Raw genomic sequence first — 57,671 nt, 5'->3', positions numbered from 1 at the left:
GAGGAGAAGTGCAGTGTGCGTGCGGCATCGGTGACCCGGAACAGATGCATCTGCTCGTGCGCCAGCGAGGCGAGCCCGGCGTGGGTGACCACGACCGCCTTGGGCTTGCCGGTGGAGCCAGAGGTGTAGATGAGGTAGGCCGGGTGCGCGGTGCGCAGCGGGAAGTGCCGGTCGGCGTCGGTGACCGGGGTGTCCGGGAACCGCGCGCATTCGGCGGTCAGGGTCTGCGACCCGAGCAGCAGCCAGTCCACGTACGACTTGCGGTGGCGGCCACGGTTTCCCGGCCAGTCGGGCATGGTGGCGCGGTAATCCGGATCGGTGAGCCCGAGCATGGCTCCGGAGTCGGCGAGCATGTGCGCGATGCGGTCGGCCGGGTAGTCCGGGTCGATCGGCACATAGGCGGCACCGGTTTTCGCCACCGACCACACCGCGAGAATGCAGTCCAGGGTGCGCGGCAGCGCGATGGCGACCACCACCTCCGGCCCCGCACCGTGTTCGATGAGCACGCGCGCCAGGCGATTCGAGCGTTCGTCGAGTTCCCGGTAGGTGGTGTCGGCCCCGAGGTAACGCACCGCGACTGCGTCGGGGACGCGTTCGGCGGTATCGGTGAGCAGCCGGGCCAGGGTGATGGACGGTTCGGCCGGGGAACCCATGATGGGCACCAGTTTCGCGGTCTCGCGGGTGTCCAGGATGGGCAGGTCGCCGACGGGCACGGTCGGATCGGCGACCGCGGCGGTGAGAACGGCGAGGAAGCGGCGCGCGATGGCCTCGACCGTGGTGTGGTCGAAAACATCGGTGGCGTACCCGAATTCGGCGGTGAGCGGGCCGTCTTCGAGATCGGCGGCGGTAGCCGAGGTGGCGGCCGGTTCGTGCACGGTGAGCTGCAGGTCGAATTTCGCGATATCCACCGAGACGGGCAGCATGCTGGCCGAGAGTCCGGGCAGATCGATGCGCAGTTCGGGGGTGTTGTCGTAGGACAGCATGACCTGGAACAGCGGGTGCCGGGCGGCGGAGCGCTCCGGATTCACCACCTCCACCAGGCGTTCGAACGGCACGTCGGCATTGGCGAAGGCGTCGAGGTCGGCGTCGAGGACCTCGGTGAGCATGCGGTCGAATCCGGCGGCCGGATCCACCCGGGTCCGCAGCACCAGGGTGTTGACGAACATGCCGACGAGTTCCTCGAGGGCCGGGTCGGAGCGGCCCGCGATGGGGGTGCCGATGGCGATATCGGTGGTGTTGCACAGGCGGGCCAGCACCGAGGCGAGGGCCGCGTGCAGCACCATGAACATGCTGACGCCGCGTTCGGTCGCCAATGCGGCCATGGCGCGGCGGGTTTCGGCGGAGATGGTGAATTCGACGCGGCCGCCGTCGGTGGAGCGCTGGCGCGGGCGGGGCCGGTCCAGCGGCAGATCCAATTGGTCGGGCAGGTCGGCGAGCGCGGCCCGCCAGTAGGCGAGTTGCCGCGACAGCGCCGAGGCCGGATCGGATTCGTCGCCGAGCAGTTCGCGCTGCCACAGCGCGAAATCGGCGTACTGCACCGGCAGCGGCGTCCAGTCGGGCGCGTGTCCGGCGGTGCGGGCGGCGACGGCGGTCATGATGTCGCGGGCCAGCGGTGCGATGGACCAGCCGTCACCGCTGATGTGGTGCAGCACCACCAGGAAGACGTGCTTGTCGGGTCCGGTGGCGTAGAGCGCCACCCGAATCGGGGCCTGGCTGCGCAGATCGAAGCCGTATCCGGCGTATTCGGTGGCGAGTTCGACCACATCGGCGTCGGTGGCGTCGATGGGGTCGAGGGTGAGCGGGATCTCCGTGGCGGGATGCACCAACTGGCACGGGCCTTCCGGGGAGTCCGGGAAGGTGGTGCGCAGGGTTTCGTGGCGTTCCAGCACGTCGAGGAGTCCGGCGCGCAGCGCCGAGGTGTCCAGTGCGCCGGTCAGTTCCACCGCGAGGGGCATGTTGTAGGCGGCGGCGTGTTCGGCGAAGCGGTTCAGGATCCACAGCCGCTGTTGGGCCTGCGAGAGCGGAATCCGTTGCGGCCGTGGGGTGGCCAGCAGTTTCGGCGAGGAGGCGTCCGGTTCGTGTCCGTCGAAGCGCGCGGCCAGCGCCGCGACCGTCGGGTGTTCGAACAGGTCGCGAATGGTGAGCCCGCCGCCCAGCGCGGCGTTCACGCGGGCGACGGCCCGGGCGGCGGAGAGCGAATTGCCGCCGTGGTCGAAGAAGCTGTCGCCGACACCGATCTCGTCGGTGCCGAGCACCTCGGCGAAGATGCCGGTGAGTCGGCGCTCCACCTCGGTCCGGGGCGCGACCGCGACCGGTGCGGGACGCCGTGCGCCCGCACCGGGTTCGGGCAGGGCCTTGCGGTCGACCTTGCCATTGGCGCTGAGCGGTAGTTCGTCGAGCACCATGAGCGCCGACGGCACCATGTAGCTGGGCAGGGTGCGCTTGAGCGCGGCATTGAGTTCGGCGGTGTCGAGATCGGCGACACCGGGCGCGGCCACCACATAGGCCACCAGTTCGTCGCCGCCGCGTCCCCGGCGCGCCACGCAGACGGCGCGCGCGACCTTGGGGTCGGCCAGCAGCGCGGCCTCGATATCGCCGAGTTCGATGCGCAGGCCGCGAATCTTGACCTGGAAGTCGCTGCGCCCCAGGTACTCCAGGACGCCGAGGCGGCCGACCCGCCAGCGCACCAGGTCGCCGGTGCGGTACATGCGCGTGCCGGGCGTGTACGGGTTGGCGACGAAGCGGTCGGCGGTGAGACCGGGGCGGCCGAGGTAGCCGCGCGCCAGCTGGACACCGGCCAGGTACAGTTCGCCGACCACCCCGGGCGCGACGGGTTGCAGCCGCGAATCCAGCACGTAGGTGCGGGTGTTCCAGATGGGTGAGCCGATCGGCACCTCGGTCGCGCCGGGCGCGCAGTGCCAGGCGGTGACGTCGACCGCGGCCTCGGTGGGGCCGTAGAGATTGTGCAATCGCGGTGCGTCGGGACCGGTTCCGAGGGCGGTGTGGAATTCGGCGACGGTGGCCGCGGGCAGCGCCTCACCCGAGCAGAACACCTGCTTCAGTCCGGTGCAGCCGCGCACATCGGTGTCGGTGAGGAAGACCGAGAGCATGGACGGCACGAAATGCGCCGTGGTGACGCCCTTCTCGGCGATGAGGCAAGCCAGGTAGGCGGGGTCGCGGTGCCCGTCGGGCGCGGCGATGACCAGGCGCGCCCCGATCTGCAAGGGCCAGAAGAACTCCCACACCGAGACGTCGAAGGTGGCGGGAGTCTTCTGCAACACCACATCGCCGCCGTCGAGGGGGTACGCGTGCTGCATCCAGCGCAGCCGGTTGACGATGGCGGCATGGCTCACGCCGACGCCCTTGGGGCGGCCGGTGGAGCCGGAGGTGAAGATGACGTAGGCCAGGTGCTCCGCTTTGAGGGTGGCGCGGCGGTCGGCGTCGGCGACGGGTCGCGGACTGTGCGCGGACAGGTCGGCGGTGTCGATATCGAAGCGGGCCTCGGTGGGCAGGTCGAGGTCGTCACGCGCGGCGGTGAGCACGCACAGCGGATTCGCCTGCTCCAGAATCTGTCCGATGCGCTCGGCCGGATGGTCCGGGTCGATGGGCAGGTACGCGGCACCGGCCTTGATGATGGCGTACATGCCGACCAGCAGGTCCAGGCTGCGCCGAATGGCCAAGCCCACCACGGTGTCCGGACCCGCGCCGCGCGTGATGAGTTCGCGCGCCAGCCGATTGGCCCGTTCGTCGAAGGCGGAGTAGGTGAGCGTCTCGCCCTCGAAGTCCAGGGCCACCCGGTTCGGGCACATGGCGGCCCGGTCGGCGAAGAGTCCGGCGAGGGTGCCCTCCTGCCGCGCCACCTGGGTGGAGTTCCATTCGCGCAGTACCCGATCGCGCTCGTCGTCGGTGAGCACCGGCAGGGTGGCGACCGAGGTCTGCGGCTCGGCGGTGAGGAAGCGGTCCAGGAAATCGAGGAATCGGCCGTGGTGCGTGGTCAATTCGGCCGGGCCGTAGAGCCGAGGATTGGCCTCGAAGTCGATGTGGATGCGGCCGCCCGCGCCGTTGTAGAGGTTCACCGACAGGTCCTCGACCGGTCCGGTGGAGAGCACATTGAGCGAGCCGACCAGGCTGCCGAAGTTCAATTCGCTGTGGAACAGCATGATATTGACCATCGGCCCGAAGAAGCCGCGGGCGTCGCGGGAGTAGCCGCAGTCGCGCCGGATGTCGTCGCTGCGGTAGCGCTGGTGGCGCAGCGCGCCGGTGATCTGCAGTTCGACCGCGCGCACGGTATCGGCGAGAGTGCTGGTGTCGCCGAAGCGGATTCGGATCGGCACCACATTGGAGACCACACCGGCCGAGCGCCGCAGCGCCACGGTGGTGCGCGCGGAGACGGGCAGGCTCAGCACCACGTCCTGGGTGCCGGTGACACCGCGCACGTAGCAGGCCAGCGCGGCCACGAACAGCGTGGAGCTGTTGGTGTCGAGCGCCGTCGCGGTGGCCTGCACGGCTTCCTCGAGGCCGGGCGCGAGCACGGCGGCGGCGGTGCGGCGGCCCGCGTCGGCGACCGGCGGCACGGATCCGGCGGCGGCCAGGGTGATCGGATCGCCCACGCCCTCGAGCTGTTCGCGCCAGTAGTCGCCGTCCTTGACGAAGCGGCTGGTGTCGCGGTACTTGATCTCGTCGGCGTAGATGGTGGCCAGCGGGGTCGCCCGCGACACCGCCGGTTCGGTCTGGTTCTCCAGCGCGCTGTAGATCTCCGCCGTGCGGGTGGTGGCGTTCATGGCCCCGTACCCGTCGATGACGATGTGGTGGCCGCGCGTGTACCAGATGTAATCCGAATCCCCGGTCCGCAGCACCACATTGATGGTGAGCGGATCGTGTTCGATATCGATGGGCGAGCTGGCGTGCTCGTTCATCCAGGCCAGCGCCGCCGCCCGCGGGTCGGCCTCCTCGCGCAGGTCGATGCGCGCCCAGCCCGGCCGCCAGGTGGGATCGACCACCTGGTGTGGCACACCGTCGATTTCGATCAGCCGCACATGCCCGACCTGGGTCTCGGATCCGAAGCGCTCGATGGCGTAGAGCAGTCGGCCGACATCCAGATCGCCGTGGATCTCCACGTACTGCGCGATGGTGAGGGGGACGTCGGGTCGAATCCGTTGGGCATACCAGAGGGCGGACTGTGCGGGCGACAGCGCGAAGGGCTGTGCTGAGAATTCACCAGAAGAGCATTGGTCGACGCGATCCGTGGCCAATGAACTCATCAATCACTCCGTTCTGCCGCTGTTGACGCAACTCCCCGAGCACCGCACCCCGATCACTTCGGCTTCCGCCCGCATGCGCGAGCCGTAGGACGTGATCCACGCCCTATGATTCGGAGCATCCCGCCGACCGGATCGGTGGTGATCTCGAGTTGTCCGGCAACGAACGTCGTTGGCGGAGTGGGTTATTGGATAGCTACTTCACCGCTAACATCGTGAAATCGGGCTCTACCACTACAAATGACTTGTGGTTTCCGGCAATTCGGACAGACAGACACAGGCTGTCGCTAAGAGCAGGCGAATCAGACTTGGCGAGCCGGGCGGGCGTCCCTCATACGCGCCGCCACCACGAACGTCACGGGTGGTTCACCGCTCGGACGGCTCGCTGGACATACCGGGCGCGGGCCGCCCCCGCTTATGGAGCCGGATGGTTACCGGCTGCGTCCTGGTCGGACGGCTCCGCAGGGGTGCGCGTTCGCCGCCCGATCGCTGCCGCCGCTATGGCGGCCGCGGCCAGAATACACAAGACGACTTCGGGCGCGGGGCCGATCCGCGTGGCGAGTGTCGTATCGGTGCGCAGCGGCACCCGGGACACCAAGGCGTCCGGGACGAACTGGTCAGTCTGCTGTTGAATCGCACCGTCGGCGGTGATGATCGCGCTCACGCCGGTGGTGGCGGAAACGATCAGGGCGCGACCGTGTTCCACCGCGCGTACCCGGGACATGGCGAGTTGCTGGTAGGTCATCTCGCTCTTACCGAAGGTGGCGTTGTTGGTGGGGACGGTGAGCAGTTGCGCGCCCGCGCGCAGCGCGTCCTCGAAGGCACGGTCGAAGGCGACCTCGTAACAGGTGGCCACACCGATCCGCACGATGCCGTCGCGGGCGGGCGGCACATCGACCACGCCGTCGCCGGTGCCGGGGACGAAATAGCCCGCGCGGTCGGCGTATTCGGAGAAGTGCCGGAAGAATTCGCGATAGGGCAGGTATTCGCCGAAGGGCTGAATGATCTTCTTGTCGTGCCGGTCGACCGGGCCGTTCGCGCCGTCCCACACCATGACCGCGTTGGTGGTGGTGCGATCGGAGTTCACCAGCACCGCGCCGACCAGGATGGGAGCCTCGATCGCTTCGGAGGCCTGGGTGATGAGGGCGGCGGCGTCCGGATTGCGCAGCGGGTCGATATCCGACGAATTCTCCGGCCAGATCACCACATCCGGCCGCGGCGCGCGTCCGGCCTCCACGTCGCGGGCCAATTCCTCGGTGCGCTTGACGTGATTGTCGAGAACGGCGCGGCGCTGGGCGTTGAAGTCGAGTCCCAGGCGCGGCACGCTGCCCTGGATGGCGGCGACCGTGATCGGCCGGTTGCCGTCCTCCGGGCCGGGCAGCGCGGTCCGGAGGATCACTCCGGTGAGAGGAATGATAGCCACACCCATTGCCGCGGCAATAATTCGGTTCCACGATGTGAGACAGAAAGTCCCCCATCTGGAACGATGCGGAAGGTTTGCGGAAGCCTCCGACTCACTTCTGGTCCGCCACGCGCGCAGCATCACCCACGCGAGCCCGGTGCCGGTGAGCGCCACCACGAAGCTGAGCAACGGCGCTCCGCCGACCATGGCGTAGGGCAGATACCAGCCGTCGCCCTGCCCGAAAGCCAGCCTGCCCCAAGGAAACCCGCCGAACGGAAAACTGGACCGTATCCACTCGGTCAGCGACCATCCGGCAGCGACCCACAACGGCCACCACGCCAGCCTGCCCACCACACGCGCCACCAGGCCGAAGAGCCCGACGTAGACCGCGCACACCGCCGACAGCGCCAGCCACGGCACCGGCCCGACATAGATTCCGGTCCACGGCAGCAGCGGCAGGAAGAACCCGAGCCCCGCCAGCATCCCGAGCCCGAATCCCCCACGCAGCCGCCCGTTTCCACGCACGACGAGCGTGAGAATCGCGATCCCGACCGGTGCGAGGAACCACAGCGTGCGGGGCGGAAAGCTGGCGAACAGCAACAGTCCGGCCAGCGCCGCGAGAACCGATCGAGTGAGCACGGGGTGATGCGACGCGAATCCCGCTATCCGCCCGCTGATTCCGTCGGAGGCGGTCGATGCACTCGAACGCGCTGCCGCGCCTGAACTTTCGGTCCCGGGCGGCGCACCCCCGCTCCCTACGCCGGACGGCTCGGCCGCTGCGGAGGGTCCGCTCCCGGTCGCGGTGGGAGACGGTGTGTCGGGATGTTCCCCGCCGGAGGTCGCCTCATTCGATAAGTCGGTCGGCGCGCCTCGCGAGGCGGCGGCTCCTTCGGCATCGGTTGCTTCGTGCGTGCCCGCGGTTGCGGCCGGAGGTGGCGGCGGTGGCGCGACGCCTGTCGCGTCTGTGTGTGCGTCGGGTTCCGGTGTGGGAGAAGGCGGCTCAGGCTTCATAGATGGTGACCCCGCGGTGCACGGTGCGCAGGCAGCGCGGGAGAACGGCGTCGGGGGTCAGGGGTGGGAGGCCGGGGACTCGGGAGCGGGGGTCGGTGGACCAGCGCTGCACGGTGTCGGTGGCGGCGGCGACCACGAGATCGTCGGCTTCCCAGATGGCGAAAGTGGCTGGGGCACCGGGGACCAGGGTGCCGGAGACGCCGTCGCGGACGCCGCCCGCGCGCCACGCGCCGCGGGTGGCGGCGGTGAAGGCGGCGCGGGGCGAGATCTGGTGGCCGGGGGTGCGGTGGTGGGCGGCGGCGCGGACCGCGGCCCACGGGTCGACCGGGGTGACGGGGGCGTCGGAGCCGATGGCGAGGGAGATGCCCGCGGCGGCCATGGCGGCGAAGGGGTTGAGGGTGGCGGCGCGCTCGCCCAGGCGGGTGGCGTACATGCCGTCGGCGCCGCCCCAGGCGGCGTCGAATCCCGGTTGCACGCTGGCGATCACGCCCCATTCGGCGAGTTTCGCGATCTGGTCGGCGTCGACGAGTTCGGCGTGTTCGATGCGGTGGCCGCGCGCGGCCACGGCCGGGCCGCCGAGTTCGGCGACCACCCGGCCGAAGCCCGCCACCACGGCATCCATGGCGGCATCGCCGATGACGTGGAATCCGGCCTGGATTCCCGCTTCGGTGCAGGCGCGCACATGGTCGGCGATGGCGTAGGCGTCGAGAAATCCGACGCCGGTGGTGTCGCGGTCGGCGTAGGGCTCGCGCAGCCAGGCGGTGTGCGAGCCGAGCGAGCCGTCGACGAACAGGTCGCCGCCGAGGCCGTGCACGCCGAGTTCCTTGATCAGGGTGCGCGCCTCGTCGGCGGTGCGCACGGCCTCGCCCCAGTACACGCGCACCTCGACGCCGTGCGAGAACTCCAGCAGCTCGGTCACATCCGTGCGGCCGCTGATCTCGGGTCCGGCGCATTCGTGCACGGCGGCGATACCGTGCGCGGCGGCGTGGTCGAGGGCGGCGCCGCGGGCGCGGTCGCGGTGGGCGCGGTCGAGTCCGGCCAGGGTGGCGGCGCGCACCAGGTGGTGGGCGTCGGCGCGCAGCGGTTCGCCACGCGTGAAGCCCTGGGCGGTGGTGACTTCGGGCACAGTGTCGAGCAGCGTCGAGGAGACCACGGCCGAGTGCGCGTCCACGCGGGTGAGGTACACGGCGCGCCCGGGGGCCGCGGCGTCGATCTCCGCCAGGCTGGGCGGTCGTCCTTCGGCCCAACGGGTTTCGTCCCAGCCGTCGCCGAGAATGGTGCCGGTCGGGTTGTTCGCGGCGAATTCCCGTACCAGTTCCAGGCATTCGGAGAGTGAGGCGGTGCGCGACAGGTCGAGGCCGGTGAGCTTCAGGCCCAGCGCGGTGAGGTGCACGTGCGGGTCCACGAAGGCGGGCGCGACGAACGCACCGGCGAGGTCGATGATCTCCGCGTCCGGATGCAGGGCGCGCCCCGGCTTGTCCTGCCCCACCCACACCACGGTTCCGTCGGTGACCGCCATGGCGGTCGCGTCGGGATTACTCGAACTGTAGATACGGCCACCGACAAGCAACTGGGTACTCACGGGGTTCCAGTCTGCCGCACGGGCCGCCGCACCGCCCCGGCAGGCCACCGTCCCGGTGCGGTGGCTGGCCGGACGTCCGGCCACCTGTCAGGCTGTCACTGTGAAAACTGAAGACAACCAGGACAAGCCGGAGACGGCCGCCGCCTCCGCGGACGACATCAAGCGCCGCTTCCGAGAGGCTCTCGACCGCAAGCAGAGTCAGCACCAGGACGGCGTGGGCGGCGAGGGCCGGGGCGGTTCCAAGATCCACGGGACGCACGGCCCGGCGAGCAACAAGCGGTCGTTCCGCCGCAAGAGCGGCGGCTGAGCACCCGACCGCAGCACGAGCCGGTGGTGTCTCCCTGTGGGAATCACCACCGGCTCGGCACGGGGGATGGAGTCAGCGGGGGTCGATCATGCGGTGCGCGGGTCCCTGACCATCGTCGTACCACTGGCTGACCACGGTGGCGTCGACGACCTCGCCATCGGGGTCGACCACCACATTGCGGAAGCCGCGCGGGCCGACGGCCATGGCCACGCGATCCAGACGGCGGGCCGCGAAAGCCGCGACGGCGGGGCGCAGCAGGAACCGCGTCGCGGGGATGAGCGCCAGCAGGCCCAGCAGCGTGGTGAGCAGGCCGGGCACGAACATCAAGACGGCACCGGCGGTGACCAGGGCCCCGTCGGCCACGGCCGAACTGGCCGCGATCTCACCGCGTCCGGCGCGCCGGAACTGTTCGAACACCCGCCGACCCTGCGATTTCACCAGGATCAATCCGGCCGCCGACCCCGCGATGAGCAGCAGAATCGTCGGAAACACGCCGATGACATGGCCGACGGCGACGAGCGTGGCGATCTCGGCGACGAGGTAGACGACGAACAAGAGGGCGGGCATGGTTGCGATCCTTTCGGACGATCTACCGGGTCAACGTTCGAGGAGCGCGATTTTCTCCCGAGGGTGACTGTGGTGCGGGGCACGCGGTCTCCGGGCATCGCGGCCCGAACCGCGCGAGGCGCGTCCGACCAGTGGCTTTCTCGGCGGCGACCGCGTTGGTCGGCGCGGCGTCAGAGCGCCCCCCGCGGCGACTCTGCCACGGGACATAGACCCCGGTAGCTCGGTACGGGCGCGATCTGGGAGTGGGCGGAGCTACGGTGAACTGGTGGAAGACCGCGGTGCTCTTCAGCTTTCGATTCCCGGAATCCATGCCGAGGTCGCGGGAGCCGGGCCGACGGTGGTGCTCAACCACGACGGCCTCCTCGACAGCGCGGCGTGGGGGACGATGTTCGAGGCGCTCTCGACCACGCATCGAGTGGTGCGGTGGGATCGGCGCGGGTACGGGCGTTCCGACTCGCCGACCGGTCCGTACTCCAGCGTCGATGACCTCGTGCGGGTCATTCGCGCCGCCTCGGACGCGCCGGTGACCATGATCGGCTGTTCCTTCGGCGGCTTCCTGGCGCTGCGGTGCGCGCTCGACCATCCGGAACTGGTGTCGGCGCTCGTGCTGCTCGGCCCGATCGTCACCGGGCTGCCGCTCAGCGAGCACTTCCTGACGCGCGGCGGACGCGAGGTGCCCGGCCCGCACGCCGCGGTCGAGCGGCAGATCGAGTTCTGGAGCGAGACCGATCCCTGGTACGTGGCACCGGCCAATACCGCTGCGCGCCAACGGCTTCGGGAAGTGCTCGAGGCCAGCCCGAACAACCTCGGTCCACACGAGGACGGGGCGGTCGAACCCGACCGGCCAGCGCTCCCCCGACTCGGCGAGATCGCCGTACCCACACTCCTCCTCGTCGGCGAAGCCGACCATCCCGATGTGCACGCCCACAGCGGCGCGATCGAAGCCGCGATTCCGGGAGCCCGCCGCACGGTGCTGTCCGGCTGCGGCCACAGCCCACACCTCGAAGTCCCCGACGCCCTCGACCGAGTGCTGCGCGAATTCCTCGACGCGCACTAGAGCACGGCGGTCAGGCGCTGCCCGGGCGGACCAGCCCGGTCTCGTAGGCGAGGACCACGGCTTGGACGCGGTCGCGCAGGCCCAGTTTGGTGAGGACGCGGCCCACGTGGGTTTTGACGGTGGCTTCGGAGAGGAACAGCGTCGAGGCGATCTCGGCGTTCGAGCGGCCCGCGGCGATATGTTCGAGGACTTCGCGTTCGCGGGCGGTGAGAACGTCGAGGACGCCCGGGTCGCGGCCGGAGCCCGGGTCATCGGCGATGAGGCGGTCGAGCAGGCGTTTGGTGACCTTCGGGGAGACCACGGCGTCTCCGGCGGCGACACTGCGAATGGCGGAGATGAGGTCCTCGGGCGGGGTGTCCTTGAGCAGGAAGCCGCTGGCTCCGGCGCGCAGCGCGCCCAGCGCGTGTTCGTCGAGGTCGAAGGTGGTCATGACCAGAACCTTGCTGCCGCACCCGGATTCGATGATGCGAGCGGTGGCCGTGACGCCGTCGGTGATCGGCATCCGCACATCCATGAGCACCACGTCGGGCCGCAGTTCGGTGGTGCGGGTGATGGCGGTGGCGCCATTGTCGGCCTCCCCCACCACCTCGATATCGGGGTGCGCGCCGAGCACCATCTTCAATCCCGCGCGCATGAGTTCCTGGTCGTCGACAACGAGAACGGTGATCGGCACGCGCACCAATCTATCGGCCCGACATCCGGATCCCCCGCATCGGCCCACGCGGCGGCGGTCACTCCCCCGTGCCGCGAGACAGCGGAATGGTGGCGACGACGTGCCAGCCGCCTTCGGGGCGGCGGCCCGCGGTGAGCGTGCCGCCGAGCACGACCATGCGTTCACGCATACCGACCAGACCGAGGCCGCTGCCGACAATGGGGGTGGCGTGCGCGGCGGCGGCCGTGCGGACGGTGTGGTCCGATTTGTCGGCGGCGGGGGTCGCACTCGACAGGCGGCCGTTCCCGCCGGTGGTGGCGACGGTGGCGCTGCCGGGACGACCGGTGGCGGCGGTCGCACTGGCGACGCGGCCGGACGCGGCGGCATCGCGGTGGATCGTGGTGGCGGCGGGCACGCCACCCGAATCGGTGACCTCGACCAGAATGTCGTTGTCGCGGCGGCACACTCGGACGCGGGCGAAGGCGTCGGGTCCGGCATGGCGCAGGGTGTTGGTCAGTGATTCCTGGACGATGCGGTGGACGCCGAGGCTCACCTCCGGGCTGACATTGTCGAGTTCGCCGCTCAGTTCCAATTCCACCGCCAGCCCGGCATTGCGCATGAGCTCGACGACCTTGGCGATTCCGGCGGTGCCGTGCTGTGGCAGCTGTTCGGGCGCGTGTTCGGTGCGCAGCAGTTCGACGGTGCGACGCAGCTCGCGCAGAGCCTCGCGGCCGGTGGTGGCGATGGTGCCGAGGGCCTGCTCGGCGGCGTCGGGGTCCAGGCGCAGCGCGTAGCGGGCCCCGTCGGCCTGGACGATGATGACGCTCACCGCGTGCGCGACCACATCGTGGAGTTCGCGGGCGATGCGGGTGCGTTCGGCGGCGACGGCGTCGTGGGCGCGGCGCTCACGGTCGTAGTCGGCGACGGCCAATCGCGCGGCGACCTCGGCGTCGTAGGCGTGGCGCGCGCCGATGAACTCGGCGAGGGTCCAGCAGAACGCGTAGTACACGGCGGTGAAGGCGATATCGGTGCCTTCGGGCGTGCCGATCATGGAGAAGGAGAAGGCGCTGTCGACGATCAGTCCGGCGGCATACCAGAGTCCTTGGCGGCGACCGACATACGCGACCAGCGTGTAGAGCATGATGCCCAGCCCCAGCAACGCCGGGTGCAGCGCGTCCCCGTCGCCGATCCCCCAGTGCACCAGCGTGGTGAGCAGCGAGAACCCCAACATCGCCACCGCGCTCGCCACCGGATGGGTGCGCCGGAAGATCATCGGCAGCGGCAGCAGCACACTCATCGCCAGATACGCGATCTTGTGCTGGCTCTCGGCCACCCCGAGCATGTCGACGAGCATCAGCGCGAGCGCCAGTATCGAATCCGCCACCTGCGGCTTCCCGCGCAACCAGAGACTGAACCGACGCATGCCCCCACCCTAGAGGTGCGCTCGCGCGGTCCCGACGACCTGCGGCCGCGGGCCGGATCGCCGTGCGGCAGGGCTACCACCGGGCCACGCCGGTCGCGGCGATTTGCCGGGTGTGCGCGGGTTCTGGTTGGGTCAGCGGGTGAGTGTTGCGGACTGGGCGGTTCTCTTGACGGCGGCCACCGCCGCCGGATGGGTCGATGCGGTGGTCGGTGGCGGCGGGCTCATCATTCTGCCGACGTTGTTCGTGGTCGCGCCGGGAATCGCGCCGCAGACGGCCTTGGGCACCAACAAGATCGCGGCCTTCTCGGGGACGAGCGCGGCGGTGATCACCTTCGCGCGCAAGGTGCCGATGCAGTGGAAGCGGCTGGTGCCCGCGGCGATCCTGGCGGGGGTGACGTCCGCGGCGGGGTCGGCGGCGGTCGGCCTCATCGACCGAGACCTGTTCATCCCCATCGTGATGGTGGTCCTGGTCGGCGTCGCCATCTTCGTGACACTGCGCCCCTCCATCGGCGTCACCCTGGCCACGCACCCGCCGACCCGCCGCAAGACCCTCCTGGTGATCGGTATCGCGGCCGGGCTCATCGGCCTCTACGACGGCATTCTCGGCCCCGGCACCGGCACCTTCCTCATCATCACCTTCGCCACGCTGCTCGGCACCGAGTTCGTGCGCGCCGCCGCCATGGCGAAGGTGATCAACTGCGGCTCGAACCTCGGTTCGCTCATCTTCCTCGGCGCGACCGGCCACGTGCTGTGGGCACTCGGGCTCGCCATGGCCGTCGGCAATGTGGTGGGCGCGGTGATCGGCTCCCACATGGCCCTGGCCCGCGGCGCGAGTTTCGTGCGGGTGGTCCTGCTCGTGGTCGTCATCGGCATGGTGATCCGGCTCGGCTGGCAACAGTTCGCCTGAGCGGCACCACCTCGGCGGGCCGTCAGACCAGGACGTCCTCGGGCAGCGGTAGGTCGTCCTCGACGCTCTGGCGCGCCGAATGCCCCTGGTACCAGGCCGGTTCCGGGCGGGCTGGTTCAGCCACGCCCAGCGGCCCGGTGCCGCTGTCCACGCGGTGCACGGTGAGCCGCTCGGTCGGCAGCGAGCGGACCGTCGTGCGCTGCACCGGTTCTCGCAGCGGTGGCGGGCTGGGCGGTTCGGACAGCCACGGAGCCAAGACCTTCGAGGTGGTCTCCTGGATCTTGCGATGCAGGTCGCCCTCGTCCAGACCCGGCTGCTGGAACAGCACGGTGAGCGCGCCCGACACGGCCCCCACCACCGCGCCCACGAGCGCGGCCGCGCCGACGTCGTCGAGCTCGTCGGGGAAGGCGGCCCGCAACTGTCGAGCGATCTCCTGCTGCGAGGCCAACTGCGCGTAGGCCGCGCGCCCGCTCACGGCGGGCACGGTGCGCGAGATCTGGGCGCGCAGTACGGAGATGCGGGCGGCGAGGGTGTCGCCGAGATGATCGCCGGGGTTGTCGCCCGCGGCGCGCAACGCCCGCAACAGCACCTCGACGGGTCGCTCCCCGGGCCGTCGCGTGGCAATGGCTTGCACGGCGGCCTGCACCCGTTCGTCGGGTTCGGGGAACAGCAGTTCCTCTTTGCTGGCGAAGTAGTTGAAGAAGGTTCTGGTGCCGACTTCGGCGGCGGCGGCGATATCGGCGACGGTCGTCGCCTCATAGCCTCGGGACTCGAACAGCTCGACGGCGGCCTCGTGGAGGGCGCGGCGGGTGCGTTCGCGTTTGCGGTCACGGAGTGCGGATGGCGGCACGCGGGCAGACCCTACGGCATTCGAACAGCAAAACGCGGCATGTCCACGCCGTCGACGTGCGTGTTTCATGGTGTGCCTCTTCGCAGTTCGTGCATTGTTGCAGCGTGTGCACGTTTGCACGGTGTGTATTTCGCGCCGCGTTTCAATAATGTTGAAACCGCCCGCGTGTCGCCTCTAGCGTGGACCGGGTGAGCATCGCAACCAAGGTCGTGGACGAGGATTTCCGCGCGCTGCCGCTGACCGCGCTCGCCGACGCCGCCCTCTCGGCGGCCCGTGCGGCGGGCGCGAGTTATGCCGATCTGCGGGTACATCGCCTGGTCACGCAGTCCATCAGCCTGCGCGACGGCCGGGTCGAATCGGTCAGCGACAGCACCGATCTCGGCTTCGCGGTGCGGGTGATCGTCGACGGCACCTGGGGTTTCGCCTCGCACGCGGTGCTGAGTCCGGCAGCCGCGGCCGAAGTGGCACGACGTGCCGTCACGGTCGCGACCACATTGCGGGCCTTGAATCGGGAGCACATCGAGCTCGCCCCGGAGCCGGTGTACGACGGCGTGGAGTGGGTGTCGGACTACGACATCGACCCGTTCACGGTGCCGACCCCGGAGAAAACGGCGCTGCTGCTGGACTATTCGGAGCGGCTGCGCGCCGCCGACGGCGTGGATCACGTGACGGCGAACCTGCTCCAGGTCAAGGAGCAGACCTTCTACGCCGACACCTTCGGCTCACGCATCACCCAGCAGCGGGTGCGCCTGCAACCGGTGTTGGAGGCCATCACGGTCGACTCGGCGGCGGGCGTGTTCGAGACCATGCGCACCCTGGCCGCCCCCGCGGGTCGCGGCTGGGAGTACGTCACCGGCGCGGACGGAATCTGGGACTGGGCGGGCGAACTCGCGCGGATACCGGAGTGGCTGGCCGAGAAGGTGAAGGCCCCCACCGTCTCCCCCGGCCCCGCCGACCTGGTGATCGACCCCTCCAACCTGTGGCTGACCATTCACGAATCCATCGGCCACGCCACCGAATACGACCGCGCCATCGGCTATGAATCCGCCTACGCGGGCACCTCCTTCGCCACCCCCGACAAACTGGGCACGCTGCGGTACGGCACGCCGATCATGCACGTCACCGGTGACCGCACCCAGACCCACGGACTCGCCTCGGTCGGCTACGACGACGAGGGCGTCGCGGGACAGCAATGGGATCTCGTGCGCGACGGCGTTCTCGTCGGCTACCAACTCGACCGCGTCTTCGCACCGCGCCTGGGCCTCGAGCGTTCCAATGGCTGCTCCTACGCCGACTCCCCGCATCACGTCCCGATCCAGCGGATGGCAAATGTCTCGCTACAGCCCGACCGCGAGCGCGACACCACGACCGCCGAGCTCATCTCGCGGGTGGAGGACGGCATCTACATCGTCGGCGACAAGTCCTGGTCGATCGATATGCAGCGCTACAACTTCCAGTTCACCGGCCAGCGCTTCTTCCGAATCCGCAACGGCGAGTTGGCCGGTCAACTCCGCGATGTCGCCTACCAGGCGACCACCACCGATTTCTGGGGCTCGATGGAGGCGATCGGCGGCCCCTCCACCTGGGTGCTCGGCGGCGCGTTCAATTGCGGCAAGGCCCAGCCCGGGCAGGTCGCGGCGGTCAGCCACGGCTGCCCGTCGGTCCTGGTGCGCGGCATCAACATCCTCAACACCCGTACCGAGGCCGGGCAGTGAGCCGCGCCGAACGGCGAGCACACCCGTGCCCGATGAGCGGGGACGACACGATGAGCGTGAAGGGGGCGCGGTGAGCGCACGAAGCGGTAACGACGGTCTCGCGGCGGTGGCGAATGTCTTGCCCGCGCCCGAGGTGGTGGAGTCGGCGCTGCGGCTCTCGCGCGCCGACGAGGCGATGGTCATCGTCACCGACGCGCACGACGCCTCGCTGCGGTGGGCCGGAAACTCCATGACCACCAATGGTTCCGCCATCTCCCGGGACTGGGCGGTCGTCTCGATCTTCCGGGAGGGCCCGACCGTCGCGCGCGTCGGCAGTGTCGGCTCCACGAGCGTCGAGGCCGCCGATATCGAGGCCGTGGTGCGCGCCAGCGAGGAGGCCGCGCGCACCGCCGAACCGGCGAAAGACGCCATGCCGCTGCTGGATCCGGATGCTCTCGACGCGGACGGCCTGGACTCGAGTCTGGCCTGGGACGGCTCCCCCGCCACCACCGACATCACCGTCTTCGAGGGTCTGGCCCGCGATCTCGCGGTGGGATTCGATGGCGCGGACCGGCTCTACGGGTTCGCCCACCACCAGATGCACTCGACCTGGCTCGGCACCTCCACCGGCGTGCGCCGCCGCTGGGTACAACCGACCGGTTCGGTCGAGATCAATGGGAAGCGCGGCGAGGGCGCGGATCTGGCCAGCGCCTGGGTCGGGGCGGGCACCTACGACTTCACCGATATCGACACCCCCACGCTGCTGGCGGAACTCTCGCGGCGACTGGACTGGTCCAAGCGCCGCGTGGACCTGCCCGCCGGGCGCTACGAAACCCTGCTGCCGCCCTCCGCGGTCGCGGACCTCATGATCTACATGGCGTGGACCATGGAGGGTCGCGGCGCGCACGAGGGCCATACCGCCTTCGCCCGCAAGGGCGGCACCCGAATCGGCGAGCGCCTCACCGAGATTCCGCTCACCCTGTACTCGGATCCGAGCGCATCGGGCCTCGAGTACCGCCCGTTCGTCGCCACGCCCGCCTCGTCGGAGTCGATGTCGGTCTTCGACAATGGCCTGTCCGCCCGGCGCACCGACTGGATTCGCGAGGGCGTCATCGAATCCCTGGTCTACCCGCGCGCGACCGCGGCCGAATTCCAGGCACCGGTCACGTTGCCCGGCGAGAACCTCCTGCTGTCCGGCGGCTCGGAGGCCTCGCTCGCCGATATGATCGCCCGCACCGAGCGCGGCCTGCTGCTCACGTGCCTGTGGTACATCCGTGAGGTCGATCCGGCGACGCTGCTGCTGACCGGGCTGACCCGGGATGGGGTGTATCTGGTCGAGAACGGTGAGGTGACCGCGGCGGTCAACAACTTCCGGTTCAACGAGAGCCCGTTGGATCTGTTGCGGCGCGTGTCCGAGGCGGGGCGTACGGAGGTCACCCTGCCCCGGGAGTGGAAGGATTGGTTCACGCGGACGGCTATGCCAGCGCTGCGGGTGCCGGACTTTCATATGTCTTCGGTGAGTCAGGCGACGTGAGGTACTTTGGCCTGAACGGTCAGAATTCGCACCGACACGTCGATTTCGACCATCCGGCCGCGATTTTCGACCGCTCAGGCCAATACCGCTCAGGCCAATTCCGCCAACCGCGAACACCATGCCAACCCCACCCACCGCGGGCATCCTGGAGGAACAACTCTGTAATCACGTAATCGGGTGGTGGTCGTCATGGACGACGAGACCCTGTCGACGCCGGAAGACGCCGCGGGCTCACCGAGCCGTGCCGAAAGCTCCGAGATCCCGGCGGGCGATGTCTCCCGCCTGCTCGGTGGCGAGCCGGAGTCCGACGCCCTGGACGCGTACTCGCGCACCGTGATCGCGGTCGCCCGATCGGTCACCCCGCATGTCGCGAGCGTGCAGACTCGCCGCGGCGGCGGCTCCGCCGTGGTCTTCACCGATGACGGGTTCCTGCTCACCAATGCCCATGTCGTCGGGTCGTCGACCTCGGGCAGCGTGGTCTTCGCCGACGGGGTGGAGTCGAAATTCGATGTGGTGGGGGTCGATCCGCTCTCCGATCTCGCCGTGTTGCGCGCCCGCGGCGGCGCACCCCGCGCGGCGGCCCTGGGCGATGCCGACAATCTCGTGGTGGGTCAACTCGTCGTCGCCGTCGGCAGTCCCCTCGGTCTGGCCGGATCGGTGACGGCCGGGGTGGTCAGCGCCCTGGGCCGGGCGGTGCCGGTCGGCAATCGGCGCACGGTGCGGGTGATCGAGGATGTCATTCAAACCGATGCCGCGCTCAATCCCGGCAATTCCGGTGGGGCGCTGGCCAATTCCGCCGGGCGGGTGGTCGGGATCAACACCGCCGTGGCGGGTATCGGGCTCGGGTTGGCGATCCCCATCAAGATGACCACGCGCCGCATCATCACCACGCTGCTGCACGAGGGTCGGGTGCGGCGCGCCTACCTCGGCGTGGTCGGCGTTCCAGCCCCGCTGCCGACAGCGGTGGCCGCGCGCACCGGACAGGATGCCGGGCTGCGCTTGGTGGAGGTCGTGCGCGGCGGACCCGCCGAACGGGCCGGACTACGCCGGGGCGACCTGGTGCTCAGTGTGGCCCGCGTGGAAGTCCGGGACGCCCAGGGCATTCAACGGCAACTCTTCGCCGAGGCGATCGGCCGCCCGCTGCCGGTGACGGTGCTGCGCAATGGGGCCATGGTCGATGTCATCGCCGTGCCGGTCGAACTCAGCGTCGACTGACAGTGTCGCTCAGGAGGCGGACCGGTGCGCCACGGCGGTCGGGTGCGTGATCTCGGCGAGCTCGTCCAAGGGAATGTCGAGGGTGCGGCTCAAGGCGATGACCGTCGCGAAGGCGGGTGTGGGCAGGCGGCCGGATTCGATTTTGCGCAGGGTCTCCGGGGAGATTCCGGCGGTGGCGGCGACCTCGTGGAGATCGCGCCCGGCCCGCGCCGTGCGCAGGGCCGCGCCGAGGCGGCGACCGGCCTCGATCTGCGCCGGGGTCAAGGGGAGTCGAACCATGCCGCCCACCCTACGTTTGGTATTTAAATACCGCAACCGGCTACAGTGGTATAAAAATACCGAATTGGAGAGGTTGTCATGGTGGAGTTGAAGTCCCCGGCGGAGATCGCGAACATGCGGGTGACGGGACGGTTCGTGGCCGAGGTACTGGGTGAGCTGCGCGAGCGCGCCCAGGTGGGAGTGAACCTCCTGGATCTGGAAGCCCATGTGCGCGAACGCATTCGACAGCGTGGAGCGCAGTCCTGCTACTGGGACTACTCCCCCTCGTTCGGGCGCGGACCGTTCCGCAACACCGTCTGCCTGTCGGTGAACGACGCCGTACTGCACGGCCTGCCGTTCGACTACGACCTGCGCGACGGCGATGTGCTGACCATGGACCTGGCCGTGGGCATCGACGGCTGGGTCGCCGATGCCGCCACCACCGTGATCGTCGGCACCGCGGCCGAGGAGGATGTGCGCCTGGTCCGCGCCACCGAGGAGGCCCTCGCGGCGGCCATCGCGGTCGCCGTGCCGGGCAATCGGATCGGCGATATCTCCGCCGCCATCGCCGAGGTGGCGCACGGGCACGGGTACCGCGTGAACACCGAATACGGGGGCCACGGCCTCGGGCGCACCATGCACGAGGATCCGCACATTCCCAATGAGGGCAAGGCGGGTCGAGGTTTTCGGCTGCGGCCCGGCCTCACCATCGCCATCGAACCGTGGTTCGCCGCCACCACGGATCGCATTGTCACCGATCCGGATGGCTGGACGCTGCGCTCGGCCGACGGATCGCGCACCGCCCATTCCGAGCACACGGTGGCCATCACCGACGCGGGTCCGGAGATCCTGACCCGCGCGGCGTAATCGGCCTATCCTTCCTTCTCCAGCCACTGCGCCAGGTCGCCGACGATATCGAGTTCCTTGGCCACCTCGGCGCGATCGGCCTCCGACAGCTCCAGGTCGCCGAGTTGGCGGCGCATCTTCTCGGCACGGGCGGAATCGCCCATCGCGGTGGCGATTTCGATGAGCTGGGCGAGGGCGCGACCCTTCTCGACCGCGGGGGCCGTGGCCCCGAACCGCTTCAGGCCCGATTCGAGGGCGCGCGCGGCCGCCTTGTCGTCGTTCTTGGAGTCGCGCAGGATGCGGGCGTTGTCGAGGACGCGCGCCAGACCTTCGAGGGAGCTGTCGCCGCCGTATTCGAAGTCGGGTTCGTCGCGGCGAATGTAGATGATGGCGTTGCCGACCGGGTCGACCACGGTGAAACGGGTTTGCCCCGGACGGAAGCGCGTAATGCGCGGATTGCCGCGAACGGGCACTTTGCCGTAGCGGGCGCGCAGCGCCGTGGTGAAGTCGGCGTGCAGCCGCTCGACCTCGTCCACGAGCACCAGACAGCCGACGTACGCCACCTGGGCGTCGACGCCGTCCTTCGGAGTCGGCCCGAAGTGCACCGCGTACCCATCGCGCTCGACCACGCCGTAGGTGTAGGGCCGAGTCTGTTCGGAGGTCACCTGGTAGCCGAGCGCGCGATAGAAGTCCAAGGTTTCGGGCAGATTCCCGCCCCACAGCACCGGCACGGAGACGCCAGACATCGTCGAAATCACCTCACGAATTGGTAATCAAATTTGACTAGTCCAGCGTAGGGTCGGTGCGATCGGGAAGTCAAATTTGATTACCATGGGTTCGCCGTACTCACCGAGGGAAGGTTCAACCGTGTCCGCTGTGCGTCTGCTCGTACTCGGCGTCGTGCGCATGCATCGCCAGCCCACCTACGGCTATGCCGTGCGGCAGGAGTTGCTGTCGTGGCGGGCGGAGACGTGGACCAATGTGAAGCCGGGGTCGATTCATCACGCGCTCAAGCAGCTCGCCCAGGAGGGCAGCCTGCGCGCGCTCGGCACCGAGGGCAGCGCCAAGGGGCCCGGGCGCACGCTCTACGAGATCACCGACGCGGGCGAGGCGGAGTTTGTGCGGTTACTCGAAACCGCGTTGGTCAGTGCCGATATGGAGGAGCTCGGCGCGGGGATCGCTTTCATGGACGCGCTGCCGCGGGCGCGGGTGGTGGAGTTGCTGCGCGAGCAGCGGGAGCGCAGCGAGGAGATTCGGGTCGGGCTGCTCGCGATGATCCCCGAATTCCCCGGCCGCCACGTCGCACCGTATTCGGTGGATCTACTCGAACTGTGGAGCGGCGTGTTCGCCAATCTCACGGAGTGGACCGGTGGGCTGCTCGCGCGTCTGGAGGCGGGCGAGTACCACATGGCGGACGAACCGACCGTTCCGAACGAACCGGCGGCGGGATAGGCTGCGGGCGTGGACAACCCGTTCGGCCCGGTGGGCACCGCCAACTACGTCCTGCTGACCACCTTCCGCAAGGACGGCACCCCCGTCGGCACCGCCGTCTGGGCGGCCCTCGACGCCGGTCGCCTCTACATCTGGACGGTCACCGACAGCTGGAAGGTCAAGCGCCTGCGTCGCAACCCCCAGGTCACCCTGCAACCGTGCGACGCCCTCGGCAAACCCCGCGGCGCGGTCATCACCGGTACCGGCACCATCCTCGACGCCGCGGGCACCGACCGCGTCCGCAGCCTCATCAAACGCAAGTACGGCATCCCCGGCTGGTTCGGCGTCTACGGCAGCCTCCTGCGCCGCGGCAAGAACGGCACCATCGGCCTGGAAATCACGGCGGACAGCTGACCGGTGGCGCGGCGCTGCCGTCGCGCACACCGTGCAGGAACTCCTGGCTTGCTCGATTCCGGTCGCGACGACTCCCGGCGCTGTCACTCCGGCACACGCCAGGCCGGAATCCGCCACTGCTGGTTGCCGTTTCGCGCCTCCCCCGCCATACCGCTGGCTAGGCAGACAAAATGGCCCGAATTCGCTACTGCCGGTTGCCGTTTCGCGCGTATAGGCGCGGGCGACGCCACACCGGGATGACGCGGGGGTGCCGTCCCGATGGTGGCTCAGGCGGCGGGTTGGGGGTCGACGGCGATGCCGATGGCGGCGTCCTTACCTCGGAAGAGTTTGTGGCCCTTGATGAGTAGCTGGCCGACGATGCCGTATTTGCGGCCTACCAGATCGCGGACGCGTTGGGTGCCGTCGGCGTCGAGAAGGTGGGCGGTTCCGGGGTGGATTTCGTCGCCGCGCGGGTTGCCGCGGTTGTCGCAGATCTGGAGGGTGACCTGCGGGTTGCGGCGGATACGTTTGACCTTCCAGGATTTCGGGGCGGTCCAGATGAGGACCCGGGCGCCGTCGGGAGCCAGCCAGACGGGGGTGCCTACCGGGGTGCCGTCCTTCTTGTAGGTCGTGAGCAGCGCGTATTTGGCGGTGGCGACATCGTTCCAAGACATGTCTCAACCGTAGGGGCGCGAGCGGTACGTGGCATCCGTCCACGAGCGTGGTTCGGGGTACGACCGTGGACGGATGCGGCCTTCACCGCCGGACTGCCCGCGTCCGGCGGTGAAGGGGCGGTCTGCGCTCCGGCCACTAGGGTGTCATCGCTGTCCCGCGATGATCGCCCCGAGCAGACCGCCCACCCCGCAGCCGATGACGGCGCCGACGAGGAAGAACCAGATACCGATCACGACACCGACCACGCAGCCGATGAGCGCCCCGGCCACGATCGACCCGGCATCGGCGACATGCTGTAGCGCGACGGTTTCGAGACCCGGCGCGGCCACATCGGCGGCATTGGCCGGACGGACCGTCAGTTGGGTGCCGGTCGAATCCAGGTGCGGCACCACCTGAACCGCCCTGTCGGGCAGGTAGTAGGTGGTCGGGATGGCGGCGATGGCCTCCCCGCTGGGCGCGAGGACGGCGACGGCGTCGGGGCCTATTTCGAAGCGTCCCGCGGCCAAGGTGGTGGTGACGGCGCTGCGGTCCGGAGCGAGCGTCGTGGTGTACTCGACCCCTCGATCGACACCACTGATACCCGGTCCGGCGACTCCGACCTCGCCATGGGCGGTCGTGGTGGCCACGCACAGCGCGGCAATGGAAAGTAAAGCGGTAGCGGCGATTTTGGCGATACTCATGGTGTTACCTGCAATCGAGAAGCCGATTCACCTCATGAGACGAATACGCGGCGAATCGGGAATCCACTTCCAATTATGGTTCCCTCGAATGGGATTGAATGGTCCCGACATCTTCCCCGAGCCGACGCCGGAACCATTCTTATGTTCCTCTCAGAAACTTGCAGGCGGAAACCCCCGGTGCCGGGGTTGTCCTCCAATGTCCTCTTACGCCGCCTAACGGCTACTCCAGCTCACCCTCGGTCTCCAGGTAGACCTGGCGCAGTCGGTCCAGGGTGTCGGATTCCGGGTTCTCCCAGAGCTTTCGCTCCGCCGCTTCCAGCAAACGTTCCGCAATGCCGTGCAGCGCCCAGGGATTGGACTGTTCCATGAACTTGCGATTGGTCTCGTCGAATACATAGCTCTCGGCGAGCTTTTCGTACATCCAATCGGCGACCACATTGGTGGTGGCGTCGTAGCCGAAGAGATAGTCGACGGTGGCGGCCATTTCGAACGCGCCCTTGTACCCGTGGCGGCGCATGGCGTCGAGCCAGCGCGGATTCACCACGCGTGCCCGGAACACCCGGGTGGTTTCTTCCGAAAGCGTCCGGGTGCGAACGGAATCCGGGCGGGTGCTGTCGCCGATGTAGGCTTCCGGATTCTTGCCGGTGAGCGCGCGCACGGCGGCGACCATGCCGCCGTGGTACTGGAAGTAGTCGTCGGAGTCGGCGATATCGTGCTCGCGGGTGTCGGTGTTCTTGGCCGCCACCGCGATCCGGCGGTAGGCCGAGCGCATATCGTCGGCGGCGGGTGCGCCGTCGAGGTCGCGGCCGTAGGCGTAGCCGCCCCAGGTGGTGTACACCTGCGCGAGGTCGTCGTCGGTGCGCCAGCTCTTGGAGTCGATGAGCTGGAGCAGGCCCGCGCCGTAGGTGCCGGGCTTGGATCCGAAGATGCGGGTGGTGGCGCGGCGGTCGTCGCCGTGTTCGGCGAGGTCCGACTGCGCGTGCGCGCGAACGTAATTGGATTCGGCGGGTTCGTCGAGTCCGGCGACCAGGCGCACCGCGTCGTCGAGCAGGGCGAGCACGTGCGGGAAGGCGTCGCGGAAGAAGCCGGAGATGCGCACGGTGACGTCCACGCGCGGACGGCCGAGCTCTTCGAGGGAGATGACCTCGAGGGTGGTGACGCGGCGGCTGGCCTCGTCCCACACCGGCCGCACGCCCAGCAGCGCGAGCACTTCGGCGATATCGTCGCCGGAGGTGCGCATGGCGGAGGTACCCCACACCGAGAGTCCCACGGATTTCGGGTATTCGCCGTGGTCGGCGAGGTAGCGCTGGAGCAGCGAATCCGCCATGGCCTGACCGGTTTCCCAGGCCAGCCGCGACGGGACGGCCTTGGGGTCGACGGAGTAGAAGTTGCGGCCGGTGGGCAGCACATTGATCAGGCCGCGCAGTGGTGAGCCGCTGGGTCCGGCGGGGATGAATCCGCCGTCGAGGGCGTGCAGGACGCGCTGGATCTCGATGCCGGTCTGCCGCAGGCGCGGCACCACCTCGGTGGCGGCGAAGCGCAGCACCGAGCGGACGGCCGAGAGGCGTTGCGCCGCAGCCGCTGTCGCGGCATCGTCGGTTTCGCCCACGAGCCGCGCCGTCACCTCCTCGACCGCGTCGGCGGACCAGTCCGCCTCCTGCATGGCGGCGACCAGGGCGCGCGCACGCGCCTCGAACGTATCCACCCGTTCGCGCGATTCGTCGCCAGCCTCGCTGAGCCCCAAGGCTTCTCGCAGGCCGGGCACGTTCACTTCGCCGCCCCACAGCTGCCGCGCCCGGAGCATGGCGAGCACCAGGTCGGTTTCGGTCTCCCCCGCCGGGGCCTGGCCGAGGATGTGCAGGCCGTCGCGGATCTGCACATCCTTGATCTCGCACAGCCAGCCGTCGACGTGCAGCAGCATATCGTCGAAGACGTCCTCGTCGGGCCGCTCCTCGAGGCCCAGGTCGTGGTCCATCTTGGCGGCGCGCATGAGCGTCCAGATCTGCTGGCGGATGGCGGGCAGTTTGGCCGGGTCGAGCGCCGAGATATTGGCGTGCTCGTCGAGCAGCTGCTCCAAACGCGAGATGTCGCCGTAGGTTTCGGCGCGCGCCATGGGCGGGATGAGGTGGTCGACCAGGGTGGCGTGGGCGCGGCGCTTGGCCTGGGTGCCCTCGCCCGGGTCGTTGACCAGGAACGGGTAGATGAGCGGCAGATCGCCGAGGGCGGCATCGGTACCGCAGGAGGCGGACATGCCGAGCGTCTTGCCCGGCAGCCATTCGAGATTGCCGTGCTTGCCCAGGTGCACCATGGCGTCGGCATGGAAGCCCTCGGGTGCGGCCAGCCAGCGGTAGGCGGCCAGGTAGTGGTGGCTGGGCGGCAGATCCGGGTCGTGGTAGATGGCGACCGGGTTCTCGCCGAAGCCGCGCGGCGGCTGCACGATGAGCACCACATTGCCGAATCGCAGTGCGGCGATGACGATTTCGCCCTTGGGGTCGGCGGAGCGGTCCACGTAGAGCTCACCGGGCGGCGGTCCCCACGCCTCGATCACGTGCTCGCGCAGATCATCCGGGAGCGTCTCGAACCACGCCGTGTAGGTGTCCGCGCCGATGCGGATCGGGTTGCCTTCCAGCTGTTCGGCGGTGAGCCAGTCGGGGTCCTGCCCGCCCGCGGCGATGAGCGCGTGGATCAACGCGTCGCCGTCACCCTGCTCGAGCCCCGGAATCTCGCCGGGCGCGCCGAGATCGTAACCGGCGGCCCGCATTTCGGTGAGCAGGCGAATCGCGCTGGCCGGGGTGTCCAGGCCGACGGCATTGCCGATGCGCGCGTGCTTGGTCGGATAGGCCGATAGCATGAGCACCACGCGCTTGTCGGCATTGGGGATGTGCCGGAGCTTGGCGTAGCGCACCGCGATTCCGGCGACGCGGGCCGCGCGCTCGGCGTCGGGCACATAGGTGGACAGTCCGTCGGCGTCGAATTCCTTGAAGGAGAACGGCACCGTGATGATGCGGCCGTCGAATTCGGGCACGGCGACCTGGGTGGCGACGTCCAGTGGCGAGAGGCCGTCGTCGTTGGCCTCCCACTGTTCGCGGCTGCTGGTGAGGCAGAGCCCTTGCAGGATGGGCACATCCAGCGCGGCCAGCGCGGCCACGTCCCACGCTTCGTCCTCGCCACCGGCCGACGCGGTGGCGGGTTTGGTGCCACCGGCGGCGAGCACCGTCACCACGAGGGCGTCGGCCTCGCCGAGGCGGCGCAGCAGCTCCGGGTCGGCGGTGCGCAGCGAGGCGCAGTACAGCGGCAGCGGACGCGCCCCGGCGTTCTCGATGGCCGTGCACAGGCCGTCGACATAGGCGGTGTTCCCGGCCAGCTGCTGAGCCCGGTAGTAGACGACGGCGACGGTCGGCGCATCCTCGGCAACCGGTCGCGCCTGCCGCTCCAGCTCACCCCAGCTCGGCATCTCCACCGGCGGTTCGAAGCCGTGGCCGGTGAGCAGCACGGTGTCGGAGAGGAAGTTGTGCAGCTGCAGCAGATTCGCGGGGCCGCCCGCGGCGAGGTAGTTGTGCGCGTCGGCGGCCACGCCGATGGGCACGGTGGACTGCTCCATGAGTTCGGCGTCGGGTGCGATCTCGCCGCCGAGGGCGACGAGCGCGATCCCGCTGGCGCGCACCGCCTCCAGGCCCTCCTCCCAGGCGCGGACACCGCCGAGAATGCGCACGATCACCAGGTCGGCGCCGTCGAGCAGGGCGGGCAGATCCTCCGGCAGCAGACGCGCGGGGTTGGCGAGCCGGTAGTCGGCTCCGCTGGCGCGCGCACTCAGCAGATCGGTGTCGGAGGTGGACAGCAGCAGAATCACGAGTTCGGCCTTCCTAGGGTTACGCGCCCAGCATGGTTCGAGGCCCGACGGGAAGGTCTGACTGTCACAGTGGCGCGACCGCACCGGAATTGCACCGGTTTCTTCCGTCCGACGAGCCCCCGGACTCTATCGCGACGGGATCACAGTGCTGCAAACCTCATCCGCGCGCGCCGGGCCCGCGCGTACGCTGCGGGTATGCCGAACACACCTGGATGGGTCAGGCGGAATCGGTTCGCCGCCTGGTCAGGATACTTTTGCGCACTGGTTGCTTTCGCAACGCTGGCAATGGCTTTGACCGCTGCTGGCACCGGCCATTCGGAGTTGGCCATCGTCTCGGGTGGCGTGTGCGCGGCGACGCTGCTGTTCGCGCTGCTGCTGCTCAGTACCACGGTGCACCGCGATCATGTGGAACAGCACCGTGGTCCGAACCTGCTCGACGACAACTGGCATACGAGTCCCCGGTGGGTCCGCGACCGCGGTACTCCGGAGGCATAGCGCGCGACGAGTGTGGCCGTCACCGCCACTCGCGGGGCGCTGCGGTGTGGTCCGTAGGCTGGACTGGTCATGACTCGAAGCGATCCCGATTCCTGCCCGGGCGTGCTGCGGCTGCACGAGGCCGCCGACGGCCCGCTCGCCCGTATCCGTGTGCCCGGTGGGCGGCTCGAGCCCGAGCAGTTGCTCGCGCTCGCCGAGGCGGCGCGCGATCTGGGTGACGGCACCATCGAACTCACCTCGCGCGGGAACGTGCAGTTGCGGCAGGTGCGTGATGCCGCCGCACTGGAGCGTCGCCTCGATGCCGCCGGGCTGCTGCCCAGCGCCACCCATGAGCGGGTGCGCAATATCATCGCCTCGCCCCTGTCCGGTCGGATCGGCGGCTGGTCGGATGTGCACGGCCTGGTTCCGGCGCTGGATGCTGGCCTGCGGGCCGATGCGCGATTGGCGGACCTGCCGGGGCGGGTGTTGTTCACCCTCGACGACGGGCGCGGCGATGTCAGCGGCCTGGGTGCTGATATCGGCGTGCACGCCGTGGACGAGCACGAGTACGCACTGCTGTTGGGCGGCACGGACTCCGGGCTGCGGGTGCCCGCCGAGCACACGGTCGAGGTCATGCTGTCGGCGGCGCGGGGTTTCCTCGAGCTGCGCGACGGGCAGTGGCGACTGCATGAGATCCCGGACGGCCCGGCCACCCTCGCCGAGCGGCTGCGTGCCGCGCACCCACACCTCACCGTCGCCGAGGCGTTGGAACTGCCCGCGCGCCAGGACATTCCGATCGGCTGGCTGCAACAGGGCGACGACCGGGTCACCTTGGGCGCGGGAGTGCGCCTCGGGAGCCTGGCTGCCCGCACCGCCGAATTCGTCGCCGCCATCGAACGCCCGATCTACCTGACCCCGTGGCGCACCCTGGTCATCACCGACCTCGACGAATGGACTGCCGAACAGGTGGTCCGCGTACTGGCCCCCATGGGTTTGATCTTCGACGCCACCGACCCGTGGCTCCAGGTCACGGCCTGCGCGGGTCAGCCGGGCTGCGCCAAATCGCACACCGATGTCCGCGCCGACGCGGCCGAGGCTGTCGAGTCGGGTCGCGTACTGCCTTCCGGCACAGCACAACCCGCACACGGCATCCCGGCCGAGGAGGTCGTCGCGGTGGGCCGTCAACACTGGTCCGGCTGCGACCGCCGTTGCGGCCGCCCACGGGGCGCCGTCACCGATATCGAGGCCACTCCCGAGGGATACCGCGTCACTCCACCGGAATCGCAGCGCTGACGAGGAGGTAGGCGAAGCGGTCACACCGACCCAGCGCGTGCCCCCGGCACCGGCATTCCAACTCGGCCGCATCACGCACCCGCCGCAACTACGCGTTCCCGCGCAAGGTGAGTTCGATGGCCCCGTCGCCGAGATCGCGCGCCGCCTCGGCGAGCAACTGCTCGGGCTCGAGCCGCCCACCGGGCACACGGATACGCGCGGGCGGGCCGTCGGCGGCATCGTGCAGCCGCGGCACACCCGGGCAGGAATCGGAATCGGTTCGCGTCGGCCTCGTGAGCTGCGAGAACTCCCTGGACTGCCGGTCACCTGGCTATATCGTGTTCGTAGCTGCCCCGACATGCCACCGCGGGCACGGCGCGCCCCCAGACGCAGGGCGTCGTGTTGCCGGTGCCGCCGCCGGGCTCACTCCGCGGTCACCGGACCGCAGCCACTCCGCGCAGTGGGCAACGGCCCGCACCGCAGCGCCGTGTAGCCGCCCTGCGCTCTGCGCATGCGCCCGCAGTGTTCGGGGAATGTCGGCCGCGGGAGTGCGGTTCCCCACCGCCGCCCCGGCGCGCAGCAGCCGCCGCACCCCGCCTTAGGGTGGACGCCATGTCCGACGTGCGCACCAGCTACCTCACCGACGGGGCCGAGATCTATCGGCGCTCGTTCGCCACCATTCGCGCGGAGGCCGATCTCGCGCGGTTCCCGGCGGACGTGTCGCAGGTGGTCGTGCGCATGATTCACGCCTGCGGGCAGGTGGACCTGGCGGCGGATGTGGAATTCAGCACCGATGTGGTGGCCAAGGCCCGGGCGGCGCTGCGGGCGGGTGCGCCGATTCTGTGCGACGCCAAGATGGTGGCGTCGGGGGTGACGCGCAAGCGGCTGCCGGTCGACAACGAGGTGCTGTGCCTGCTCGACGATCCGCGCGTGCCGGATCTCGCGGCGGCACTGGGCAATACACGGTCCGCGGCGGCGCTGGAGCTGTGGCGCGATCGGCTCGACGGCGCGGTGGTGGCCATCGGCAATGCCCCGACCGCGCTGTTCCATCTGCTCGACATGATCGACGCGGGTGCGCCGCGCCCGGCCGCCGTGCTCGGCATTCCGGTGGGATTCATCGGCGCGGCCGAATCCAAGCAGGCCCTGGCCGAGTACGGCGGGGTGGAGTTCTTGACGGTGCGCGGTCGGCGCGGCGGCAGCGCCATCACCGCGGCCGCCCTCAATGCGATTGCGAGCGAACAGGAATGAGCGGGAAGCTCTGGGGTGTCGGCCTGGGTCCGGGCGATCCGGAACTGGTGACGGTCAAGGCCGCGCGGGTGATCGCCGAGGCCGATGTGATCGCGTTCCACAGCGCGCGGCACGGGCGCAGCATTTCGCGGGCCATCGCCGCGCCGTACATGCGCGCGGGGCAGCTGGAGGAACACCTCGTCTACCCGGTGACCACCGAGACCACCGATCACCCCGGCGGCTACCAGGGCGCGATCGACGAGTTCTACGAGAGCGCGGCCGCGGTGCTGGCCGAGCATCTGGCCGCCGGGCGGTCGGTGGCCTTGCTCGCCGCCGGTGACCCGCTGTTCTACAGCTCGTTCATGCATATGCACCGGCGGCTGGCCGACCGGTTCGACACCGAGATCATTCCGGGCGTCACCTCGGTGAGCGCCGCCTCGGCCGCGCTCGGCACCCCCTTGGTCGAGGGCGATCAGGTGTTGACCGTGCTGCCCGGCACCATGCCCGTGGACGAGCTCACCCGTCGCCTGCGCGATACCGACGCCGCCGCCATCATGAAGCTCGGCCGCACCTATCCCGGTGTGCGCCAAGCACTCTCGGACGCGGGCCGACTCGAGGGCGCGTACTACGTGGAGCGCGCCAGCAGCACTCGGCAGCGCGTGCTGCGGGCCGCCGACGTGGACGAGGCCAGCGTGCCGTACTTCGCCATCACCCTGGTGCCGGGGCCGGAACCGGCCACCCCGATACCCTTCACCGAACCCGCCGCGAGCATCGAATCCACTGTGACACAGCCCGATTCGGTCGGCGAGGTGGTTGTCGTCGGACTCGGTCCCGGTGCGACCGAATGGACCACGCCCGAGGTCTCCGCGGCGCTCGCCAACGCCACCGATATCGTCGGCTACAGCACCTATGTCGATCGCGTGCCCGAGCGCCCCGGGCAGCGCCGTCACGCCAGTGACAATCGCGTCGAATCCGAGCGTGCCGCAATGGCTTTGGATATGGCCAAGAACGGCGCGCGGGTCGTGGTGGTCTCCTCCGGCGATCCCGGCGTCTTCGCCATGGCGGCCGCGGTCGTCGAGGAATCGGCCGATCCGCAGTGGCGCGACGTGCCGGTGCGGGTCCTGCCCGGGATGACGGCGGCCAGTGCGGTCGCGAGCCGCGTCGGCGCGCCGCTCGGCCACGACTTCGCCATGATCTCGCTCTCGGACCGGCTCAAGCCGTGGGAAGTGGTGGCGCGCCGGATCTCCGCTGTGGCCGCCGCCGATATGGCCTTCGCCGTCTACAACCCGGCCTCCTCGCAGCGCACCTGGCAGGTGGCGGCCATGCGGGACCTGGTGTTGGAACACCGCAAGCCCGATACGCCGGTGGTCCTGGGCCGCGATGTCGGCGGTCCGACCGAATCGGTGCGGGTGGTGACACTCGGCGAACTCGAGCCCTCCGAGGTGGATATGCGGACCCTGCTCATCGTGGGCGCGTCCACCACCACGGTGTTCGACGCGGCGGGCGGGCCGCGCGTGTTCACCTCCCGCCGCTACACCGACTAACATTCCATAGTGGAAGTTAGCGGGCACTCGTATTTCGGCGCGGAAAAGGAGTGTGAAGGTGGCAGACGACAAGGCCCGGCGACCCCTCAACTCGACGGCCGCCTCGCTACTGGGGTTCCTGCATCAAGGCGATATGTCCGGCTGGGATCTGGTGGCGCTCGCCCAGGACCGCATCGGCGACTTCTGGACCATCACCCAGAGCCAGGTGTACCGCGAGCTGGCCACCATGCATCAGCAGGGCCTCGTGGAGAAGGGCGAGGCCGGGGCCCGCGACCGCACCCCGTACCGGATCACCGAGGAGGGCCGCGAGGCCTTCGCCGAGTGGATCGCGCGCGATCCGGGCGCGGAGACGATTCGCGTTCCGCTGCTGTTGACCTTGTCGTTCGGGGAGTTCGTGGAGCCCGACCGGCTCGAGCGCATCATCGCGGCCAATCGCGATATTCACGAACAGCGGCTCTCCGGATATCTCGCGGGCACTGACGAGCAGCGCATCTCGCCGTTCGAGCGGGCGACGCTGGATTTCGGTATCCGCTACGAGCGCGCGGTACTGGAGTGGTTCGATCGCCTGCCCGAATTGCTCAGTCGGACAAGCCGTCTCAGCTGAGTTCAGCGCTGACGCCGCAGCCACTCCCACGCCGCCGCGACGGTCTCCACGGTCCGCGCGCCCGGCGGCAGGGCCGGGCGGTCCACCACCACGACCGGCAGTGCCAGGGCGCGGGCGGCGGCGAGTTTGGCTTCGGTCTGCGCGCCACCGCTGTCCTTGGTGACCAGCACGTCGATGCGGCGGTCGGTGAGCAGGGCGGTTTCGTCGGCGACGGTGAAAGGTCCACGCGCGAGCAGTACTTCGTGCCGCGGCGGGAGCTCGCCCTCGGGCGGGTCGATGGCGCGCACCAGGAACCACTGGTCCCGCAGGCCCGCGAACGCCCCCACGCCTTGGCGGCCGATGGTGAGGAACACCCGCTCCCCCAGTCCGGCAACGGTTTTCGCCGCCTCGGCGAGATCCGCCACTCGGATCCACCGGTCCCCCGGCTGTTCGGTCCACCCGGGTCGGCGCACATGCAGCACCGGCAGTTCGAGACTGGTCGCCGCCGCTGCGGCATTGGCGGTGATACCGCCCGCGAAGGGATGGGTGGCATCGACCACCGCGTCGATACCGTTGTCGGACAGCCACTTCCGCAGGCCGTCCACGCCCCCGAAGCCCCCGACCCGGACCGCGCCGGTCGGGAGCACGGGTTCACGGACACGCCCGGCGAGCGAGGAGACGATATCGAATCCCCGCTCGCCGGTTGCCTTGTCGGCGAGTTCCCGCGCTTCACGGGTGCCGCCGAGAATCAGGATTTTCAGGGCTGCCCGCTGAAGTAGGCGATACCCGAATCGATGAGCGGCTGGCCGCCCGCGATGAGCAGTCCGATGAGCGCACCGAACGGCAGTCCGATCCCGAAGAAGAACGCCCCGATGATCGCGCCGATCAGCGCGCCCAGCGACGCCCGCTGCAGCTCCGCGAAGAACCACTGCTGCGACCCGATGTACTTCACCGACACGTCCTCGGCCTTGGGCGCGGTCAGCGAGAGTTCCCGCCCGTCCTGCCCGATAGCCGCGGTCAACGCGATCTCCTGCTGCCCGACCTTCGCCGCCAGCGGCACCTGCGCGACAACCTCACCGGCCTGATTCTTCAGACTGACAGCCTTCGCATCCGCATCCAGACTGAACAACCCACCGGTAACCTGCGTGACCACCGTATTGCCGCTCTCGGCCAACTTCACCGAGTAGTCGACCCCACGCTCCGACCCCTGCGTCTCCGCCGCCGGAGTCACCTGAACAGCGGCCGGACCGCCCTCGGCCGGAGCCGCATAGCTCGTGCCCGAGGCAATAGCGGTAGCGGCGATGGCGGTCATGGCGATCGTCGCGAACTTCGTGTACTTCAATGCATCTCCCAATAGAGCTGAAACGACCCCCGATAAGCATCGGGTTCCGGCACGTCACCCTACCGTTGACGCAGTGACGTTTCAGTCTGAGTGCTTCGCGGGAGCTCCAGAATCCAACTTTGCTCCAACTTTGGCTGGTTTCAGCTCCTCCAGCACCTCCGCGTTGTCCACAACGATGCGGACATAACCGCCCTGATCGATGTAGTGCTTGACAGTGACACTGGCACCCTCCGAATGGCCCAGCTGCGCACTAGCACGACGCTTGTCTCCTGTCCTACCAGCGATATGGGTTGCCACGGTGTCTCGAAGGTTGCCCCACGTCACCCATTCGAGAGGTGAGTCGGCTTTCGCACAGGCCAGGTTCTGGTCGGCTCCCATCGGCTCGACCATCCTCCCGAGCCTGGAAAGGAAGACGGGTGTGGCCCCGGATTCGGGCGCACAGGCGCACTTGTACTCCCTCAGTTCTGTTGTCAGCCACCGAGACAGCGTGATGTGGTAGCCGCCTTCACGGCCGTTCTTCCGCTTGTTCTGTCTGAACACCGGACCGCCCGACATCGGTTTCACCGCGGTCGCCCCGATCCGGACAACCGCATTCTCAACGGTCGTGTCGTCCAGGCCGAGGATGTCGTCCCACCGCAACGCGAACGCCTCGCCCGGCCGTATCCCGGTGCCCAACATGGTGAGATAGAACATCCGAAAATACTTGGCACGGCGATTTTTTGCACAGATCAGCTCGTAGAGCAGGTCCCGCTCTTCCGGACACAGTGCGCGCTGGCCGCCGCCACCCTGGCGTTCCGGCTTGGGTACCGGAGCCATCGGGCTCACGTCGAACAGCCCTGCGAGGGTCAACATCTTGAACGTGCCCATCAGCACCGTGTAGTGCCTGCAGGCGACCCCTGGCACGACTTCAGCGACATCGTCCAGATAGTCGGCCAAGAACGATGGCCTGCCCGCTTCCCCGATCGTGAGATGCCCCATCTCGGCCTCTAGCTTGATGGAATCAGCCTTAGCACGCGGGCTATCGACTGCATATATCGATCGCCAGTAGATGTCACGGGTCTGCTGAGTGATTTTTCCTGCCGCAACGCGTTTTTCGGTCTCTTTGACAAATTCAGCGAAGGCGACGGACATCGGATCGGTGAGGGCAAATTCGCGACGGCGTCGCGTGCTCCGACGGACGCTTCCTTTGTATCGATTTCGCTCGAATGCCGCCTCCCAGTCTGCGATGCACTCCTTCTTCGAATACCCGCTCCCGCTCGAGCGAACGTACTGACCATTGAATGCACTCGTGCGCGCTGGCGACGCCGCTGCCCCTGGCTGACATTGCCGAGGAAAACCTGCTGAGCATGGCGGACGTCGCGTTCCTCTCACAGGTACCGACCAGCACCTTGTCGCGATTGTGGAATGACGAGTCATGGCTTGACGGAGTAACCGGGGCGACGTTGCAACGGCTGGTCAGCACCATCCCCACACTGACCCGGTACATCGAGGGCCGCAGCCACGCGATTCGTCTCGAGTCCGCGTTGCGTCGCTGCGCTGAATCTGGACTCGGTGTGCAGCGCGACCAGGTCGCGCTCCTCGTAAATGAGGGGCGCTGTCGGCTCAGTATTTGGCGACGGCGCTCGAGGCGGCGGCAGGTGTGATGCGAGGTGATAGCCGTGCCGCAGTATCCAGTTTCGCTCGCTGCTGGGGTGCACAGCAGAGTGTTGCCCTGGATGTGATCGTCACCCCGGACAGCAGTGTGGTTATCCATCCGGAGACAGTGGTCACTCGTGCCCTCCGGCTGATCGATTCAGTGAACACCAGCACCAACTGCCTACACACAACCGTCGGATTCGGGATTCTCGTACACAAGCTCACGAAGCTGACCGGCACCGTACCCGCGCACATCGCATCGACGACCGCGGAGCGTTGCTCGGCGTTCAGTTACCGCAGCGGCGTAATCGGCTTGCTCCTGCGCACCAACGAACTCGACGCCGCGATCGCGTACCACCGCGAGCTCGAATACAGCGCACTCCTGCAGCGCAACGAAATCTGGTCCCTGGGCACCTTCGGAGGTGATATCCCGCAGACACCGCAACTCATACTGTCGGGCAAGCCTAGGCTGACGCGGACCGCGGCGAACGTCATTGCCGACGTCACTGATCTCAACGACGCATATCTGTACTACCTCGTCACCACAGCCGTCCCGGTGCTGCTGAGCTACGACCCAACTTTCGGAGCAGCGAAAGACAAACTCGCACAGGCGATCAGCGAACGGATGGAAAACGGCATAACGAACAGGAACGCCCGAAAGGCGAGCGCGACGTTGATCAGCTCCCTACGGTAGAACGTGACCCGATGAAGGAGGGCTAGTGCTCGGAGACGAGCCGGTATCCAGCGCGTATGCGAAAAACGCCGACTTCTGGATCAGCATCATCCGCGACAAGCTCGACCCGTACCAGACCCTCCTGACCGACCCCGCGCTTCTGAACGCCGTCGGCGACTGCACCGGCTTGGACATCCTCGATGCGGGCTGCGGCGAGGGCTACTTCACCCGACGCTTGGTGGAACTCGGTGCCCACCATGTTCACGGCGTGGACACCTGTGAAGACTTCATCGCCGCCGCCCGGAGCCATCCTGAGCACGATGACGAGTCCTCGTCGTTCCACCATGCCGACGTGGCAGCGCTCCCCCTACCCGACACCAGCCTCGATCTAGTGGTCGCCAACCGCCTCCCGAACGGAATCACCAACCCAGGCCAGCGGTTTCGCGAGTTCGCCCGCGTACTGAAACCCACCGGCCGTCTGATCCTCCTCGGGATGCACCCTTGCTTCTACGCGGCCCGTGCCGAACGTACCGCGCCCAAGAGCGAGGACTTCTCTGTCGAGGCGTATTTCAGTGTCCGAACGGTCGAGCAGCCCTTCAAGGTCGCCGACAAAACTTCCCCTGCCGCTTCGGTTCAGTCGTTCTACTCCCTCGAGACATACATCGGAATGATCACCGCGGCGGGGTTCGCTGTCACCGACTTGCGCGAACCGCACCCGACCGCCGCAATGCGCCGCCAGAATCCGTGGTGGGAAATGAACTTCGTACGCCCGCTGTTCCTACTTCTCGTCTGTCAACGTTTGTAGAAGTGCCAGCAGGCGATATCTGCCGGACGATGGGCTTTCGCGGGCTGGCAGCACCATCGTCGACGGCACTCCGCTTTGAGCGTCTGCCCGACAACCAATCCGGGGCTGCTCGTCAGGATCAGTGGCATCAGACGTGTGGCACACACAACGTGGTGGTGGGCGGGTCCCGCCGCCCCCGCTTGTGTGTATACGGTCGGCACGTACCCCAATTCACGGCGTCGGTTCATCGGACGTGGCGTTGGCAGCGCGACGCGGCCCACGATGCCTGCGCCGTTCAGATGCCGACGGTCCCGCAGGTCACAATCGGTAACCAGATTGGTAACGACGTCTTTGCCAACCATTTCGAGATGAGTCCGTGACCATGTGGGTCGTAGTTCCGGCTGCAACTTCGAAATCGGACTCCGGCTCTGCTCTGGGGACTCGACGTCGGGGACTTAGATAACGATTCGACACCGGCACGGCAAATCCCGCGCAACCGTGCCGTGATCACTGCTCGAGGAAGCGGTTTCGCGGGAGCTCGAAGGTTTGCCGCGCGGAGAGTGCGATTCCTAGTGTTCAGATCGCGGCGCATACGGAGGCGCATACGGAAATGCGATCGCTCGTGGATCGAAGAGTTCCGCACAGGAGGCTTCGGTCGATTCGCCGAAACGCACGTCGAACACGGAGGTTTGGTTTTGACCGCACTACTGGAAACGAACAACCACTCGCAGCAAAAGGCGCGAGGGTTGATCGGGCAACGCGAAATTCAGGATGAGTTGTTCGCCGAATTGGATGTTGCCCGAGCAGATTTAGCCGGTGCGGTGACGGTGACCGGAGCGGATCCGATCGTGTGTTCACCGCACCGGATCGGCGACGCCTCGGCCGCGGCCCATGCCGTCCTCGGGGCGGAGATGGCCATGTTGTGGCGCGACCGCACCGGGCGCGGCCAGGATGTCACCGTCGAGACCCGCGCCGCGCTGTTCGGCCTGATGGCCACCAATTTCAACACCACCAATGGCGTGCCCAGCAATGACGTCATGCTCGATCCACATCTGTTCGGCTACTGCGACTTCTATCGCTGCGCCGATGGACGCTACGTCTACATCGTCACCACGTACCCGCACCTGCGCGACATCGTGTGCGACGTGCTGGACTGTCCGCCCGATCAGGTGCGCATGCGTGATGCCGCATCGCGTTGGAACGCAACGGAATTGGAGGATGCCATCGCGGCGCGCGGCGGCACCTGTGTCATGGTGCGCACCCGGGAGGAGTGGCGCAAGCATGCCCAGGGCATGCTGCTGGCGGAGCGGCCGCTGATCCAGGTCGAGAAGATCGGCGACAGCGAGCCCGAGCCGTTCCCCGAACTGCCGTCGCAGGGTACGACTCCGCTGTCAGGCCTGCGCGTCATAGACAACACCCACGTCATCGCCGGGCCGATCGCCGCGCGCACCATGGCCGAGTACGGCGCGGACGTGCTGCACATCTCGCATCCGCGCCGACCCGATCTGCTGGCCATGGTCGTCGAATCCGGGCTGGGCAAGCGCGCGGCCTGGTGCGATCTGGACGATCCCGCCCAGCGCGGCCGATTCTGGGAGCTGCTGCGCAACGCGGACGTCTATGCCAGCAGCTACAACTCCCTGGAGCGCAAGGGTTTCGGCGCCGAACATCTGGCGGCGGTACGGCCCGGAATCATCTTCACCGACGTGCACGGCTGGGGTACGCACGGCCCCTGGCGCGAGCGCGGCAGCTTCGACCAGCTGGGCGTGTGCTCGAGCGGATTCGCCGTCTCCGAGGGCTCGATGGACAGCCCCGCGCTGCCGCCGACCTATCTGCTCAACGACTACCTCGGTGGTGCGCTGGCCGCGACCGGCACCCTCGAGGCGCTGCGCCGCCGGGCCCGCGAAGGCGGCAGCTACCGGGTGCACGTCGACCTGTCCCGCATCAGCATGTGGGTCGACGACCTCGGCCTGTTCCCGCTCGATGAGGTGACCTCGCTGCCGATGCCCTCCGTAGCGGAGGGCCAGGACCTGGTGCGCACGGTCGAGGGCCCCTACGGCACCACCGGATACCTGCCCGCTGCCATCCAACTGTCCGAGACCAAGGGCAGTTTCGCGCACGGCGCGCTGCCGCTGGGAGCGTCGCCGCTGTCCTGGTGGTGAGACCCGACCTCGCCGACGTATCGCGTGCCACCCCACCGTGATACGTCGGCGGGCCGAAGCTGTGGAGAAGTTCGTGGAACGTTATGTGTACATCGCCGGGGCAGACCCGGGAGCCGACCGGTCGCTGGTCGAGTTCGCCATCGCCACCCTGCTGGCCGACTGCGTCGGCGCGGTCCGGCTGTACCGGCCCCTCGCGCACGACCCGAAGCAGCCGGACGCGGTCGCGCGCGCCGCCGACGAGACGGCACACCATGGCCGGGTGCGGGCCGCAGCGGGTCTGGCCTACCGGGACGCGGTACGCGTGCAGGCCGGTTCCGGCCGCGAGGCTCTGCTGGCCGCGCTCGTCGACCGGGGACTCGACCTGGAGTACGACAACGAGGTCGTACTGGCTTGTGGCATCGATACCGCTGCCGCTGATCTCCCCGACGCGACCGACCTCGATGCCCGGATCGCCGCCGAACTGAATGCGGCGACCGTGCTGGTCCACGACGGTCACGGGCGGGATGTCGGTGAACTGGAAGCCCAGGCGCACAACCGCATTCGCGCCTACCGCGCCCGACGCTGCGACGTGGTCGCGGTCATCTGCACCGGTACGACGCCCGGGGTTCGTGAATCGCTGACGGCACGGATCGGAGTGCCGGTCCATGCCCTGCCGGAAGCCCCGCTGCCACCCGCCGCCGGACCTGAGCGAGAACGAGCGGCACTCGCGCTGTTCACCGCCACCGTGGATACGGCGGCCTTGACGGCCGCCCTGACCGCACCGCGACCCAAACGTCTCACCCCTATGCGCTTCCTACGGCGCATGCTGGACACGGCTCGTCGGCACGACTGTCGCCTGGTGCTTCCCGAAGCGACCGACGAACGAGTCTTGCGCGCAGCCGATTTCCTACACCGCCGCACCGGCACCGGCGTCATTCTGCTCGGCGACTTCGCCCGCATCCGAAGCGCCATCGTGACACTGGGATTGGATCTGGACACCAGTCGCGATGACGTGCGGGTCATCGACCCGCTCACCTCGCCGCTGCGTGGTGAACTCGCCCAGCACTACCTGGTCTCGCGGGAAGTGCACGGACATCACCTCGGCCTATGGGAGGCCACCGACCTGCTGGCCGATCCGAACTACTTCGGGGCCATGATGGTCGAGCGCGGCTACGCCGACGGTATGGTCTCCGGCGCAGCGCATTCCACCGTGGACACCCTGATACCCGCCTTCCGGACGGTCGGGCTCGCGCCCGGTGCCGCACTGGCGTCGAGCGTGCTGTTCCTGTGCTTGCCCGAACGGGTGCTGGTTTTCGCCGACTGCGCCGTCAATCGCGATCCCGATGCCGGGCAACTCGCCGATATCGCCATCGCCTCGGCGGCCACGGCCGAACACTTCGGCCTGCCCGCGCGGGTGGCGATGATCTCGTATTCGACCGGTGACTCCGATCGCGGCATCGACGTCGACAAGGTGCGCCGAGCTACTGAGATCGTCGGGCAACGCCACCCGGATCTGCTGATCACTGGACCGATCCAGTACGACGCCGCGGTCGACCCGGATATCGCTGCGGTCAAGGCACCGGACTCGCCCGTGGCGGGCGCGGCCACCGTGCTCGTATTCCCCGACCTCGACACCGGGAATGCGGTGTACAAGGCGGTCCGGGAGGCGACCGGCGCGGTGACGGTGGGTCCGGTGTTGCAGGGCCTACACCGGCCGATCAACGACCTGTCACGCGGTGCGACGGTGCGCGACATCGCCGCCACCATGGCCGCCACCGCCGTGCAGGCAACCAACTCTTCTCGCCCACACGACAGCGCCGAGCGAACCGGCGCAGGAAAGGTCAACCGATGCAGCGAACCATCCGGAATTCTGCCCAGCAGATAGAAGATCGAATTGTTTTCCCGCTCAGCCAGTTCCGCACCCCGAACACCACTTTCACCGTCGCGACCATCGCCTCCGGCTACCGCGCTCCCGGCTTGCGCCAGTTACGTCTCTTACGCCGATGAGGCGGCAAACAACGGCATTCGCCAATACGGAGCGTGACCTCGTAGTGAGATCACACGAACCGAAAGGGATTTCGACATGACAGACTTGACCGGAAAGACAGTGCTCATCACCGGCGCGGCCCGCGGCATCGGCGCGGCGGCGGCCCGGCAGGCGGTCGCGGCGGGGGCCAACGTGGTGATCGCCGACGTGCTCGCCGAGGAGGGTGCGGCTACTGCCGCGGAGCTGGGGGCACAGGCTCGTTACCAGCACCTCGACGTCACCGCCGAACAGGATTGGGCCGCCGCCCTGGCGGCCACGCGGGAGGCGTTCGGCGGGCCGGTGCACGGACTGGTGAACAATGCCGGCGTCTCGACGGGTGAACTGTTGGCGAACGAGTCACTCGAGCATTTCAAGAAGGTCATCGAGATCAATCTCGTCGGGGTGTTCCTCGGCATGAAGACTTTCCTCCCCGCGCTACGGGAGAACGGCGGGTCGATCGTGAACGTCTCCTCGGCGGCAGGATTGATGGGTCTGGCGTTGACCAGCAGCTACGGTGCCTCGAAGTGGGGTGTGCGGGGATTGTCGAAGGTGGCGGCGATCGAGAACGGGAACGATCGGATCCGGGTGAACTCGGTGCACCCGGGCATGACCTACACCCCCATGACCGCGCAGGTCGGCATCCAGCAGGGTGAGGGTGGCTACCCCAATACCCCGATGGGACGCGTCGGTGCGGCCGAGGAGATCGCCGCAGCGATAACGTTCCTTCTGTCGGACGCCGCCTCCTACATCACCGGGGCCGAACTCGCCGTCGACGGCGGTTGGACTGCTGGTCCGACCATCAAATACGTGATGGGGCAGTGACATTCACGATTGTGTGATCACTGGGACGCGGAGGTTTCGGCTGGTCCTCCGCGCCGCAGGCGCGCGAGCGCTGCGACCACGAGCGCGCAGCCGAGGGTGATGGCGACCGCGGCCCAGCCGGCAACCGGATCGTGCGGGCCCGAAGCCGATCGGTACCAGTCCTGCGAGTAGCCGACCCGGGCGAAGTCACGACCGCGCAAACCCAGCACCACGGAAGGAACGAAGAGGACGGCCAATCCGTATACCCGGTTCGGGAGGTATTGCGGCACAGTGGATCCGAAGCAGTAGCCACCGACGCATGCGATGGCCAGCCCGCCGGTCACCGCGATGGCGGACGATTCTCCCGGGCGCGACGCCGAGAACACCGCGTACCCGGCCAGCGCCACCGTCAGCGTCGCCGCCAGGACGGGCATGGGACGTTTGCCCCCGGCCCACGCTGCGACCATCACACCCACTACCAGCAGCGGAATGGACCAGTCCGGGCGTGGCACCGCGATCACCGCGCAGCCTGCCGCGGCGAATGCTACTGCGAGAGCGACAATCTGACCATCCCGGCCGGGCAGCAGCAGCGCGGCGACGGCGGTGACGAGCACCGTGATCAGCACCGCCACGATCGCGGCGGGCGTGTCGCGGCCGCGTTCGGCCAGCCATTCGGCCGTGGGCAGGGTGACCCCTGCGAGCAGCATCATCGAGATCAGCGGCCGCACCGGCACCTCGAGCGCTGGCCCCGGCACAGCCCGCCACGGTCGGCGCAGACCTGCGCAGAGCGAGATCAGCGCGGCAGCCGTCACGATCAGCCACAGCGGCGGCGACACCGTCAACGGCCAACCGATCACGCGTTCCAGCGGCGACAGCTGGGTCATTGTGTCCGCCGCCGACGGGCTCGCCGACAGGTCGCCGACCAGGATGCCCGCCAGGGCACCGGTGACGAATGCGCGACCCGGCACCCGATGGCCCAGCACCGCCGCGCCGACCGCGCCCAGCAGCACACCGCCGAACACCGCGTCCACATAGGTCAGCGTCGGCAGCGACGTGATCGAGGTCGCGGTCTGAGCGAGCACATTGTTGATCGCCAACACCAGCAGGGCGACGAAAGCCGTTGCCCACGCGACCATCTCGTTGACGAGTGTCACCGCCAGCACGGCCACGACCACCGCGACGACGGCGCCTGCGGTAATCGCGCGCGGCACATTGAACACCAGCAGTTCGAGTTGCAGCGACGAGCCCTTCACGGCCCAGCCGAAATTGACGGGCATCATCAGCGCCAGCCCGGCCACTGCCGCCGCGAGCCACGCGGTCAGCGCTTCGACGGGGTCGCCAGCCCGGGACGCGAGGTCGAGGGACCCCCGATCCCGACCGGATGGCGGGGTGGGATGGCGCACTCGGTCGCCCGCGGTCTGGAGATGCATCTTCGGCTCCTTTCAGTGCGGCGCGGGCCACTCGCCGAGGTGGCGCGTGTACTGCCGGTAGTCCTCGTCCCCGCAGACGTCGAAGACGACGCGATCGAATCGGCCGGGATGCGTCTGGATCCATTCGGCGACCGTGCGCACCGCGATCCGCCCGGTTTCGGCTCGGGGAAGAGCGAAGTCGCCCTGGCTGATCGGGCTCAAAGCCACCGTGCGGATCGCCCCGAAGGATGCGGCCAGATCCAGACTGGACCGGTAGGCGGCGGCCAGTTCGTCCCGGTGCCGAGGCAGCGGCGTGTCCTCGACGACGGGCCCCACCGCGTGCACGACATAGCGGGCCGACAGATGGTATCCGCGCGTAATCTTGGCGCTCCCAGCATATTCCGGTGTACCGGTGAGCTCGGCGACGGTAAAGCAGTCCTCGCGCAGCCGCGGACCCGCGGCGCTGTGCACGGCATTGTCGATACAGACGTGCCCGGGCTGGAAGCAGCCCAGCAGGGTGTTGCTGGCGGCGTTGACGATCGCGTCGGCGGTGATATCGGTGATGTCGCCCCGCCACAGCACCACCCTGGTCGCCTCGGGATCGACTGTCACGCCCAGTGTTTCGGCGATATCGGGAAGCCGCGCCGGATCGATAATGCGCCGCCCGCGCCGTAGGCCACCCAGCAGTGCGTCCAGCAGCGGCACCGCCTCGTGTGGCAGTGGGCCGGGCGGCCGCGCCGTCAGCGCCGCACGCAACAAGGCACGCGGTCGCGATCGAGTCAGTTCCCCACGATGGCGCGGCCGCAGGCCCAGCCGTTCGAATGCCGGGTCCGCGCCCAGCACTTCGAGGGCCCGGCGCGCGATGTGATCGAACATGCCCGACCGCGCCGGTGGCGCGGCCGGAACGAATTCGCGATCGAGTGCGATCGCCTCGCGGTAGGACGGCAGCGCAGCCACCGCAGCCGGGGCGGCGAGCTCAGAAGACGCCATTGTCGTGCGGGAGTTTGTCCGGGATCGGGGCGATCACATCCCAGTGTTCGATGATCTTGCCGTCGGCGACACGGAACAGGTCGTAGTAGACCACCGGTACGCCGAAGGTGCCCTCAGATTGCAACAGGACGAAATCGCCGTCGGCGATGGTCTTGTGCACGGTGGTGTAGTCCAGGTTCTTGCCCTGGCCCGCCCAGGTCGCCGCGGCCGCGCCGAAACCGTCCAGGCCGTCGGCGGCTTCGGGATTGTGCTGGTCGTATTCGGTGGTGGAGATGAAGTCGGTCAGCACGCCGTAGTCCGCGCCGATCAGCACCTGCCGGGCGAAGTCGCTGACCAGCGCGCGATTGTCCTCGGTTTTGCCGGGCTCGGTCACCGTGGTCGGCCCGTCGGTCTGGGAGCGGCCGGAAACGGTCCGGTTCACCTGCGGGGTCAGCCCGTCCCAGTGTTCGGCGAGCAGACCGTCGGCGACGCGGAAGATATCGAAGGCGACCTGCGGCTGCGTGCCGATACCGTGGTAGATCCCGTGCAGCGCAACGAGATCGCCGTCGGCGAGGACGCGGACCGGGTCGTAGCTGAAGCCCGTCGGCAGATTCTCGAGCAGTTTGCGTAGTCCATCCTGCCCGTCGGCGGCCAGCGCACTGTGCTGCCGGTAGTCCGGCGCGACCCAGCGGTCGACCGCCTCGGCACCCGCTGTTCCGAACAAGTCGCGTACCGCAGCGACCACGATGTCCCGGTTACTCATGAGCCCTCCGTGGGATGTCCGATTTCGGCGTTCCGGATCAAGAACAATCCCACGGTAAATGCTATGAGCAGCGGTAATAGGGTAATGTCATGACTCGATATGGTCAGAATCCGTCAAACTGGCAACATCATTCCGGATGTCGGGTTCGCCCAGCCCCCGGGCGCCCCGCCCGGCGTCGAGGTGCTCACGCTACGGCAACTGCATGAGCGCACCGTCGGCACGCCGAACATCGTCGCGCCGCAGCGCCCACTGTTCCATCACCTGCTGACGACGTCCGAAACCCTCTGCCACACCATTGATTTCACGACCTACCGCATCGAAGCGGGCAGTTGGCTGTGGGTCCGCCCGGGCCAGATCCAGCAATGGGGCGACCTCGCCGCCGCGCAGGGCACCCTGATCCTGTTCGAACCCGGATTCCTCGACACCACCACGCTGGCGACCGCCTGCGTCGACGACCCGCACGCCCCGACACTCATCGCCCCCGGCCCCGCCGATCGCCCCGGGATCGATCTCGCCGCCGAACACCTGCGCCATTCCTTCGAGCGATTCGGTCGGCTGCCCATCGACATCCATGTCTGCATCCTGCGGCATCTGCTCTCGGTCCTGGTGCTGGAACTGTCACGAGTCGCCGCCGACGCCCCGCCCTCACGCCCCGACCGCGTCGATATCTATCAGCGCTTCCGGGACGCGGTTGAACGCGACTTCCGCAGCACTCGCCGCCTCGCCGACTACGCCCGCGAACTCGGTTACTCCCCACGCACGCTGTCCCGCGCCACCCTGGCCGCGGTCGGCGTCAACGCCAAGGAGTTCATCGACCGCCGCGTCACCCTCGAAGCCCAGCGCCTGCTCACCCACAGCGACAGTTCCGCCGCACGCATCGCCGAACGGCTCGGATTTCCCAGCGCCACCAATTTCAACAAATTCTTCCGCCATCGCACCGGCACCACACCGATGGCATTCCGGAACGGCATCCGTGGTCAGGGTTAGGTCTTTGGTCCCACGCGGCAAATGACCAAGTGCTCTCGACGCCGAGGACCAAAGTCGCCGGGCACACTCTCGATCAGCTCGCGAATAGGTATGAAATACCCGCGATTCCGTCAGATGACGGGTACCGGAAGAGGCGAAACTGATTCTTCTGCACCAACTTTGGCGTCCGATGCCGCCGGTGACCCGAAGCCCGCGATCCACATCACGCACCCGGGGACTGTAATTAGTTTCGGTCGAGAAACTAATCTTGAATTACCCGGGCCGGGAAACAGTTTCCATAGATCCAGAAATTCACGGAATTGCACGGGAACCTCGCGCAGATTCCAGAGAGACAAGGACAACAGATGGTTACTCGTTCTAAGCTCGCGATCGGACTCGCGGTCTGCGTCGCTCCCATCACCGGCGCATTCCTCACCGCACCGAACGCCTCCGCGGATATCGCGGCCATCGCAGCACCGGCCGTTACAGCACCGGTCGGCGATCACGCCGCGGCGCTGTCACCGGACGCCGTCGCCGCGCTCGTGCATCTCACTGCGGCACAGTCGAATACGACCGCTCCCGCCAGCAGCGACCCCATGGGTGATGCCGTGCGCGCCGGGGCGGCGAAGGGTGCGGCGATCGGCCTAGGCACGGGGGCCGGGATCGGCGCAGCGGTCGGCGCCGGAGCCGCCCAGGTTCCCGCGGTCGCGCTGGGCTCGACGGCCGGGTTCTTCGCCGGCGGCGCCATCGGTGCGACCTACGGCACCGCGGTCGGCGCGGCGCTCGGCTGCGCGGTCGGCCTGCCCTACATCCTGGTCGGCTGCCTGGTCGGCGCGCCCATCGGTGCCATCCTGGGCGGACCCATCGGGGGCACCATCGGTGCAGTCGGCGGCGGTGCGATCGGCGGTGCGCTGGCTTCCGTCGCGACGGCTCCGCTCACCGTCCCCATGGGTGCGGCGGTCGGCGGCGTGATCGGCGGCGGTATCGGTTCGGCTATCGGCGCTGCCACCGGCGCGGGCGTCGCCGCGGCCGATGAAATGCTCGCCGAGCACCCGGCTCCGGTCATGCACGATACGGCCGCTGTGGCCGCCGCACCCGCGGCACCGAGTGAGCCCGCGCAATCCGACTCGATCACCCAGGTCCAGCAGGCCGCTGACGATGTCGCCGCCGCCGTGCTGCCCGCCGATCCCGCGCCGGTCGCCGCCCAGGTGCAGCAGGCGGTCACCGAGGTCGCGGCGCCACTGCAGACCGGTGACGTGCAGCAGGCCGTGAACACCGGGGTTCAGGCCGCGCAGAACATCCTCGGCGCCATGCCGTTCGGTCACTGACGACCCGATCGAGTCGGTGCGGCCACGCCTGGATCAGCCGGGTGTGGCCGCACCGCGCACCGCACTGTCGCGCGCCGGGAGTCCGGCTGGAAGCGGTACCGACCAGTGCGCGACGGTCCCGCCGCTCGCGCGCGGCGCCACCGAGAATTCGCCCCCGTGCTGGCGGGCCCGCGTGGACAGGTTCGCCAAACCGCTACTGCGGCTGTTGGTTTCCGGGATTCCGGCACCGTCGTCGGCAACCTCGACGCAGATGTCGTCGCGGATGGTGATGGTCACCCAGCAGCGTGTGGCGCGCGCATGCCGGGTGACATTGCTCAAGGTCTCGCGCAGCACCGCTTCCACGTCATCGGAGTACACCGGCTCGAGCACCGAGACCGGCCCGTTGATGTGGATCACGGTGTGCAGACCGCTGTCGGTGGTCATCTCCCGGATCACCCGGTGCAGTCGTTTGCGAAAGGTGGCCGCGCCGGCGCGCGGGACCACGCCCTGCAATTCGAAGATGGAGTTGCGGATGTCCTGCACGATGGCCTGAATATCGTCGATGGTGCGGGTGAGCCGCTCGCGGACCTCCGGCACGAGCGCCGTGTCCCGGCTGCGTCGCAGGGACAGACCGAGAACGAACAGACGCTGAATGACATGGTCGTGCAGATCGCGGGCGATGCGATTGCGCTCGGTCAGCAAATCGAGCTCGCGGACATCGCGCTGAGCTCGGGCCAGCTGCAGGGCCAGGGCGCACTGGTCGGCGAACGAGGTCACCGACGCGCGGGTGCTCTCGTCCAGCGCGGGCGCACCCGCTGGGGCGGCCGTGATCAACGCACCGATGAGCGAGGCTCCGGTGCGCAGCTCGAACAGCCGCGTGGATCCCGGCGGCGTGGGCGCGTCCCGGAGCAGGTCGACCCATTCGGCGGTCGGAATGCCGTCGGGCACAGGTTGTTTCACCTGTATCGCGATCTGGCGGCCGACCAGCTCCGCCGCACCTGCCGCGGCGAGCACCTCGCAGACGAGCGCGTCGTCCTCGCCGGTGGCGGGCTGGTCGGACAGGACGAGCAGTGTCGCCGCGGAACCGGTCAGTGCCCGCACCCGATCGGCCACGAGTTCGAACAGCTGTGGCGAGAGCCCTTCGGCGATCGACAACGTCGTGACCTCCTGCGTGACCTCCAGCCACTGCTGACGCTGGCGGGCCTGCTCGAAATTGCGGGCGTTCTCGATCGCGACACCCGCGGCCGCGGCCAGTGCCTGCACGATCGCCTCGTCACCCGCCGTGAATTCCTGCCCGTCGGCCTTCTCGGTCAGATACAGATTGCCGAACACCTCGTCACGCACTTTCACCGGAACTCCGAGAAAAGTCCGCATCGGCGGGTGACACGCAGGGAATCCGACCGATGCCGAATGCCGGGACAGATCGGTCAGCCGAATCGGTTCGGGCTGTTCGATGAGCAGTCCGAGCACCCCGCGGCCGGTGGGTAGGTCGCCGATCAACTCCCGGGTGCGAGCGTCGATGCCCTCGTGCACGAATTCCGACAGCCGCCCGGTCCCCGAGCCGGTGTCCCGCACGCCCAGGGCGCCGTAGCGGGCATCGACCAGGTCGATGGCGCATCGCACGATGGTGCGCAGCGTCTCGTCCAGATCCAGTCCGGCGGTGACGACGAGCATGGCGTCGAGCAGCCGCTGCGTGCGATCTCGCGCGTCGCCCACTTCGGGGATGCGTTGCGGTGACTCATCGGCCGGGCGCGCTGCTGACTGTGCCTCGCCCGCAGCTATGGAGCCATCCGGCATACGCATAGCAACATTGTGACACCCCGGGGCCGACTTCTGGCCGGTTGCGGTCGGCCCGGGGTGGCGCGGTTACCGACCCGGCGTCGCCCGGCGATCGTCCAGCTTCGAGGCCAACAGCGCGGCCTGGGTGCGGCGTTCGACGCCCAGCTTGGCCAGCAGCCGCGATACGTAATTCTTGATCGTCTTCTCCGCCAACGACATTCGGGACGCGATTTCCCGATTGGTGAGTCCCTCGCCGAGCAGGCCGAGCAGGATGCGCTCCTGATCGGTGAGTCCGGCCAGCGGCCCGGCCGGCGCCTGCGCCTCCTCGCGCAGTTTCGCCATGACGGCCGCCGCCGCCCGATTGTCCAGCAGGGATTTCCCTGCCCCGACCGCCCGGATGGCGTCGACCAGCTCCAGCCCTGACACGTCCTTGACCACGTATCCGCTGGCTCCGGCCAGAATAGCGTCCAGCATGGCCTGCTCGTCGGTGTAGGAGGTGAACATCAGGCACCGGGTGCGCGGCGACCGGGACAGCAGCTCCCGGCACAGTTCGATGCCGTTGCCGTCGGGCAGACCCACATCGAGCACCGCGACATCCGGATCGAGTGCCAATGTCCGCGAAAGGGTTTCCGCCACGGTGCCCGCCGAACCAACCACCTCGATATCGGCCTCGGCATCCAGCAGATCCGCGACACCCTTGCGCACGATCTCATGGTCGTCGACCAGGAACACCGTGATCACGCCAGCCTCCTCCCGACCGGGGTACGACCACAGCATACGTTCGGCAAATTGTTTTACCCGGCAAGCCGACCGACACGTCCCGGGGAGCGTCGCCGCATATCAGGAAAGACAACCGCAACGAAGGGAACCGCCGGTTCCGGCCCCGGGTCGATACCGCTCCCCCTGCGAGCGGTATCGAGGGCCGACGACTACGGAAAGGCCCGCCCGGTCTCCGCCGCGTCGCGAACACTCTGCGGCACGGTGAAATTCGCGGCACCGTATCGATGCGCGAGTTCGTCGGCACGGGCGACGAATCCGGCGACACCGTCCGGGAACTGGTTGATGTACTGAACGACGCCACCGGTCCAGGCCGGGAAACCGATGCCGAAGATCGAGCCGATATTGGCGTCGGCCGTGGTGCGCAGGACGCCGTCGTCGAAGCATTTCGCGGTCTCGATCGCCGGTGCGACGAGCATGCGATCCTTCATGTCCTCGAACGGGATTTCGGTACGCCCTGAGCCGAACTCGTCGAATATGCCCTGCCACAGGCCGATTCGCGTGCCGTTCGCGTCATAGTCGTAGAATCCGGCCCCGCTGGACCGCCCGTGCCGCCCCAGCTTCTCCACCATCCGCTCGAGCACCTCGAGAGTGGCTGTGGTGGTGAAGGTCCCACCCTCGGCTGCTGCGGCGTCCCGCAGCGAGCGGGTGATCTTCAGCGGCAGGGTCAGGGTCAGCTCGTCATAGAGCTGCAAGGCGGGAGCCGGATACCCGGCCGCGACCGCGGCGCGTTCGATGGAGAGCGGGCTGATGCCCTCGCCGAGCATAGCCAGCGCTTGATCGAGGAAGAACCCGATGACCCGGCTGGTGAAGAAGCCGCGCTTGTCGTTGACAACGATCGGGGTCTTCTTGATGGCCACGGTGTAGTCGATGGCCTTGGCCAGCGTCGCGTCGCTGGTTTGGGCACCGACCACGATCTCCACCAGCGGCATCTTGTCCACGGGTGAGAAGAAGTGCAGGCCGATGAAGTCCTGCGGGCGGGCTACACCGGCGGCCAGATCGGTGATGGGCAGCGTGGAGGTATTGGACGCCAGCAGCGCGTCCGGTCGCACTGCCTTCTCCGCGTCGGCGAAGACCTGCTTCTTGATCTTCGGGTCCTCGAATACCGCCTCCACCACCAGATCACAGTCGGTGAGATCGGCGAAGTCGGCGCAGGGGTGGATGCGGGCAAGAACCTCGTCGCGCCGCTGCGACGTGATACGGCCCCTGGCGACGGCCTTGTCCAGCAGTGCGGCCGAGTAGCCCTTGCCCTTCTCCGCGGCCTCCAGGGTGAGGTCCTTCAAAATGACCTGCATACCGGCCATGGCCTGCACGTAGGCGATGCCCGCACCCATCATCCCCGCGCCGAGGACGGCGGTCTTGTGGAAAGTGGTGACCGGGTATCCCTGTGGTCGGCTGCCGCCTTTGTTGATCGATTGCAGGTCGAAGAAGAACGCCGAGATCATGTTCTTGCTGACCTGATCCGCGACCAGTTCCGCGAGATAACGGGTTTCGATCCGAGTAGCGGTGTCGATGTCGACCTGTGCGCTCTCCACCGCGGTGGCGAGGATGGCGCGCGGGGCAGGCAGATTCTGACCCCCGAGCTGCTTGCGCAGCGTGGCCGGGAAGGCGGGCAGCTGTGCGGCCAGACCCGGCGAGGCCGGGGTGCCGCCTGGGATGCGGTAGCCCTTCACGTCCCACGGCTGTTTGGCATCCGGGTTGGCCTTGATCCACGCCCTGGCTTTGGCGATGAGGTCTTCCGGGGTGGCGGCGATGTCGTCGACGAGCCCGGCGTGCAGTGCCTCGGCCGGGCCGAACGCCGGCCCCTGCAGCAGCACGGTCGTGAGCGCCCGCTGGATGCCGAACATGCGCACGGTGCGCACCACGCCTCCGCCGCCGGGCAGCAGGCCCAGCTTGACCTCGGGCAGCCCCACCTGAGCACCCTTGACGTCCAACAGGATTCGGTGATGGCAGGCCAGCGCCAGCTCGTAGCCACCGCCCAGCGCAGCGCCGTTGAGGGCCGCGACCACCGGGACACCGAGCGTCTCGAGCGCGCGGAAGTCGGCCTTGCCCGCATCCAGCGACGCGGCCAGTACGCCGACATTCTCCGCGGTGTAGGCGCGGATCTCATTGAGATCGGCACCGGCGACGAAAGTCTTCTTCGCCGAGGTGATGATCACACCCGCGATCGAATCGCGTTCGGCCACAAGACGTTCGACGACGTCATGGACGGCGCGTGAGAACCGCTCGCCGAGGGTATTGACCGCCTGCCCGGCTTGGTCGAGGGTCAGGGTGACGATGCCGTCGGCGTCGCGATCCCAGTGAATGTCGGTGGCAGACATGGTGGTGCTCAAACCCTTTCGATAATGGTGGCGATGCCCATGCCGCCGCCGACGCAGAGCGTGATGAGAGCGCGGCGCAGATCACGCCGCTCGAGTTCGTCGACCATGGTGCCCAGGAGCATGGCGCCGGTCGCACCGAGCGGGTGACCCATGGCGATGGCCCCGCCATTGACGTTGACCTTGTCCGGACAGACGCCGAAGTCCTTCTCGAACTTGAGCACGATCGCGGCGAATGCCTCGTTGACCTCGAACAGGTCGATGTCGTCGATGGTCATCCCCGCGGTGGCGAGTACCTTCTTGGTCGCCGGTATCGGACCGGTGAGCATGATGGTCGGCTCGGAGCCGGTGACCGCGGTGGCGAGGACGCGAGCGCGCGGGGTCAGGCCCAACTGTTGGCCGATGCGCTGGTTACCGATCAGAGTCAGCGCCGCGCCGTCGACGATGCCGGAGGAGTTGCCCGCGTGGTGGACGTGATCGATCTTGTCCACCCAGTGGTACTTCTGCAGTGCGACGGCATCGAAGCCGCCCAGGTCGCCGATGGTCGCGAACGACGACGGTAGTCCGGCCAGCGATGCGGCGGTGGTGCCGGGCCGCATATGCTCGTCGTGGTCGAGGATGGTCAAGCCGACTCGGTCCTTCACCGGCACAACGGATTTGGCGAAGTAGCCGCCGGACCAGGCGGCGGCGGCGCGTTCCTGGGAGCGGGCCGCATACTCGTCCACGGCGGTACGGCTGAAGCCCTCGATGGTGGCGCACAGATCCGCGCCCACACCCTGCGGCACCACGAAGTTGTCATAGCTGGTGGCCGGGTCCATCATGTAAGCGCCGCCATCGGACCCCATCGGCACCCGCGACATCGATTCCACCCCACCGGCCAGAATGAGCTGATCCCAACCCGCGGCGACCTTCTGCGCGGCGGTGTTCACCGCTTCGAGCCCGGACGCACAGAACCGGTTGAGCTGCACGCCCGCCACGGTGTCCGGCAGCCCGGAGGCGATGGCCGCGGTTTTGGCGATATCCATACCCTGGTCACCCACCGGGGTGACCACGCCGAGCACGATGTCGTCGATTTGAGCGGGATCCAATCCCGGGTGCCGCGAACGCATTTCACCGATGAGGCCGGTGATCAGATCGATCGGCTTGACCCCGTGCAGCGCGCCGGTCTGCTTACCCTTGCCGCGTGGCGTGCGCAGGGCGTCGTAAATGTATGCGCCATTCGGGTTTCCACTCATGATCACAATCCCAGGGTCTTGGCGATGATGTCTTTCTGGATTTCACTGGTGCCGCCGACGATGGTGCCGACGATGGTGTGTCGCAGCAGCTCCTCCATGCCCGCCTCCTGCGTGTAACCCATGCCGCCCATCATCTGAACGCCTTCCAGCGCGGCGTTTTTGGCGAGTTCGGTGGCCTTGAGCTTGACCATGGAGGCTTCGCGCGGCAGCAGCTTCTCGGGGTTCTCGTCGACGCGCTGGGCGACGTCGTGCACCAGCAGCCGGGTCGCCTCGAGTTCGGTAGCCAGCTCGGCCAGCCGCTGCGACAGCGCTTGGAAGGAGCCGATCGGACGGCCGAACTGCGTGCGCTGCGTGACATAGGCGAGTGTGTCGTCGAAGGCGCGCCGAGCCTGGCCGAGAGCGAGCGCGCCGATGATGACGCGTTCGATGTTCAACCCCGCGATCAGTTGCGACCAGCCCTGCCCCTCGGTACCGACGACCCGATCCTCGGGGACGAGGGCGTCGGTGAAGTACACATCGTTGACCTCCGCGCCCAGGGTCTGGATCGGGCGGATCGTGAGGCCGGGTGTGTCGGTGGGCACCGACAGCATGGTGAGGCCCTGATGCTTGTCTCCGGTCTCGGAGGTGCGGCACACCAGCAGAATGTGTTCGGCGATGTGCGCGTTGGAGATCCATGTCTTCTGCCCGTTGATCCGGTAGCCGCTCTCGACCTTGTCCGCCTTGCAGGTCAGGGATGCGACATCGGATCCCGAACCCGGTTCCGACATGGCGATGGCGGTCGGCACACCGGCGCAGACCTTACCCAGCACCTCGTATTTCATCGGCTCTGGCGCGAACTTCAGGTAGCTGTGCGCCACGATCAGCGTGACCGGGAAGCTGCTCAGCGGGACTCGGCCGTAGGCGAGCTCCTCGACGAACAAGCACGCCTCGAACAGGCCACCACCCGACCCGCCGTATTGCTCGGGAATGGACAGGCCGAGGAAGCCGAGTTCCCCGAGCTGCGCGGCGATCCGAAAACTGTTGAGCTGCTCGCCATTGCCGGTCAGCGACTGTCGCTGCTCGCGTGTTCCGCATTCCCGCGCGGCGAAATCACGCACGGTACTGACGAGACTGCGCTGCTCATCGGTGAGTTGGAGGCTCACGGGCCATCCTTCCGCAGTTGATCCCAAAATTACATTCACTACTGAATGCAATATACGTTCAGCGTAGCATGTATTTACGATCCGTCTAGACTGCAATCATGTCGGCTCCCGAGCTCCCCCCGAACAAGCACCAGGAACGCAGCCTGCGCACCCGCGCCCTACTGCTGGACGCCACCATCGAGAGCCTGTACGAGGTCGGCTACGCCAATGCCTCCACCGCCGACATCTCGGGCCGCGCGGGCGTCACCCGTGGCGCGTTCCTGCACCACTTCCACACGCGGACAGAACTTTTCGCGCAAGCCATCGAACATCTGGCGATACGGCAGCGTGAGGCCATGCGCGCTGCGGTCGACCGCGTATCGAACAGCACTCCCCCCGCCGAGATCTTGGTGACACTGATCGCCGCCACCTTCGCGGGCGAGTTGGGCAGCGCTTCGGTCGAACTGTTCGTCGCCATCCGCAACGACGACGAGTTGCGCCACCACATGCTGCGCGTGCAGCATGCCCTGACCCGGGAGGTGCTGACCGTCGTCAGCGAACTCATCGGCTCCGATGCGTCACCCACTCACGTCGAAAACGCCTTCTGGATGACGATCAACCTGGTCCGCGGCACCATCGTCGATGAGATGCTGGGCCGGGATCCCGAGCGGCGCAAGGCGATTCTGGCCGAATGGCAACGCCTAGCGGCGGTCGCGCTTAGCCCGGAACCACTCCCGACCGAGCGAGATTAGCCAGGACTCCGGGCCTAACGCACCCTCACAGACCCTGGGCATAGACATGCTCGACGAGCACAACCATCAGGTCAGCGGAACGGTCGATCAGTTCGTCCCGGGTCACCTCCAGCCCACCGTCCAGCCACAGAGTGACGGCCTCCATGAGCCCGCCGAATGCGTGCACCTCCACGAAGCGAAGAGCCTCGGTCATCCGCTGGGAGCGCACCACGCCGAAATGCTCGTCGAGCTGCACCCTGACCACGTTCGCCAGGAAGTCGATGACCTCACGACGGCGCTGATTCACCACCGCAACGGCCGGTGCCTCGATAAGCGCCACGCGAGCCTTGCGCGGGTCGTCGGTCAGATATTCGATCGCAGCCCCCACCGCCGCGCGCATCTTGCTCCGCAGATCCCGCTCCGATGCCAGCAGCGCGGCGGCGACCAGAGCGGCGAGTTCCTCGAGCATGCGGTCGATCAAGGCCGAGAAGAGATCCTCACGGCTGTCGAAGCTCTCGGCGAAGTAGCGGTCGTTCAGCCCGGTGGCACGGGAGAGGCCGAGCACGGACAGGGACGAGAAACCCTGGGTACCAATAGTTTCCAGAGCAGCATCGAGTAGTGCGGCACGCCGCTGCTCTTTCCGCTGCTGAGCGGAAACACCGCCATACGCGCGCTTGGACATCACGACTCGATTCTGGCCGACGGCTTGCCCAGATTCAATTTCTGGTGGATCATTCCACCAGAACTCTTTCGCATCGGCCAGCCATCAGCCGAGTCTCAATGAGGAGAAGAAGAGCCATGACCACAGCTACTTCGCGTGGCCCCACGCCCGCCCCCGTCCCCCCGCCCACTGTCGTCGCCCGGAACGCGATGACCGGTTTACCGACCCTGGTCGGAGCCGCTGCGGCGAACATCATCATGCAGCTGTCGTTCCCGACTACCGCCTACGGCGTCTACGAGAGCAAGGTCGAGAGCGGCGACGGGCGGAAACACCCCGTGAAACGCCTGCGCACCACCCTGACCTACATGGCAGTCGCGATGATCGGCACCGATGATGACCGACAGCGGTATCGCACCGCGGTCAACGGCGCGCACCGGTATGTGCGCTCAGACGAGGACAGCCCAGTGAAGTACAACGCCTTCGACCCGGAATTGCAGCTGTGGATCACCGCGTGTCTGTACGTCTACTTCCGGGACATGAACGCACTCCTGTACGGCCCCCCGGACGACGTCACGGCGGACGCGCTGTACCAGGAAGCCATGCGCATCGGCACGACCTTGCAGATGCGTCCGGACATGTGGCCGACCGACCGCGCGGCCTTCGAGGAATACTGGACCGCCATGCTCGGCCGGATCGAAGCCGACGACACCATCCGCGCGTACATGCGTGACGTGCTGTTGGGTCTGGGCCCATTGCCCTGGCCTGTGCGGACCGTGCTGGCTCCAGCAAATCGGTTCCTTGCGCGCGGCTACCTGTACCCGGAGTTCCGAGAAATGCTGGGGCTGCCGTGGACCGACCGCGACCAACGCAGATTCGAGCAGACACTCCGCGCCGTCGGACGTGTCTTCGCCGCCGCACCCGAGTCGATCCGTCTATTCCCCTACAACGTTTGCCTGTGGGACATGCGCCGCCGGGCCAGGCAGGGCAAACCACTGATCTGACCGACGCGTGCCCACACCAGGACGATCGCGGTGAACAACCTCGCGCAGCCGGGCCAAGCGGTACGGGTGCCGTGGCGGCCCTGAATGTTGGCCGGGGTCAAGGCACATCTTTGAAAAATCCGGCGCCCAGCAGTTACCGCAGATAGCGGTTGCGAGCCGGATCGAGTCAGCGGCTGGGTCACCTTCGTGTGGGGTGGCAAGTTGGCCAAGACGTTCAGTATCCGGCTGATCGCGCTCCAGGGCTCGACGCCGAAGCCCAACGGAGAAAGGGTGGATGACGTGGACAATCTGCTCATACGTACTGGACTCACGACCGATGGCCCGGCTCTGGCTGAGATCTACCGGAGTACTTGGTCACCCATCACCGAGATCAGCCCGTGCCCGGTGCCCGGCGAACCGTTCTTTCATGAAGCAAGCCGACCGGAGGACTACCTTGTCGCCGAGCTCGGCAGCAGTGTCGTCGGTTATCTTCGCCTGGTGCAGCCGATCCCCGTGGAAAGCTGCGCACACGTCCGGCAAATACAGGGATTGGCCGTTGAGGAA

Annotated in this window: 49 protein-coding genes (2 of these 49 only partly in view); 24 read left to right on the top strand and 25 right to left on the bottom strand. The window is 68.1% G+C overall.

All coding sequences use genetic code 11. From position 1 onward, the window contains the following. The 3 genes from ACIBH2_RS01715 to ACIBH2_RS01705 all read right to left on the bottom strand — a co-directional run. On the bottom strand, positions 1-5,261 hold the start of the coding sequence (locus ACIBH2_RS01715; RefSeq protein WP_397112309.1) for an amino acid adenylation domain-containing protein. 8,374 nt of this gene lie to the left of the window's left edge; only the first 5,261 of its 13,635 coding nucleotides appear in the window; the start codon lies at positions 5,259-5,261; its stop codon lies off the left edge, out of view. Positions 5,262-5,673: 412 nt separating this feature from the next. Next, positions 5,674-7,299: an apolipoprotein N-acyltransferase gene (gene lnt / locus ACIBH2_RS01710; RefSeq protein ID WP_397112307.1), complete on the bottom strand. Its 1,626-nt coding sequence runs from the start codon at positions 7,297-7,299 to the stop codon at positions 5,674-5,676. Positions 7,300-7,660: 361 nt separating this feature from the next. Beyond that, a complete protein-coding gene (locus ACIBH2_RS01705) occupies positions 7,661-9,253 on the bottom strand; it encodes an amidohydrolase (protein WP_397112305.1) in 1,593 nt (530 codons plus the stop codon). Positions 9,254-9,353: 100 nt separating this feature from the next. On the opposite strand from ACIBH2_RS01705, the gene ACIBH2_RS01700 reads away from it, so the two are divergent. Continuing rightward, entirely contained in the window at positions 9,354-9,560 is a 207-nt protein-coding gene (locus tag ACIBH2_RS01700; protein ID WP_397112303.1) for a DUF5302 domain-containing protein, read from the top strand. A 72-nt stretch (positions 9,561-9,632) separates the two neighbouring features. Here the strand turns inward: ACIBH2_RS01700 and ACIBH2_RS01695 are convergent, their stop codons facing one another. Further along, entirely contained in the window at positions 9,633-10,127 is a 495-nt protein-coding gene (locus ACIBH2_RS01695; protein ID WP_397112301.1) for an FxsA family protein, read from the bottom strand. 265 nt (positions 10,128-10,392) lie between these two features. On the opposite strand from ACIBH2_RS01695, the gene ACIBH2_RS01690 reads away from it, so the two are divergent. Beyond that, positions 10,393-11,184 carry an alpha/beta fold hydrolase gene (locus ACIBH2_RS01690; protein ID WP_397112299.1) on the top strand — a complete coding sequence of 264 codons (792 nt, stop codon included), beginning with the start codon at positions 10,393-10,395 and terminating at the stop codon, positions 11,182-11,184. 10 nt (positions 11,185-11,194) lie between these two features. On the opposite strand, the gene ACIBH2_RS01685 is transcribed toward ACIBH2_RS01690, so the two are convergent. Beyond that, positions 11,195-11,857: a response regulator gene (locus tag ACIBH2_RS01685; protein ID WP_397112297.1), complete on the bottom strand. Its 663-nt coding sequence runs from the start codon at positions 11,855-11,857 to the stop codon at positions 11,195-11,197. A gap of 58 nt (positions 11,858-11,915) precedes the next feature. Continuing rightward, positions 11,916-13,259: a sensor histidine kinase gene (locus ACIBH2_RS01680; protein WP_397112295.1), complete on the bottom strand. Its 1,344-nt coding sequence runs from the start codon at positions 13,257-13,259 to the stop codon at positions 11,916-11,918. Between the two features lie 139 nt (positions 13,260-13,398). Here ACIBH2_RS01680 and ACIBH2_RS01675 point away from each other — a divergent pair, with 139 nt between their 5' ends. Then, positions 13,399-14,166, top strand: coding sequence for a TSUP family transporter (locus ACIBH2_RS01675; RefSeq protein ID WP_397112292.1), 768 nt, complete (start codon positions 13,399-13,401; stop codon positions 14,164-14,166). 22 nt (positions 14,167-14,188) lie between these two features. Here the strand turns inward: ACIBH2_RS01675 and ACIBH2_RS01670 are convergent, their stop codons facing one another. Continuing rightward, positions 14,189-15,016 carry a TetR/AcrR family transcriptional regulator gene (locus ACIBH2_RS01670; RefSeq protein WP_397112290.1) on the bottom strand — a complete coding sequence of 276 codons (828 nt, stop codon included), beginning with the start codon at positions 15,014-15,016 and terminating at the stop codon, positions 14,189-14,191. Between the two features lie 188 nt (positions 15,017-15,204). Between ACIBH2_RS01670 and ACIBH2_RS01665 the strand changes: the two genes are divergently transcribed. The 3 genes from ACIBH2_RS01665 to ACIBH2_RS01655 all read left to right on the top strand — a co-directional run bounded on the left by ACIBH2_RS01665 (position 15,205) and on the right by ACIBH2_RS01655 (position 19,459). Next, positions 15,205-16,731: a TldD/PmbA family protein gene (locus tag ACIBH2_RS01665; protein WP_397112288.1), complete on the top strand. Its 1,527-nt coding sequence runs from the start codon at positions 15,205-15,207 to the stop codon at positions 16,729-16,731. A 175-nt stretch (positions 16,732-16,906) separates the two neighbouring features. Beyond that, entirely contained in the window at positions 16,907-18,244 is a 1,338-nt protein-coding gene (locus tag ACIBH2_RS01660; protein ID WP_397116759.1) for a metallopeptidase TldD-related protein, read from the top strand. Between the two features lie 189 nt (positions 18,245-18,433). Then, on the top strand, positions 18,434-19,459 hold the full coding sequence (locus ACIBH2_RS01655; protein WP_397112286.1) for a S1C family serine protease: 1,026 nt from the start codon (positions 18,434-18,436) through the stop codon (positions 19,457-19,459). A gap of 9 nt (positions 19,460-19,468) precedes the next feature. Here the strand turns inward: ACIBH2_RS01655 and ACIBH2_RS01650 are convergent, their stop codons facing one another. Continuing rightward, positions 19,469-19,738, bottom strand: a complete 270-nt coding sequence (locus tag ACIBH2_RS01650; protein ID WP_397112284.1) for a helix-turn-helix transcriptional regulator — start codon at positions 19,736-19,738, stop codon at positions 19,469-19,471. Positions 19,739-19,816: 78 nt separating this feature from the next. Between ACIBH2_RS01650 and map the strand changes: the two genes are divergently transcribed. After that, the gene (gene map / locus ACIBH2_RS01645) at positions 19,817-20,584 is read left to right on the top strand and encodes a type I methionyl aminopeptidase (RefSeq protein ID WP_397112282.1); all 768 of its coding nucleotides are present in this window, start codon (positions 19,817-19,819) and stop codon (positions 20,582-20,584) included. Positions 20,585-20,589: 5 nt separating this feature from the next. Here map and ACIBH2_RS01640 read toward each other — a convergent pair whose 3' ends face one another. Continuing rightward, positions 20,590-21,309: a glyoxalase gene (locus ACIBH2_RS01640; RefSeq protein WP_397112280.1), complete on the bottom strand. Its 720-nt coding sequence runs from the start codon at positions 21,307-21,309 to the stop codon at positions 20,590-20,592. A 121-nt stretch (positions 21,310-21,430) separates the two neighbouring features. On the opposite strand from ACIBH2_RS01640, the gene ACIBH2_RS01635 reads away from it, so the two are divergent. Both ACIBH2_RS01635 and ACIBH2_RS01630 read left to right on the top strand, forming a co-directional pair. Next, positions 21,431-22,015 (top strand): PadR family transcriptional regulator, encoded by a 585-nt coding sequence (locus ACIBH2_RS01635; protein ID WP_397112278.1) that lies wholly within the window; start codon positions 21,431-21,433, stop codon positions 22,013-22,015. Between the two features lie 9 nt (positions 22,016-22,024). Beyond that, positions 22,025-22,408 (top strand): PPOX class F420-dependent oxidoreductase, encoded by a 384-nt coding sequence (locus ACIBH2_RS01630; RefSeq protein WP_397112276.1) that lies wholly within the window; start codon positions 22,025-22,027, stop codon positions 22,406-22,408. Positions 22,409-22,674: 266 nt separating this feature from the next. On the opposite strand, the gene ACIBH2_RS01625 is transcribed toward ACIBH2_RS01630, so the two are convergent. From ACIBH2_RS01625 to cobN, 3 genes are all read right to left on the bottom strand, one after another. Beyond that, positions 22,675-23,061, bottom strand: a complete 387-nt coding sequence (locus ACIBH2_RS01625; RefSeq protein ID WP_397112274.1) for a PPOX class F420-dependent oxidoreductase — start codon at positions 23,059-23,061, stop codon at positions 22,675-22,677. 144 nt (positions 23,062-23,205) lie between these two features. Then, entirely contained in the window at positions 23,206-23,742 is a 537-nt protein-coding gene (locus tag ACIBH2_RS01620) for a hypothetical protein (RefSeq protein ID WP_397112272.1), read from the bottom strand. A 220-nt stretch (positions 23,743-23,962) separates the two neighbouring features. Further along, positions 23,963-27,592 (bottom strand): cobaltochelatase subunit CobN, encoded by a 3,630-nt coding sequence (gene cobN / locus ACIBH2_RS01615; protein ID WP_397112270.1) that lies wholly within the window; start codon positions 27,590-27,592, stop codon positions 23,963-23,965. 285 nt (positions 27,593-27,877) lie between these two features. On the opposite strand from cobN, the gene ACIBH2_RS01610 reads away from it, so the two are divergent. Continuing rightward, positions 27,878-28,087 carry a hypothetical protein gene (locus ACIBH2_RS01610; protein WP_397112268.1) on the top strand — a complete coding sequence of 70 codons (210 nt, stop codon included), beginning with the start codon at positions 27,878-27,880 and terminating at the stop codon, positions 28,085-28,087. Positions 28,088-28,156: 69 nt separating this feature from the next. Beyond that, the gene (gene cobG, locus ACIBH2_RS01605) at positions 28,157-29,359 is read left to right on the top strand and encodes a precorrin-3B synthase (protein WP_397112266.1); all 1,203 of its coding nucleotides are present in this window, start codon (positions 28,157-28,159) and stop codon (positions 29,357-29,359) included. An 88-nt stretch (positions 29,360-29,447) separates the two neighbouring features. Here the strand turns inward: cobG and ACIBH2_RS01600 are convergent, their stop codons facing one another. Then, on the bottom strand, positions 29,448-29,594 hold the full coding sequence (locus ACIBH2_RS01600) for a hypothetical protein (protein ID WP_397112264.1): 147 nt from the start codon (positions 29,592-29,594) through the stop codon (positions 29,448-29,450). A gap of 356 nt (positions 29,595-29,950) precedes the next feature. Between ACIBH2_RS01600 and ACIBH2_RS01595 the strand changes: the two genes are divergently transcribed. The 3 genes from ACIBH2_RS01595 to ACIBH2_RS01585 are packed head-to-tail and all read left to right on the top strand — an operon-like array spanning position 29,951 to position 32,713. Then, entirely contained in the window at positions 29,951-30,586 is a 636-nt protein-coding gene (locus ACIBH2_RS01595) for a precorrin-8X methylmutase (RefSeq protein WP_397112262.1), read from the top strand. Continuing rightward, entirely contained in the window at positions 30,583-32,109 is a 1,527-nt protein-coding gene (cobJ, locus tag ACIBH2_RS01590) for a precorrin-3B C(17)-methyltransferase (RefSeq protein WP_397112260.1), read from the top strand. Before ACIBH2_RS01595 ends, cobJ begins: the two co-directional genes overlap by 4 nt. Positions 32,110-32,167: 58 nt before the next feature. Next, positions 32,168-32,713 (top strand): PadR family transcriptional regulator, encoded by a 546-nt coding sequence (locus ACIBH2_RS01585; RefSeq protein ID WP_397112258.1) that lies wholly within the window; start codon positions 32,168-32,170, stop codon positions 32,711-32,713. A gap of 2 nt (positions 32,714-32,715) precedes the next feature. Here ACIBH2_RS01585 and ACIBH2_RS01580 read toward each other — a convergent pair whose 3' ends face one another. The 3 genes from ACIBH2_RS01580 to ACIBH2_RS01570 form a co-directional block, all read right to left on the bottom strand. Beyond that, positions 32,716-33,453 (bottom strand): cobalt-precorrin-6A reductase, encoded by a 738-nt coding sequence (locus ACIBH2_RS01580; RefSeq protein WP_397116757.1) that lies wholly within the window; start codon positions 33,451-33,453, stop codon positions 32,716-32,718. After that, positions 33,450-34,034 (bottom strand): hypothetical protein, encoded by a 585-nt coding sequence (locus ACIBH2_RS01575; RefSeq protein WP_397112256.1) that lies wholly within the window; start codon positions 34,032-34,034, stop codon positions 33,450-33,452. Before ACIBH2_RS01575 ends, ACIBH2_RS01580 begins: the two co-directional genes overlap by 4 nt. An 81-nt stretch (positions 34,035-34,115) precedes the next feature. Next, positions 34,116-35,165 (bottom strand): tyrosine-type recombinase/integrase, encoded by a 1,050-nt coding sequence (locus ACIBH2_RS01570; protein WP_397112254.1) that lies wholly within the window; start codon positions 35,163-35,165, stop codon positions 34,116-34,118. 478 nt (positions 35,166-35,643) lie between these two features. On the opposite strand from ACIBH2_RS01570, the gene ACIBH2_RS01565 reads away from it, so the two are divergent. The 5 genes from ACIBH2_RS01565 (at position 35,644) to ACIBH2_RS01545 (ending at position 42,112) form a co-directional block, all read left to right on the top strand. Further along, the gene (locus ACIBH2_RS01565; protein WP_397112252.1) at positions 35,644-36,363 is read left to right on the top strand and encodes a hypothetical protein; all 720 of its coding nucleotides are present in this window, start codon (positions 35,644-35,646) and stop codon (positions 36,361-36,363) included. Positions 36,364-36,388: 25 nt separating this feature from the next. Continuing rightward, positions 36,389-37,147 (top strand): class I SAM-dependent methyltransferase, encoded by a 759-nt coding sequence (locus tag ACIBH2_RS01560; RefSeq protein ID WP_397112247.1) that lies wholly within the window; start codon positions 36,389-36,391, stop codon positions 37,145-37,147. Between the two features lie 482 nt (positions 37,148-37,629). Then, positions 37,630-39,285, top strand: a complete 1,656-nt coding sequence (locus ACIBH2_RS01555) for a CoA transferase (protein WP_397112245.1) — start codon at positions 37,630-37,632, stop codon at positions 39,283-39,285. A 73-nt stretch (positions 39,286-39,358) separates the two neighbouring features. Beyond that, on the top strand, positions 39,359-41,149 hold the full coding sequence (gene pta, locus ACIBH2_RS01550; RefSeq protein ID WP_397112243.1) for a phosphate acetyltransferase: 1,791 nt from the start codon (positions 39,359-39,361) through the stop codon (positions 41,147-41,149). Positions 41,150-41,347: 198 nt separating this feature from the next. Further along, positions 41,348-42,112 carry an SDR family oxidoreductase gene (locus tag ACIBH2_RS01545; protein WP_397112241.1) on the top strand — a complete coding sequence of 255 codons (765 nt, stop codon included), beginning with the start codon at positions 41,348-41,350 and terminating at the stop codon, positions 42,110-42,112. A gap of 17 nt (positions 42,113-42,129) precedes the next feature. Here ACIBH2_RS01545 and ACIBH2_RS01540 read toward each other — a convergent pair whose 3' ends face one another. From ACIBH2_RS01540 to ACIBH2_RS01530, 3 genes are all read right to left on the bottom strand, one after another. After that, complete coding sequence (locus ACIBH2_RS01540; RefSeq protein ID WP_397112239.1) at positions 42,130-43,389, bottom strand: hypothetical protein; 1,260 nt, start codon at positions 43,387-43,389, stop codon at positions 42,130-42,132. Positions 43,390-43,533: 144 nt separating this feature from the next. Beyond that, the gene (locus ACIBH2_RS01535; RefSeq protein ID WP_397112237.1) at positions 43,534-44,490 is read right to left on the bottom strand and encodes a macro domain-containing protein; all 957 of its coding nucleotides are present in this window, start codon (positions 44,488-44,490) and stop codon (positions 43,534-43,536) included. Beyond that, positions 44,477-45,232 (bottom strand): nuclear transport factor 2 family protein, encoded by a 756-nt coding sequence (locus tag ACIBH2_RS01530; RefSeq protein WP_397112235.1) that lies wholly within the window; start codon positions 45,230-45,232, stop codon positions 44,477-44,479. The genes ACIBH2_RS01535 and ACIBH2_RS01530 overlap by 14 nt, the downstream gene beginning before the upstream one ends. A gap of 99 nt (positions 45,233-45,331) precedes the next feature. Here ACIBH2_RS01530 and ACIBH2_RS01525 point away from each other — a divergent pair, with 99 nt between their 5' ends. Continuing rightward, positions 45,332-46,219, top strand: coding sequence for a helix-turn-helix domain-containing protein (locus ACIBH2_RS01525; protein ID WP_397112233.1), 888 nt, complete (start codon positions 45,332-45,334; stop codon positions 46,217-46,219). Positions 46,220-46,563: 344 nt separating this feature from the next. Next, positions 46,564-47,526: a hypothetical protein gene (locus tag ACIBH2_RS01520; protein WP_397112231.1), complete on the top strand. Its 963-nt coding sequence runs from the start codon at positions 46,564-46,566 to the stop codon at positions 47,524-47,526. 33 nt (positions 47,527-47,559) lie between these two features. On the opposite strand, the gene ACIBH2_RS01515 is transcribed toward ACIBH2_RS01520, so the two are convergent. From ACIBH2_RS01515 to ACIBH2_RS01495, 5 genes are all read right to left on the bottom strand, one after another. Next, complete coding sequence (locus tag ACIBH2_RS01515; protein ID WP_397112229.1) at positions 47,560-49,308, bottom strand: GAF domain-containing protein; 1,749 nt, start codon at positions 49,306-49,308, stop codon at positions 47,560-47,562. A 63-nt stretch (positions 49,309-49,371) separates the two neighbouring features. Further along, on the bottom strand, positions 49,372-50,025 hold the full coding sequence (locus tag ACIBH2_RS01510; RefSeq protein ID WP_397112227.1) for a response regulator: 654 nt from the start codon (positions 50,023-50,025) through the stop codon (positions 49,372-49,374). 188 nt (positions 50,026-50,213) lie between these two features. Beyond that, positions 50,214-52,382 carry a 3-hydroxyacyl-CoA dehydrogenase NAD-binding domain-containing protein gene (locus tag ACIBH2_RS01505; RefSeq protein ID WP_397112224.1) on the bottom strand — a complete coding sequence of 723 codons (2,169 nt, stop codon included), beginning with the start codon at positions 52,380-52,382 and terminating at the stop codon, positions 50,214-50,216. A gap of 8 nt (positions 52,383-52,390) precedes the next feature. Next, on the bottom strand, positions 52,391-53,614 hold the full coding sequence (locus tag ACIBH2_RS01500; protein WP_397112222.1) for an acetyl-CoA C-acetyltransferase: 1,224 nt from the start codon (positions 53,612-53,614) through the stop codon (positions 52,391-52,393). Between the two features lie 2 nt (positions 53,615-53,616). Continuing rightward, positions 53,617-54,756, bottom strand: coding sequence for an acyl-CoA dehydrogenase family protein (locus tag ACIBH2_RS01495; protein ID WP_397112220.1), 1,140 nt, complete (start codon positions 54,754-54,756; stop codon positions 53,617-53,619). Positions 54,757-54,854: 98 nt separating this feature from the next. Here ACIBH2_RS01495 and ACIBH2_RS01490 point away from each other — a divergent pair, with 98 nt between their 5' ends. After that, positions 54,855-55,487 carry a TetR/AcrR family transcriptional regulator gene (locus ACIBH2_RS01490; RefSeq protein ID WP_397112218.1) on the top strand — a complete coding sequence of 211 codons (633 nt, stop codon included), beginning with the start codon at positions 54,855-54,857 and terminating at the stop codon, positions 55,485-55,487. Positions 55,488-55,512: 25 nt separating this feature from the next. Here ACIBH2_RS01490 and ACIBH2_RS01485 read toward each other — a convergent pair whose 3' ends face one another. Further along, positions 55,513-56,148, bottom strand: coding sequence for a TetR/AcrR family transcriptional regulator (locus ACIBH2_RS01485; protein WP_397116755.1), 636 nt, complete (start codon positions 56,146-56,148; stop codon positions 55,513-55,515). A gap of 116 nt (positions 56,149-56,264) precedes the next feature. Between ACIBH2_RS01485 and ACIBH2_RS01480 the strand changes: the two genes are divergently transcribed. Next, positions 56,265-57,128: an oxygenase MpaB family protein gene (locus tag ACIBH2_RS01480; protein WP_397112216.1), complete on the top strand. Its 864-nt coding sequence runs from the start codon at positions 56,265-56,267 to the stop codon at positions 57,126-57,128. A 201-nt stretch (positions 57,129-57,329) separates the two neighbouring features. Then, positions 57,330-57,671 carry the 5' portion of a GNAT family N-acetyltransferase gene (locus ACIBH2_RS01475; RefSeq protein WP_397112214.1) on the top strand. Its footprint extends 222 nt past the window's final position, so only the first 342 of its 564 coding nucleotides appear in the window; it begins with the start codon at positions 57,330-57,332; the stop codon falls past the right edge of the window.

This window comes from Nocardia sp. NPDC050406 (genome assembly GCF_044459025.1).
Lineage (GTDB): Bacteria > Actinomycetota > Actinomycetes > Mycobacteriales > Mycobacteriaceae > Nocardia.
This window is presented reverse-complemented; position numbering and strand designations above follow the sequence as displayed.

What these genes read in the sequence shown, in the direction of transcription:
- ACIBH2_RS01695 (WP_397112301.1), bottom strand. Translation starts at nt 10,127, where the DNA reads ATGCCCGCCCTCTTGTTCGTCGTCTACCTCGTCGCCGAGATCGCCACG.
- ACIBH2_RS01680 (WP_397112295.1), bottom strand. Translation starts at nt 13,259, where the DNA reads ATGCGTCGGTTCAGTCTCTGGTTGCGCGGGAAGCCGCAGGTGGCGGAT.
- ACIBH2_RS01660 (WP_397116759.1), top strand. Translation starts at nt 16,907, where the DNA reads ATGGTCATCGTCACCGACGCGCACGACGCCTCGCTGCGGTGGGCCGGA.
- ACIBH2_RS01655 (WP_397112286.1), top strand. Translation starts at nt 18,434, where the DNA reads ATGGACGACGAGACCCTGTCGACGCCGGAAGACGCCGCGGGCTCACCG.
- ACIBH2_RS01650 (WP_397112284.1), bottom strand. Translation starts at nt 19,738, where the DNA reads ATGGTTCGACTCCCCTTGACCCCGGCGCAGATCGAGGCCGGTCGCCGC.
- map (WP_397112282.1), top strand. Translation starts at nt 19,817, where the DNA reads ATGGTGGAGTTGAAGTCCCCGGCGGAGATCGCGAACATGCGGGTGACG.
- ACIBH2_RS01640 (WP_397112280.1), bottom strand. Translation starts at nt 21,309, where the DNA reads ATGTCTGGCGTCTCCGTGCCGGTGCTGTGGGGCGGGAATCTGCCCGAA.
- ACIBH2_RS01625 (WP_397112274.1), bottom strand. Translation starts at nt 23,061, where the DNA reads ATGTCTTGGAACGATGTCGCCACCGCCAAATACGCGCTGCTCACGACC.
- ACIBH2_RS01620 (WP_397112272.1), bottom strand. Translation starts at nt 23,742, where the DNA reads ATGAGTATCGCCAAAATCGCCGCTACCGCTTTACTTTCCATTGCCGCG.
- ACIBH2_RS01610 (WP_397112268.1), top strand. Translation starts at nt 27,878, where the DNA reads ATGGCTTTGACCGCTGCTGGCACCGGCCATTCGGAGTTGGCCATCGTC.
- cobG (WP_397112266.1), top strand. Translation starts at nt 28,157, where the DNA reads ATGACTCGAAGCGATCCCGATTCCTGCCCGGGCGTGCTGCGGCTGCAC.
- ACIBH2_RS01595 (WP_397112262.1), top strand. Translation starts at nt 29,951, where the DNA reads ATGTCCGACGTGCGCACCAGCTACCTCACCGACGGGGCCGAGATCTAT.
- cobJ (WP_397112260.1), top strand. Translation starts at nt 30,583, where the DNA reads ATGAGCGGGAAGCTCTGGGGTGTCGGCCTGGGTCCGGGCGATCCGGAA.
- ACIBH2_RS01570 (WP_397112254.1), bottom strand. Translation starts at nt 35,165, where the DNA reads ATGTCCGTCGCCTTCGCTGAATTTGTCAAAGAGACCGAAAAACGCGTT.
- ACIBH2_RS01545 (WP_397112241.1), top strand. Translation starts at nt 41,348, where the DNA reads ATGACAGACTTGACCGGAAAGACAGTGCTCATCACCGGCGCGGCCCGC.
- ACIBH2_RS01535 (WP_397112237.1), bottom strand. Translation starts at nt 44,490, where the DNA reads ATGGCGTCTTCTGAGCTCGCCGCCCCGGCTGCGGTGGCTGCGCTGCCG.
- ACIBH2_RS01530 (WP_397112235.1), bottom strand. Translation starts at nt 45,232, where the DNA reads ATGAGTAACCGGGACATCGTGGTCGCTGCGGTACGCGACTTGTTCGGA.
- ACIBH2_RS01525 (WP_397112233.1), top strand. Translation starts at nt 45,332, where the DNA reads ATGGTCAGAATCCGTCAAACTGGCAACATCATTCCGGATGTCGGGTTC.
- ACIBH2_RS01520 (WP_397112231.1), top strand. Translation starts at nt 46,564, where the DNA reads ATGGTTACTCGTTCTAAGCTCGCGATCGGACTCGCGGTCTGCGTCGCT.
- ACIBH2_RS01515 (WP_397112229.1), bottom strand. Translation starts at nt 49,308, where the DNA reads ATGCGTATGCCGGATGGCTCCATAGCTGCGGGCGAGGCACAGTCAGCA.
- ACIBH2_RS01505 (WP_397112224.1), bottom strand. Translation starts at nt 52,382, where the DNA reads ATGTCTGCCACCGACATTCACTGGGATCGCGACGCCGACGGCATCGTC.
- ACIBH2_RS01500 (WP_397112222.1), bottom strand. Translation starts at nt 53,614, where the DNA reads ATGAGTGGAAACCCGAATGGCGCATACATTTACGACGCCCTGCGCACG.
- ACIBH2_RS01490 (WP_397112218.1), top strand. Translation starts at nt 54,855, where the DNA reads ATGTCGGCTCCCGAGCTCCCCCCGAACAAGCACCAGGAACGCAGCCTG.
- ACIBH2_RS01485 (WP_397116755.1), bottom strand. Translation starts at nt 56,148, where the DNA reads ATGTCCAAGCGCGCGTATGGCGGTGTTTCCGCTCAGCAGCGGAAAGAG.
- ACIBH2_RS01480 (WP_397112216.1), top strand. Translation starts at nt 56,265, where the DNA reads ATGACCACAGCTACTTCGCGTGGCCCCACGCCCGCCCCCGTCCCCCCG.